The sequence below is a fragment of the Caulobacter segnis ATCC 21756 genome, assembly GCF_000092285.1.
Lineage (GTDB): Bacteria > Pseudomonadota > Alphaproteobacteria > Caulobacterales > Caulobacteraceae > Caulobacter > Caulobacter segnis.
On sequence record NC_014100.1, the window covers coordinates 3,489,292 to 3,545,671 of the forward strand.

49 protein-coding genes, 2 tRNA genes and 3 pseudogenes (2 of these 54 running past the window's edge) are annotated in these 56,380 nt (G+C 67.2%); 32 read left to right on the forward strand and 22 right to left on the reverse strand.

Annotated features, from left to right (window positions below; all coding sequences use genetic code 11):
- The 6 genes and pseudogenes from CSEG_RS16030 to CSEG_RS16055 all read left to right on the forward strand — a co-directional run.
- Window positions 1-474: the 3' portion of a sensor histidine kinase gene (locus CSEG_RS16030; RefSeq protein WP_013080281.1), read on the forward strand. 321 nt of this gene lie to the left of the window's left edge; the window shows 474 of its 795 coding nt (coding positions 322-795); the start codon falls outside the window, past its left edge; it ends in the stop codon at window positions 472-474.
- Between the two features lie 51 nt (window positions 475-525).
- Window positions 526-960 (forward strand): SufE family protein, encoded by a 435-nt coding sequence (locus CSEG_RS16035; RefSeq protein WP_013080282.1) that lies wholly within the window; start codon window positions 526-528, stop codon window positions 958-960.
- Window positions 953-1,905: pseudogene (gene trhO, locus CSEG_RS16040) on the forward strand (oxygen-dependent tRNA uridine(34) hydroxylase TrhO). The gene CSEG_RS16035 and the pseudogene trhO overlap by 8 nt, the downstream one beginning before the upstream one ends.
- 59 nt (window positions 1,906-1,964) lie before the next feature.
- A complete protein-coding gene (locus CSEG_RS16045) occupies window positions 1,965-2,414 on the forward strand; it encodes a PA2169 family four-helix-bundle protein (RefSeq protein ID WP_013080283.1) in 450 nt (149 codons plus the stop codon).
- An 80-nt stretch (window positions 2,415-2,494) separates the two neighbouring features.
- Entirely contained in the window at window positions 2,495-2,815 is a 321-nt protein-coding gene (locus tag CSEG_RS16050) for an ArsR/SmtB family transcription factor (RefSeq protein ID WP_013080284.1), read from the forward strand.
- Window positions 2,816-3,112: 297 nt separating this feature from the next.
- Entirely contained in the window at window positions 3,113-4,507 is a 1,395-nt protein-coding gene (locus CSEG_RS16055; protein ID WP_053463771.1) for a hypothetical protein, read from the forward strand.
- A 15-nt stretch (window positions 4,508-4,522) separates the two neighbouring features.
- On the opposite strand, the gene CSEG_RS16060 is transcribed toward CSEG_RS16055, so the two are convergent.
- Window positions 4,523-5,872 carry a DUF5690 family protein gene (locus tag CSEG_RS16060; RefSeq protein ID WP_013080286.1) on the reverse strand — a complete coding sequence of 450 codons (1,350 nt, stop codon included), beginning with the start codon at window positions 5,870-5,872 and terminating at the stop codon, window positions 4,523-4,525.
- Window positions 5,873-5,942: 70 nt separating this feature from the next.
- On the reverse strand, window positions 5,943-6,662 hold the full coding sequence (locus CSEG_RS16065) for a UTRA domain-containing protein (RefSeq protein ID WP_013080287.1): 720 nt from the start codon (window positions 6,660-6,662) through the stop codon (window positions 5,943-5,945).
- A gap of 171 nt (window positions 6,663-6,833) precedes the next feature.
- On the opposite strand from CSEG_RS16065, the gene CSEG_RS16070 reads away from it, so the two are divergent.
- Together CSEG_RS16070 and CSEG_RS16075 are read left to right on the forward strand one after the other, a co-directional pair.
- A complete protein-coding gene (locus CSEG_RS16070; RefSeq protein ID WP_013080288.1) occupies window positions 6,834-8,957 on the forward strand; it encodes a phosphocholine-specific phospholipase C in 2,124 nt (707 codons plus the stop codon).
- Between the two features lie 23 nt (window positions 8,958-8,980).
- On the forward strand, window positions 8,981-9,556 hold the full coding sequence (locus CSEG_RS16075; protein WP_013080289.1) for an HD domain-containing protein: 576 nt from the start codon (window positions 8,981-8,983) through the stop codon (window positions 9,554-9,556).
- Here CSEG_RS16075 and phnX read toward each other — a convergent pair.
- From phnX to CSEG_RS16110, 7 genes are all read right to left on the reverse strand, one after another.
- Window positions 9,553-10,365 carry a phosphonoacetaldehyde hydrolase gene (phnX, locus tag CSEG_RS16080; protein ID WP_013080290.1) on the reverse strand — a complete coding sequence of 271 codons (813 nt, stop codon included), beginning with the start codon at window positions 10,363-10,365 and terminating at the stop codon, window positions 9,553-9,555. The genes CSEG_RS16075 and phnX overlap by 4 nt on opposite strands.
- On the reverse strand, window positions 10,362-11,495 hold the full coding sequence (locus CSEG_RS16085; RefSeq protein WP_013080291.1) for a TIGR03364 family FAD-dependent oxidoreductase: 1,134 nt from the start codon (window positions 11,493-11,495) through the stop codon (window positions 10,362-10,364). Before CSEG_RS16085 ends, phnX begins: the two co-directional genes overlap by 4 nt.
- Complete coding sequence (locus CSEG_RS16090) at window positions 11,492-12,460, reverse strand: aspartyl/asparaginyl beta-hydroxylase domain-containing protein (protein ID WP_013080292.1); 969 nt, start codon at window positions 12,458-12,460, stop codon at window positions 11,492-11,494. Before CSEG_RS16090 ends, CSEG_RS16085 begins: the two co-directional genes overlap by 4 nt.
- A gap of 3 nt (window positions 12,461-12,463) precedes the next feature.
- Window positions 12,464-14,380 carry a tetratricopeptide repeat-containing sulfotransferase family protein gene (locus CSEG_RS16095; protein ID WP_013080293.1) on the reverse strand — a complete coding sequence of 639 codons (1,917 nt, stop codon included), beginning with the start codon at window positions 14,378-14,380 and terminating at the stop codon, window positions 12,464-12,466.
- Window positions 14,377-15,006, reverse strand: a complete 630-nt coding sequence (locus CSEG_RS16100) for an aspartyl/asparaginyl beta-hydroxylase domain-containing protein (RefSeq protein ID WP_013080294.1) — start codon at window positions 15,004-15,006, stop codon at window positions 14,377-14,379. Before CSEG_RS16100 ends, CSEG_RS16095 begins: the two co-directional genes overlap by 4 nt.
- Window positions 15,003-15,641, reverse strand: a complete 639-nt coding sequence (locus CSEG_RS16105; RefSeq protein WP_013080295.1) for a sulfotransferase family 2 domain-containing protein — start codon at window positions 15,639-15,641, stop codon at window positions 15,003-15,005. Before CSEG_RS16105 ends, CSEG_RS16100 begins: the two co-directional genes overlap by 4 nt.
- Window positions 15,642-15,702: 61 nt before the next feature.
- A complete protein-coding gene (locus CSEG_RS16110) occupies window positions 15,703-18,504 on the reverse strand; it encodes a TonB-dependent receptor (RefSeq protein ID WP_013080296.1) in 2,802 nt (933 codons plus the stop codon).
- Window positions 18,505-19,034: 530 nt separating this feature from the next.
- On the opposite strand from CSEG_RS16110, the gene CSEG_RS16115 reads away from it, so the two are divergent.
- From CSEG_RS16115 to CSEG_RS16135, 5 genes are all read left to right on the forward strand, one after another.
- Window positions 19,035-22,421 (forward strand): response regulator, encoded by a 3,387-nt coding sequence (locus CSEG_RS16115; protein WP_013080297.1) that lies wholly within the window; start codon window positions 19,035-19,037, stop codon window positions 22,419-22,421.
- A 2-nt stretch (window positions 22,422-22,423) separates the two neighbouring features.
- Complete coding sequence (locus CSEG_RS16120) at window positions 22,424-23,245, forward strand: CheR family methyltransferase (RefSeq protein WP_013080298.1); 822 nt, start codon at window positions 22,424-22,426, stop codon at window positions 23,243-23,245.
- Window positions 23,242-23,811 (forward strand): chemotaxis protein CheB, encoded by a 570-nt coding sequence (locus tag CSEG_RS16125; RefSeq protein ID WP_013080299.1) that lies wholly within the window; start codon window positions 23,242-23,244, stop codon window positions 23,809-23,811. The genes CSEG_RS16120 and CSEG_RS16125 overlap by 4 nt, the downstream gene beginning before the upstream one ends.
- The gene (locus CSEG_RS16130) at window positions 23,808-24,947 is read left to right on the forward strand and encodes a hybrid sensor histidine kinase/response regulator (RefSeq protein ID WP_013080300.1); all 1,140 of its coding nucleotides are present in this window, start codon (window positions 23,808-23,810) and stop codon (window positions 24,945-24,947) included. The genes CSEG_RS16125 and CSEG_RS16130 overlap by 4 nt, the downstream gene beginning before the upstream one ends.
- A gap of 84 nt (window positions 24,948-25,031) precedes the next feature.
- Window positions 25,032-25,781, forward strand: coding sequence for a glucose 1-dehydrogenase (locus tag CSEG_RS16135; protein ID WP_013080301.1), 750 nt, complete (start codon window positions 25,032-25,034; stop codon window positions 25,779-25,781).
- Window positions 25,782-25,840: 59 nt separating this feature from the next.
- On the opposite strand, the gene CSEG_RS16140 is transcribed toward CSEG_RS16135, so the two are convergent.
- The 6 genes from CSEG_RS16140 to CSEG_RS16165 all read right to left on the reverse strand — a co-directional run bounded on the left by CSEG_RS16140 (window position 25,841) and on the right by CSEG_RS16165 (window position 30,167).
- Complete coding sequence (locus CSEG_RS16140; protein WP_013080302.1) at window positions 25,841-26,563, reverse strand: DUF6456 domain-containing protein; 723 nt, start codon at window positions 26,561-26,563, stop codon at window positions 25,841-25,843.
- Window positions 26,560-26,931, reverse strand: coding sequence for a helix-turn-helix domain-containing protein (locus tag CSEG_RS16145; protein WP_013080303.1), 372 nt, complete (start codon window positions 26,929-26,931; stop codon window positions 26,560-26,562). Before CSEG_RS16145 ends, CSEG_RS16140 begins: the two co-directional genes overlap by 4 nt.
- A 116-nt stretch (window positions 26,932-27,047) precedes the next feature.
- Window positions 27,048-27,917: a hypothetical protein gene (locus tag CSEG_RS16150; RefSeq protein ID WP_157039001.1), complete on the reverse strand. Its 870-nt coding sequence runs from the start codon at window positions 27,915-27,917 to the stop codon at window positions 27,048-27,050.
- A gap of 190 nt (window positions 27,918-28,107) precedes the next feature.
- Entirely contained in the window at window positions 28,108-29,874 is a 1,767-nt protein-coding gene (locus CSEG_RS16155; RefSeq protein ID WP_013080305.1) for a DUF885 domain-containing protein, read from the reverse strand.
- Between the two features lie 94 nt (window positions 29,875-29,968).
- Window positions 29,969-30,043, reverse strand: a tRNA-Gly gene (locus tag CSEG_RS16160).
- Between the two features lie 49 nt (window positions 30,044-30,092).
- Window positions 30,093-30,167, reverse strand: a tRNA-Gly gene (locus tag CSEG_RS16165).
- 170 nt (window positions 30,168-30,337) lie between these two features.
- Between CSEG_RS16165 and CSEG_RS16170 the strand changes: the two genes are divergently transcribed.
- Window positions 30,338-31,198: an SDR family oxidoreductase gene (locus CSEG_RS16170; protein ID WP_013080306.1), complete on the forward strand. Its 861-nt coding sequence runs from the start codon at window positions 30,338-30,340 to the stop codon at window positions 31,196-31,198.
- A gap of 4 nt (window positions 31,199-31,202) precedes the next feature.
- On the opposite strand, the gene CSEG_RS16175 is transcribed toward CSEG_RS16170, so the two are convergent.
- Window positions 31,203-32,075, reverse strand: coding sequence for an alpha/beta hydrolase (locus CSEG_RS16175; RefSeq protein ID WP_013080307.1), 873 nt, complete (start codon window positions 32,073-32,075; stop codon window positions 31,203-31,205).
- Window positions 32,076-32,132: 57 nt separating this feature from the next.
- Between CSEG_RS16175 and CSEG_RS16180 the strand changes: the two genes are divergently transcribed.
- Together CSEG_RS16180 and CSEG_RS16185 are read left to right on the forward strand one after the other, a co-directional pair.
- On the forward strand, window positions 32,133-33,314 hold the full coding sequence (locus CSEG_RS16180) for a glycosyltransferase family 4 protein (RefSeq protein WP_013080308.1): 1,182 nt from the start codon (window positions 32,133-32,135) through the stop codon (window positions 33,312-33,314).
- Window positions 33,311-34,276: a glycosyltransferase family 9 protein gene (locus CSEG_RS16185; RefSeq protein ID WP_013080309.1), complete on the forward strand. Its 966-nt coding sequence runs from the start codon at window positions 33,311-33,313 to the stop codon at window positions 34,274-34,276. The genes CSEG_RS16180 and CSEG_RS16185 overlap by 4 nt, the downstream gene beginning before the upstream one ends.
- Before the next feature lie 12 nt (window positions 34,277-34,288).
- Here CSEG_RS16185 and CSEG_RS16190 read toward each other — a convergent pair whose 3' ends face one another.
- Window positions 34,289-34,888: a YitT family protein gene (locus CSEG_RS16190; protein WP_041538343.1), complete on the reverse strand. Its 600-nt coding sequence runs from the start codon at window positions 34,886-34,888 to the stop codon at window positions 34,289-34,291.
- Window positions 34,889-35,236: 348 nt separating this feature from the next.
- Here CSEG_RS16190 and infC point away from each other — a divergent pair, with 348 nt between their 5' ends.
- From infC to pheT, 7 genes and pseudogenes are all read left to right on the forward strand, one after another.
- A complete protein-coding gene (gene infC / locus CSEG_RS16195; protein ID WP_013080311.1) occupies window positions 35,237-35,758 on the forward strand; it encodes a translation initiation factor IF-3 in 522 nt (173 codons plus the stop codon).
- A gap of 130 nt (window positions 35,759-35,888) precedes the next feature.
- Window positions 35,889-37,823 (forward strand): alpha/beta hydrolase family protein, encoded by a 1,935-nt coding sequence (locus tag CSEG_RS16200; RefSeq protein WP_013080312.1) that lies wholly within the window; start codon window positions 35,889-35,891, stop codon window positions 37,821-37,823.
- A 50-nt stretch (window positions 37,824-37,873) separates the two neighbouring features.
- On the forward strand, window positions 37,874-39,067 hold the full coding sequence (locus CSEG_RS16205; protein ID WP_013080313.1) for an MFS transporter: 1,194 nt from the start codon (window positions 37,874-37,876) through the stop codon (window positions 39,065-39,067).
- Window positions 39,068-39,207: 140 nt separating this feature from the next.
- Window positions 39,208-39,408, forward strand: a complete 201-nt coding sequence (gene rpmI / locus CSEG_RS16210) for a 50S ribosomal protein L35 (protein ID WP_013080314.1) — start codon at window positions 39,208-39,210, stop codon at window positions 39,406-39,408.
- Window positions 39,409-39,423: 15 nt separating this feature from the next.
- A complete protein-coding gene (rplT, locus tag CSEG_RS16215) occupies window positions 39,424-39,780 on the forward strand; it encodes a 50S ribosomal protein L20 (RefSeq protein WP_013080315.1) in 357 nt (118 codons plus the stop codon).
- 120 nt (window positions 39,781-39,900) lie between these two features.
- Window positions 39,901-40,974 carry a phenylalanine--tRNA ligase subunit alpha gene (pheS, locus tag CSEG_RS16220; protein WP_013080316.1) on the forward strand — a complete coding sequence of 358 codons (1,074 nt, stop codon included), beginning with the start codon at window positions 39,901-39,903 and terminating at the stop codon, window positions 40,972-40,974.
- A gap of 58 nt (window positions 40,975-41,032) precedes the next feature.
- Window positions 41,033-43,472, forward strand: a pseudogene (gene pheT, locus CSEG_RS16225) (phenylalanine--tRNA ligase subunit beta).
- On the opposite strand, the pseudogene CSEG_RS23800 reads toward pheT, so the two are convergent.
- A pseudogene (locus tag CSEG_RS23800) lies at window positions 43,471-43,593 on the reverse strand (hypothetical protein); the annotation flags it as partial. The pseudogenes pheT and CSEG_RS23800 sit on opposite strands and share 2 nt — an antisense overlap.
- Before the next feature lie 139 nt (window positions 43,594-43,732).
- Between CSEG_RS23800 and CSEG_RS22670 the strand changes: the two are divergent.
- The 5 genes from CSEG_RS22670 to CSEG_RS16250 all read left to right on the forward strand — a co-directional run bounded on the left by CSEG_RS22670 (window position 43,733) and on the right by CSEG_RS16250 (window position 45,802).
- Window positions 43,733-43,882, forward strand: a complete 150-nt coding sequence (locus CSEG_RS22670) for a hypothetical protein (RefSeq protein ID WP_106907222.1) — start codon at window positions 43,733-43,735, stop codon at window positions 43,880-43,882.
- Between the two features lie 125 nt (window positions 43,883-44,007).
- A complete protein-coding gene (locus CSEG_RS16235; RefSeq protein WP_013080318.1) occupies window positions 44,008-44,310 on the forward strand; it encodes a hypothetical protein in 303 nt (100 codons plus the stop codon).
- Window positions 44,289-44,570, forward strand: a complete 282-nt coding sequence (locus CSEG_RS16240; protein WP_013080319.1) for a hypothetical protein — start codon at window positions 44,289-44,291, stop codon at window positions 44,568-44,570. The genes CSEG_RS16235 and CSEG_RS16240 overlap by 22 nt, the downstream gene beginning before the upstream one ends.
- Window positions 44,571-44,623: 53 nt before the next feature.
- Window positions 44,624-45,214, forward strand: coding sequence for a peptide-methionine (S)-S-oxide reductase MsrA (msrA, locus tag CSEG_RS16245; protein ID WP_013080320.1), 591 nt, complete (start codon window positions 44,624-44,626; stop codon window positions 45,212-45,214).
- A 60-nt stretch (window positions 45,215-45,274) separates the two neighbouring features.
- Window positions 45,275-45,802, forward strand: a complete 528-nt coding sequence (locus CSEG_RS16250) for a TIGR00645 family protein (protein WP_013080321.1) — start codon at window positions 45,275-45,277, stop codon at window positions 45,800-45,802.
- Between the two features lie 16 nt (window positions 45,803-45,818).
- Here CSEG_RS16250 and CSEG_RS16255 read toward each other — a convergent pair whose 3' ends face one another.
- Window positions 45,819-46,433 carry a DUF1134 domain-containing protein gene (locus tag CSEG_RS16255; RefSeq protein WP_013080322.1) on the reverse strand — a complete coding sequence of 205 codons (615 nt, stop codon included), beginning with the start codon at window positions 46,431-46,433 and terminating at the stop codon, window positions 45,819-45,821.
- Window positions 46,434-46,593: 160 nt separating this feature from the next.
- Here CSEG_RS16255 and lepA point away from each other — a divergent pair, with 160 nt between their 5' ends.
- The 4 genes from lepA (at window position 46,594) to CSEG_RS16275 (ending at window position 53,961) form a co-directional block, all read left to right on the forward strand.
- Complete coding sequence (lepA, locus tag CSEG_RS16260; protein WP_041538703.1) at window positions 46,594-48,402, forward strand: translation elongation factor 4; 1,809 nt, start codon at window positions 46,594-46,596, stop codon at window positions 48,400-48,402.
- Between the two features lie 287 nt (window positions 48,403-48,689).
- Window positions 48,690-49,895, forward strand: coding sequence for an AAA family ATPase (locus CSEG_RS16265; RefSeq protein ID WP_013080324.1), 1,206 nt, complete (start codon window positions 48,690-48,692; stop codon window positions 49,893-49,895).
- Window positions 49,888-52,425 carry a S8 family peptidase gene (locus CSEG_RS16270; RefSeq protein ID WP_013080325.1) on the forward strand — a complete coding sequence of 846 codons (2,538 nt, stop codon included), beginning with the start codon at window positions 49,888-49,890 and terminating at the stop codon, window positions 52,423-52,425. Before CSEG_RS16265 ends, CSEG_RS16270 begins: the two co-directional genes overlap by 8 nt.
- Window positions 52,426-52,917: 492 nt before the next feature.
- On the forward strand, window positions 52,918-53,961 hold the full coding sequence (locus tag CSEG_RS16275; RefSeq protein WP_041538344.1) for a hypothetical protein: 1,044 nt from the start codon (window positions 52,918-52,920) through the stop codon (window positions 53,959-53,961).
- Window positions 53,962-53,974: 13 nt separating this feature from the next.
- On the opposite strand, the gene CSEG_RS16280 is transcribed toward CSEG_RS16275, so the two are convergent.
- The 3 genes from CSEG_RS16280 to CSEG_RS16290 all read right to left on the reverse strand — a co-directional run.
- The gene (locus CSEG_RS16280) at window positions 53,975-54,865 is read right to left on the reverse strand and encodes a hypothetical protein (protein WP_013080327.1); all 891 of its coding nucleotides are present in this window, start codon (window positions 54,863-54,865) and stop codon (window positions 53,975-53,977) included.
- 146 nt (window positions 54,866-55,011) lie between these two features.
- A complete protein-coding gene (locus CSEG_RS16285) occupies window positions 55,012-55,806 on the reverse strand; it encodes a protein NO VEIN domain-containing protein (protein WP_013080328.1) in 795 nt (264 codons plus the stop codon).
- Between the two features lie 48 nt (window positions 55,807-55,854).
- Window positions 55,855-56,380 carry the 3' portion of a hypothetical protein gene (locus tag CSEG_RS16290; RefSeq protein WP_013080329.1) on the reverse strand. Its footprint extends 41 nt past the window's final position, so the window shows 526 of its 567 coding nt (coding positions 42-567); its start codon lies off the right edge, out of view; it ends in the stop codon at window positions 55,855-55,857.

Below are 56,380 nucleotides of genomic sequence, written 5' to 3' on the forward strand. Positions count from 1 at the left end.
GTCACCGACATCAAGATGACGCCCGAGAGCCTCGACGAGGCCCTGGAAGACGTGATCGAGGGCCTGCGTCCGGAAATCGCCCGCCGCGAGGTCATCATCCACATCATCGGCCAGGGCGCCCTGCCCCTGGTCATCGCCGACAGCCGGGGCCTGCGCACCATGCTGTCGAACCTGCTTCAGAACGCCGTGACCCACTCGCCGGCCGGCGGCGTTGTGCACGTCGCCGCGGGCCGGATCGGCGCCGAGGTCGAGGTGACCATCCGCGATCAGGGTCCAGGCGTCGACAGCGCCGAATTGCCGCGCCTGCTTCAGCCCTTCGAGCAGGGCGGCTCGCCCCTGACGCGGGCGAACGAGGGCGTGGGCCTGGGGCTTCCGATCGTTGATCTGCTGTCGCGCGCCATGGGCGGGCGGCTGAAGCTCTCGTCCAGCCTTGGCGCGGGCTTCCTGGCGCGACTGATCCTGCAGGCGGGCTGATCGCCACGCCACGCTTGCCTTGGAGGGGTGAAGGCGCCTAAACGCCCGCCCATGACCAACCCGATCAACGCCGCCCTCGACGAACTGGCCGACGAGTTCGAACTGCTCGGCGACTGGGAAGAGCGCTATCGCTACGTGATCGAGCTCGGCAAGGACCTCGCGCCGCTCACCGACGCCGAGCGCTCCGAGGAGAACAAGGTGCGCGGCTGCGCCAGCCAGGTCTGGCTGGTCACCGAGCCCCAGGCCGACGGAACCCTGGCGTTTCGCGGCGACAGCGACGCCCACATCGTCAGCGGCCTGGTGGCCATCATGCTGCGCCTCTATTCCGGCCGCGCGCCGGCCGACATCGTCGCCTTCGACGCCAAGGCCGCCCTCGATCGCCTGGGCCTTTCGGAGGCCCTGTCGTCACAGCGCTCCAACGGCCTGAAGTCGATGGTCGGCCGCATCCAGCGCGACGCCCAGGAGGCGCTTGGAAACCTTGGCTAGGTATCGCGTCGCCGCCCTTTATCGGTTCACGCGGTTCGAGGATCCGGCCGCGATCCAGGGGCCGCTCGCCGCCCTGTGCTGTAGCCTGGGCGTGAAGGGCACCCTGCTTCTGGCCCGCGAGGGGATCAACGGCACGATCGCGCGGGCGAGGACGCCGCCATCGAGGCGGTTCTGGCCCACATTCGCGCCCTGCCCGGCTGCGCCGATCTCGCGCCAAAGACCGCCTGGGCCGAGCGCATGCCGTTCTATCGGATGAAGGTGCGGCTGAAGAAAGAGATCGTCACCCTGGGCGAGCCCGACCTCGATCCGACGGATCCAGGGACCTATGTCGCTCCCGCCGACTGGAACGCGCTGATCAGCGATCCCGACGTCGTGGTGATCGACACTCGCAACGACTACGAGGTCGGCGTCGGCCGGTTCGAGGGCGCGGTCGATCCGAAAACCGCCAGTTTCTCGGAGTTCCCCGCCTGGTTCCGCCAGTACCGACAAGACCTTGAGGCCGCACGCGCTCCCGACGCGCCGCCTCTGAAGGTCGCCATGTACTGCACCGGCGGCATTCGCTGCGAGAAATCGACCGCCTTCCTGAAGGCCGAAGGCGTCGAGCAGGTCTTTCACCTGAAGGGCGGCGTTCTCGACTATCTGGAGCAGGTGCCCGAACCCGAAAGCCTTTGGCGGGGCGAGTGCTTCGTGTTCGACGAGCGCGTCGCGGTCGGGCATGGCCTGGCGCCAGGAACCCACGCGTTGTGTCGCGGCTGCCGCATGCCGGTCAGTCCAGAGGACCAGGCCTCGCCGCTCTATGTCGAGGGCGTCTCGTGTCCCGCCTGCCATGACCAGCGGACCGAGGAGCAAAAAGCCCGCGCGGCCGAGCGTCACCGTCAGGCCCTGCATTGCGAGGCTCTGGGCATCGACCATGTCGGCGCGACGTTGCCAGCCAAATCGGGCTGAACCGTTCGCATCGCCCCCGCGTTGACACGGCTCCCCTTCCCTCATCGAGGAGCCGCCCCATGCACACCAACGAAGATCACATCAAGCTCGTCAACGGCCTGGTCGAGACCACGATCGACAGCGCCGACGGCTATGCCGAGGCCGCCAAGGACGCCGACAACAGCCGCTACAAGGATCTGTTCGAACGTCGCGCCGAGGAACGCCGCTCGGTCGCCTCGGAACTGCAGGACGAAGTTCGTCGCCTCGGCGGCGAGCCCAAGGACGACGGCACCATCCTGGCCGCCGCCCACCGCGCCTTCCTGAACCTGAAGGACGCCATGTCCAAGGGTGACGAGGCCGTGGTCAACGAGGTCGAGGCCGGTGAGGACCACATCAAGGCCAAGTACGAAAAGGCCATGCAGGACGCGGACGTCGATCCTCAGACCCGCGCCGTGATCGAACGCGCCTGGACCTCGGTCAAGTCCGGCCACGACCAGATGCGCGACATCAAGCACATGCTGAAGCACTAGGCTTCAAGCCGGATCTGGAAGGGCGGGGCCGGAAGGTCCCGCCCTTTCTCATATTTGCGTCAGGCGCCGCGACACCGCATATGAAGACCATGGAAGACGCGCCGCGCCCCGCCTCCGCCGAACGTCTCGTTCTCGACGAGCGGCAGGTGAACCTGATCGCCAAGGCCCTGGCCGAACCGCGCCGCCGCCAGATCCTGAAGGAGATCGGCGCCGCCGCCGATCCCACGCCCTGCGGCGACGTGGCCCAGCGTCACCCGATCAGCGCCGCCACCCTCTCCCACCACATGAAGGAACTTGAGCGCGCCGGCCTGATCCGCGTCTGCCGGCAAGGCAAGTTCGCGTTCATGGCCCTCCAGCGCGACGTGCTGAACGCCTACCTGGCGCAGCTGGCGGAGATTTAAGCCCGCATCAGCAGGCTCGACCAATGCTTGCCTTCCACTCGCGCTCCCGGCAACCTCAACGCAAGATTGAGGTGGGAGCGATCGTTCGTGTCGTTGGGTCAAAGAGCGGCGTGGGTCGCTGCAGCCGCCGCTCTATGTGCGTGGACAACCTGTTGGGCCCAAGAGGCTGAGACGAACGGCAAGGGCCAGGGCGCGACCGCTGCGACTGAGCAAACAGGCCTGTGGAGACGCGCCGAAAGCGAGCATTTCGTCGTCTACTCCTCCCAAAGCGAAAATCTGATCCGCCGCTACGTCGCCATGCTCGAGGACTTCGACAGCCTCCTGCGCCTTCTGCACGGCAAGGTCGACGCTGAAACGCCTCGCAAACTGCCCGTCTATCTGGTGTCGAGCACCCCAGAGATGCGGCGCGTGTTGCCGGACGCTGTAGACGGTCTGCGAGGCGTCTACCTAACGCCGTTGGAAGACATCTTCGTCGTCGCCATACGCGCAGATAACGACCGGTATGACCGCAACAACGGCGACGACGTGGTGCTCCACGAATACACGCACCACTTCGTCGCCCAGTATTTCCCCGCGGGCTATCCCGGCTGGCTGACGGAAGGGCTCGCGGAGTATTTCATGACCGTCGACCTTCAGCCGGAAAAGGTGCTGGTCGGCGACTTCAACCGCAGTCGCGGCTATTCCCTCATGAACACCAAGTGGGTCCCGATGGCGGATCTGCTGTCGAAAAGGCCTGATCAGGTCGCCGAAAGCGACCGTAACGCCTTCTACGCCCAGTCCTGGTTACTCACCCACTACATCTGGAGCGACAGGGACAGACGCTCGCGCATGACGAAATATCTGGACGCCGTACATGACGGCGCTCATCCCATGAATGCCTGGCAAACCGTGTACGGCCAGGACGAGAAGACGTTGGAAAAGACCCTGACCGCCTACACGGACAAGCTGTCGGGGCTGGAGTTGAAGCGCACGCCGCCCCCGCCTCCCAAGATCACCTTCTCACGCATGCCGGCCGGCGCGGACGATCTGATCCTGGAAGTCCAGCAACTGAAACTGGACATTCCTCCGGCCAAGGGTCCCGCCTTTCTGGCCAAAATACGCAAGATCACCGCCAAGCGGCCCAACGAGTTCTACAGCCGCCGTGTCATGGCCCGCGCCGAATGCGACCTGGGCGACCGCAAGATCTGCGAAGGGATGCTGAAGGGCTTGCTGGACGAACGCTCGCAGGACCTGGAGACCTTGCAGATCATGGCGGCCAGTCGCCTGTCGACGGCGCGGCAGGCGATCCGCGACAAGGCCAGCCGAGAGCAAGTCCAGGCGATCTACGCTGACGCCGCGAGCTATCTCGGACGGATCCACAAGATCGATCCCAACGACTACATGGCCTTGTTCGGCTACGCCCAGACCAAGGGGTTCGATGTGGTTCCTTCGGAGAACACGCTGAACGTTATCAGCCGAGCGGCGGAAATCGCGCCTCAAGCGTCCCTGATCCGCATGACCGCCGCGCGCCTGTTCATCCAAGCCCGGGAATATGAGGCCGCCTGCGAGATGCTGGCGCCGGTGGCCGGCAATCCCCATGGCGGCGCTCGCGCCAGGTACGCCGCTCAGTTGATGGCCGAGTTGCGGGACAAGCCCGACGGCGAGGCGCTGTCGGGAGCGCCGCTGGCGAGCGCCTTCGCCGCGAACGGCTAAGACGCGTCTCCGTCGTCAGGCCTGGGTGTTCGGGGCCAGACGCCCCTCAGGGCCGCCCTGCTGGGGCGAAGCCATCGCGCGATCTTTCGACTTCACCCGGCTGCGGCGCAGGAAATAGAGGCCCGCCAACAGGGTGCACGCCGCGCCCACCAGACTTGTCGCGTAGATGCTGGCCACGAAGAAATTGAGCCAGTCCAGCGCGACCATGGCGAAGTTGCGCCAGATCAGCAGGGCAACGCTGCCCAGATAGCCGGAGGCGTCCGCCACATAGATCAGGAAGCCCGCCGTGCCGACTTGCCCGCTATAGGCGACCATGCGGTCGAACAGCATGGCGTTGAACGGGGTGTAGGCCATGTAGATGCCCGCCCCCGTCAGGATCATCCAGGTCAGCGGCGACAGCATGTGCGCCTGGAAGGCCAGGGTCGACAGACCCAGCGTGACGAAGCCCACCAGGATGACGCCATGCATGACCAGAAGGGCGCGTAGATTGTCCCGCACCAGCATCACCGCGCCCAGGACGCCCAGCGCGATCACCGCCACCGGCAATTCGCTGGCCGTGAACACGTCCGAGGCCTCGCCAAAGCCCAAGGTCGTCCAGATCTCGGCGGCGAAGTTGTCGCGGAAGTCCCGCAACGCCGTCAGCAGGATGTAGGACAGCACGAGCAGGACGATCCCTGGGGCGTAGGTCGCCAGGAAGGCGCGGCGCTGGGCGCTATCCATGGGCTGTCGGCGCACGCGGGCCGCCTCGTCCTCGGCGTTGGGCGGCGGAAGCTGGGTGAGCGCCCAGACCGAAACGGCCAGCAGGGGCATGAAGACCGCGCCCGTGGCGGCCGGCATCCAGAAGGCCGAGACGTGGATGTCGCTCATCAGCCACTTGCCGACTGACTTCACCACGCCGGAGGACAGGATGAAGCTGGCGCAGAGGATGGCGCCCAGCACCTCGGAGGTCCGCCGCCCCTCCATATATCCGAACACCAGTCCCCAGATCATGCCCAGCGGCAGCCCGTTCAGGAACAAGGCCAGGACGTTCCACGGCGCCGGGATCATCGCGAAGGCCAGCAACGCGAGCCACGAAGCGCCGATCAGCCCGAGAATGGCCGCGCCGCGGCGCGCGGGGGCGATCTCGGAGATGACCTTGACGCCGATGAACTTGGACGCCGCGTAGCCGATCACCTGAGCCAGGACGAGGGCGATCTTGTAGTCGATCGCGAAGCTCCAGCCCTCGACCACGCCAAAGGTCGCCGCCGCGAACGGCTTGCGAAAAGCGTACATCGAGAAGTAGGCGCAGAAGCCCGCAAGGCCGGCGAACAGGGCGAATGCCAGCGGATGAGCGCGCTCGAGCCAGCGCCGAGGACCAGATGTCATGGGAACGCCCCCTGATGAAGCGCTCTGGTCTATACCATCGACATGTCGGCTCGATGACGCTCCGACGCCCCTACCGGACGCGGATGTCCACGCTTACGGTCAGGGCGTCGTGACGCCAGTACTCACGGTCGAACTCCACCACATTGCCCTGGGCGTCGTAACAGGTGCGGACCAAGCTAAGGCCCGGCAGACCGGACTTCACGCGCAAGGCCTCGGCCTCGCCGCGCGTCAGGGCGCAGGGCCGCATGTCGACCTTGTTCCGCGCGACGCCAATGCCATAGACCGACTTCAGGACGCTGGTCAGGGAGCCGTTCAGATCGTGCTCGATCAGGCCGGGCGCGCGCGCCGCGTCGACGATGATGCTCTCGATCAGCACGGCCCGGCCGTCGATCGAGCGACGCCGGTGGATCCAGTACATCGGCGCGCCCACCGGCCGCGAGAAGATCTGGGCCAGCACGCCGTCGCAGGCGATCTCGACCTTGCTGAGCGTTTCGGTCTCGGGTCGCCGGCCTTGCGCCTCGACATAGGACATGAAGCCTTCCCAGCGGGTCGGATCATAGACCACCGGCGGCGGGGAGACGTACCAGCCGCTGCGGTCCTTGCGATAGATGATCCCCTCGGCCTCGAGCTGAAAGAGCGCCTCGCGCACCGTACCGCGGGCCACGCCGCCGCCGATCTGCAACTGGCGTTCGGACGGCAGCCGCTCGCCGGGCTTGAACTCTCCAGCCGTGATGCGGGCGGCGATGTCGTCGCGCACGCCGATATACTGAAGACTGTCGGGCTGTTGCATCGAACGACCTGGCCGGCGGTCGAATCCGCCGGGCGCAAGGATGTGAGGGGAGGCGCCCCCGGGTCAAGGAACCGATCGGCTTCAAGCGCCTGACATGGCGATGTCATGAAAGGTTCGCGATCAAACGCTTCAATCTGGTCTATACCAAACTGGATTTGAGAGGATTGGGTCATGGCGACCAACCGACGCTCGTTCCTGCGCGCCGCCGCCGCTGGCGCCACCTCCAGCCTGCTCCACACCACCATCGCCCGCGCCTTGGCGATCCCGGCGCGCCATCGAACCGGCACGATCATGGACGTCGAACACGTCGTGATCTTCATGCAGGAGAACCGAGCGTTCGATCACTACTTCGGAACGCTGAACGGCGTGCGGGGGCTGGGCGACCCGCGTCCGCAGCGGTTGCCCGGCGGAGCCTCTGTGTGGCGCCAGCCCAGCCGGGAGCATCCCGACGGTTTCGTCGCGCCGTTCCATGGCGACGCCTCGGTCACCAACGCCTACACGGTCGACGGCTCAGACCAGGGCCACCAGGCGGCGATCACCATCGTCAACGGCGGGCGCTATGACCAGTGGGGTCACTCGGGCGAGCTGCACAAGCGGATGGTTTACTACAAGGCCTCCGACCTGCCCTTCTATCACGCGCTGGCCAGCGCCTTCACCGTCTGCGACGCCTACCACTGCTCGACCCTGACCCAGACCTACCCCAACCGCCTGCACCTGTGGACGGGCTGCAACGGCGGCGGGAAGGTCGGCGGCGATCCCGAGATGAGTAACTACGGCGAGGACGAGACGCCCAGCGCCGACATGGCCACCGACAAGGTCATGGCCAAGGGGCCGTACGACTGGACGACCTACGCCGAACGGCTCGAGGCGGCCGGGATAAGTTGGAAGGTCTATCAGGAGTACGACAACTTCGGTGACAACATCCTGTCGGTGTTCAAGCCGTTCCGCCCCTGCGCCAAGGATTCGTCCTTCTACGCGCGGGGTCGATCTTGGGTGTCGGAGCACAAGACCGGCGCCGACCGCACCCGCTCGGACGGCGAGCAACTGGTCGAGGCCTTCCGCGCCGACGTCGCCGCCGATCGCCTGCCCCAGGTCTCCTGGATCGTCACCGCCGCCGACCTTTCCGAGCACCCCCAGGCCGAGCCCTCCAAGGGCGAACATGTCTGCGCCGAGCTGATCAAGGCGCTGGTCGATCATCCCGAGGTGTTCGCCAAGACCGTCTTCATCGTCAATTACGACGAGGCCGGCGGCTTCTATGACCACATGCAGCCGCCGATGCCGCCGCTGACCCCGCAACAAGGCTGGAGCTCGGTCTCGGTCGCCGGCGAGAGCAAGGACTACGGCCAGGCCGACGTCGCGAACAAGGGCGCTCACCCCCTGGGCCTGGGCATCCGCGTGCCGGCCATCGTCGTCTCGCCCTGGACGCGCGGCGGCTTCGTCTGTTCGGAGGTGTTCGACCACACCTCGACCCTGCGCTTCCTGGAGCGGCGCTTCGGCGTGCGCGAGGAGAACATCAGCGATTGGCGCCGCACCATCTGCGGCGACCTCACCTCGGCGTTCGATTTCGCTGCGCCGAACCAAGACTGGGCGACCGTGACCCTGCCGGCGACGGCGGACTACATGCAGCGCGTGGCGCGTTCCAAGGCCGCGCCGAGCCTGCGTATCCCGACCATCCAGACGGCGTCGATCCAGGACGGACCGCAGCGCGGCGCGCGCGCCCTGCCCTACCTGCTGTCCGCCGACGCGCGGGTGAAGGACGGCAAGGTCTGGATCGATCTGGTCAACGCCGGGCGCGCCGGCGCGGTGTTCCAGGTGTTTGACAACACCGACCGGGACGGCCCCTGGCGCTTCACCCTGGCGCCTGGCCAGGCCTATGCGGCGGGTCATTGGAACCACGCCGGCCGCGCGCCCGGCCCCTATGACCTCACCGTCCACGGCCCGAACGGCTTCTACCGTCGCTTCGCGGGGGACGCCTCGCGCTCTCAGCCCTCGATCAAGGTCTTGCCGGACGCGCGCTCGCGGCTGGTTCTCCAGCTGACCAGCGAGCGCGCCGGCCTCGTCATCGCCGAGATGGACCAAGCCTATCCGCTATCGGAAGGCGAGGCTCGCCAGACCGTGGGCCTCAAGCCCGCGCGCGCGGTTCAGGCGGCTTGGGACCTTCGCGGCAGCGACCATTGGTACGACCTGACGCTGACCCACCCGGACGACCCCACCTTTCTTCAGCGCCTGGCCGGCCACATCGAGACCGGTCGCGCCAGCCGCACCGATCCCGGCATCGGGCGCATGCGCCTCTAGAGCCTCTACCTGACGGATATCGCATGACCACCAGTTCCCCGGCCGACGCGTTCCTGGCCGAGATCACCGACCTCTTCACGCGCCTCGGCGGCCTGCACTACGGAGAAGACGTCACCCAGATGGAGCACGCCCTGCAGGCGGCGCATCACGCCAAGCTGGACGACGCCCCTCCCGCCCTGGTCGCGGCGGCCCTGCTGCACGATATCGGCCACCTGATGCAGAAGATCGGCGAGGACGCCGCCGACCGTGGCATCGACACCCGTCACGAACAGATCGGCGCTGGCTATCTGGCTCGCGTCTTCGGCCCCGAAGTGACCGAGCCGATCCGCCTGCATGTGGCCGCCAAGCGCTATCGCGTCGCCGTCGACCCCGCCTACGGCAGCCGCCTCAGCGACGCCTCGCAGCAGAGCCTTGCCCTGCAGGGGGGCCCGATGAACGCCGATGAGATCAAGATCTTCCTGGCCGACCCGTTCGCGGCGGCGGCGCAGAAGCTGCGCGGCTACGATGAGGCCGGCAAGGATCTGGACGCGGAGGTCGCGAACTTCGAGACCTATCGCGCGCTGCTGCGCGGCCTGATCGACCAGGCCGGCAAGCTCTAGACGGGTCGGTCGCCCCGCGCGATGCGGGCTTCGATCTCAGCCAGCGCCGGGCCCAGCTCGGCGATGGTCTCGACCACATAGTGCGCGCCGGCGTCCGCCAAGGCCTTGGCGGACGCGGCGACGCGCGCGGCGCGCTCCTCGACCGGCAGGGCGGCCAGCGCCGTCTCGCTCAGGCCCACGCCGTTGCCGGACGCCGAGACTCCGACAGCCCAGGCGCCGGCCTCCAGGCCCTCGGTGATCCCCACCACCGCGTCGTCGACCTTGACGCAGGCCCGCGCCGGCCAGGCGCCCAGCGCGACCAGCGCCTTCCACATCATCAACGGCGACGGACGGCCCTCGGCCGTCTCGCCCGCGCAGACCACGACCTCCGGCGCATAGCCCTGGTCGGTCGCCAGCGGCAGGATGTCGGCCATCATCGGGCGCGTGTAGCCGGTGGTGGAGCCGATCTTCACGCCGCGCGCGCGCAGGCCCGCGGCCAACTCGGCCGCGCCTGGGATCAAGGTCGAGCAGTCGCGCGCCGCCGCGCGCATCTTGGGCTCGACGGCGTCGTGCAGACGATCGACATCCGCTTCGTTGCTCGACTGGCCGTAGCGCGCCAGCCAGCCCTCGGCCACGCGCGGCATGGCCAGCAGGGCGCGGACATGATCACGCTTGGCCCGCCCCATGTCGCGGCGCGCCTCGGCCTCGGTGATCTCGACGCCGGCCTCGGCGAACACCTCCCGCAAGGCCAGGACCGGCGCGCAGCAGCCAAAGTCGATCATCGTGCCGGCCCAGTCGAACACGACGGCCTGGATAGGGCTGTGGCTCACGCGAAGGCTCCGTCGGAAAGGTTCAGCAAATCGTCGGCGACGGTTTCCGCCAGCCCGAAGGCCGTCGAGGCTCCGGTCCCGCCCGTCACCACGACGAGTCGAACGCCCGGCATGGGCGTCTCGACCAGGCTATGCCCCTCGGCCGAGGCGTAGGTCCCGGTCCAGCGTTCGAGGACCATCGGCGGCGCCTGGCCGAACACCTGCGCAAACTCGTCGAGGATCAGGGCGTCAACGTCGTCTCGCGCGAACGGATCGGGCGTTAGCGCATAGTGATGGCTGTCGCCGACGACCAGCGAGCCGTCAGCGCTCTGGACGACGATCAGGTGGACGCCGTGCTCCAGATGCGCCGGCTGCTCGGCTTGAAGACGGGCGCGCAGGGCCCTGGCCTCCGGCAGATCGGCGTAGCCGAGATAGCGGACAAGTCCGAGGTCGGACATGACGGGCGCCGGCAGACGCCAGCCCGGATCGGCCAGTCGTAGCATCTGCAGCTTGCAGCGCGTCACGCCCGCGCGGGCGAAGCTGTCGGGAAACAGGGTCACCAGATCATCGCCGGGACAGACGACGATGGCGTCAGCTTCGATGGCGCCGACGGACGTCTCCAGCCGCCCGGTCTCGACACCGCGAACGGCCGCGCCGCGCAGGAACGCAACGCCATGCGCGGCCTCTAGCCAGGCCGCCAGACGCGGGATCGCGCTACGCGACTCCACGCGCAGATCGACGCTGCTGGTGAGGCCGCCGAGACCCCCCCCTCGCGTCGGGAGCCGATCGCCGAGCGCTTCGGCGTCTCGCCACGCGCAGCCGTCGGCCATCTCGGTCTCCAGAAAGGCTTCGAGCACCGCCTTGGCTTCGGGGCGTCGGGCGATCATCGTCAGGCCGCGCTGAAGAACCTCGACCCCCGCGGCGTCGGCGACTTCGCGCCAGACGTCCGCCGACCGGCGCGCGTGGCGCCAGACCGCGCCCCGCGCCTGCCCGGTCACGGTCACGAAGCCGAAATTGCGCACCGAAGCGCCGTTAGCCTGGGCGTCACGGTCCACGACGACCACACGCTTGCCCAGCCGCGCGGCGGCCAGGGCGTGGGCCAGCCCCACGATACCCGCGCCGACGACGGCGACGTCGAAACCTTGCTTCAAGACAGACCTTCCCGTTGGCGCGCCGCGTCTTCGGCGACCAGATGCCGCAGGACGCGCTTCTCCAGCACCAGCATCGCGCCGGCGCCATTGGTCCGCATCACTAGACCGTCCGCCAGCGGATGAGCCGCTTGGCGGACCGCCATCGCCAAACGCTGAAACTCCCAAGCCGCATCCCCATCGACGCCGTGCAAGGCGCAGAGCTGCCGCCAGTCGAACGCGAAGCTGTCCAGCAGTTGGGCGAAGCGCGCGGCTCTCTGCTGCGCTTCCCGCCCTTCGACGGCGACCGCCAGCTCGCCCTTCAGGTCGTCGAGCAGCCACTGAACCTCGGCGGCCGGCATGATGGGCGAGCGCTGATTGATCTCGGTCAGCAGCGGATGATCCGCGTTCGGATCCCAGCCCGCCTTAGGCCACTGCCCCCTCGGCGGCGGGGGAGCCTGGACGAACCGCCAGAAAGCCGCCGTGCCGGTCGTGTCGGCGACCAGGTGGATGCGTTCAAAGCTGGCGTTGTTCTCGACATGATGCCGTCGCCAGTTGTCGAAGACCCAGGCCTCGCCGGCGCCCATATGCACGACCTCGCCGTCGCAGTGGAAGCGGACTTCCGGCCAGGTGAAGACCGGGATGTGCAGGCGCACACGCGTATGCCAGTGGTAGTTGATGTCGGCATGTTCCGGCACGCCCGCGCCCGGCGCCAAGCGCATCAGCCGCGAGCGGCTCCAGACGACGCCGAAACCCGCCAAGGCCTGCTTCAGGTAGGGCATGGCTTCCAGCCAGGGCGTCGCCGCCATGCGGCCGTGCACCCCGTCGTTCTCGCCGCCCCCGGTGGTGATGAGGCGGACGGCGCTGTTGCCTGGAACCTGATCGGGATGCGCGACCCAGGCCTCGGCCGGCAAGGCCGCGACCTCGGCCTGCAAGCGCTCGACGTCGAACAACAGGGGCAGTTGAAAGAAGGGTCGTGAAAGCCGCATGGGTCAGACCGTCTCCGTCCGCGGATCGCCCAGCGCCGCGCGCAGCGGCTCAAGCCATGGCGCGTAGCGCTTCCACTGCTCCAGCCCCTCCCGCCCGATAGGCTGGCGAACCTGTTCGGAGCTGGGCGTGCGGATGCCGCGGCGCGTCTCGTGGAAGCGCAGGCACTGCGGCTCGAAGTCCAGCCCGCCATGGGCCAGCATCCGCCGCGTAGCGCCTTCAAGATCGTCGACCACGTCCTCGTAATGAACGCGGAGCACACGTCCGGGCAGCACGCTGTCCCAGTGCCGCATCAAATCCAGATAGATCCGGTAGTAGCCGGCGATGTCGTCCAGGCCATAAGTGAACTCCTGGTTGGTCGTCCCGAACAGCTGCTTGAAGTTGCTGAAGCAACAGGCCATCGGCTCGCGCCGTACGTCGATGATCGTCGCCTTCGGCAGGATCAGATGGATCAGCCCGATGTGCCAGAAGTTGTTGGGCATCTTGTCGAGGAAGAACGGCCGCCCGAGCCGACGATAGGCCCGCGTCTCGTCCAGGAACCGCTCTCCTAGCGCACGCGCCTGCGCGGCGGTCAGGTCCAGCAGCGCGGCGGGATCGGCCGGCAGGCCGCAATCGGGATCGCGGCCGCACAACTCGCCCGCATACCGGCCGATCTCGGTCAGCTCGTGCGTCCCCTCGATCTGGGAATGGGACGCCAGGATCTGCTCGATCAGCGTCGAGCCCGAACGCGGCAGGCCCAGGACGAAGATCGGCGCCGGATCGTCAGCGCCCCAGCCGACGCGACGGGCGAAGAGCTCCGCGGTCAGGACCTCCTTTAGGCGCTCGGCGCAGCGTTCGGCGACGTCGGGCCGATAGCGACTGGACGCGCGGCGAAGGGCGTTGCCCCCTGCGTAGAAGCCCCATGACTCCGCATAGTCGCCGTGGTCCTCCAGCGCCTTGCCGAGGGCGAAGCGAAGATAGACCCGATCCATGTCGGCGAGCGCCGGCGCGGCCTCGGCGGCGCGCATGCGAACGATGTCGTCGTCAGTGAAGCGATAGGTCTTGAGGTTGGCGAGACTGAACCAGGCGACGCCGTAGTCCGGCCGTGCGGACAAGGCGGCGCGATAGTCGGCGACCGCCGCGGCGCCACGTCCCATCGCCTTCAGCGCATTGGCCCGCCACAGACGGAGGTCGGCGATCTCGTCCGCCGACTCGCAGGGCGCCGCCAGCAGTCGCGCATAGAGGTCGATCACCGGCTCGAAGTCGCCAAGTCCAAGGCAGGCCACGCCGTAGAGCTTCAGGAACGCGCGGCTATCGGGCGCGTCGATCAGCAGCCGCTCGGCCTCGCGCCGGGCTAGACGGTGCTTCTGCCCCTGCAGCAGGACCATGGCGTAGTCGAAACGCGCCTCGTGATAGTCCGGCGCCTGATCGAGGATCGCCGCCAGCACGGCCTCGGCGTCCTCCAGCGCCCCGCGCTCGAGACGGATGCGCGCCAGCAGGCGCAGGGCGCCGACGCTCTCGCCCGCAGCACGCAGATGATCCTTCAGAACCTCTTCGGCGGGCTCAAGATCGCCGTCGGCCAGCAGGCTTTGCGCCACGACGATGGCTTGCGGGAGCTGCTTCAGCCCGGCGAGCCGCTGGGCCGCCGTGTCCGCGTCGGCAAGCTCGCCCCGCAGGCGGTGGAGTTGCTCCAGCATGTCCCAGCAGGCCGGAAGCGCCGGGTTTAGCGCCACGGCCTCGCGCAAGGCGGCGATCGCCGCCGAGCCGTCCCCCAAAGCGATCAGGCATTGCGCCCGCTCCTGATGGAGACGACCGAAGCGCGGGTGCTCGGCCCGGAGGCGATCCAGCAGCAACAGAGCTTCAGCGACCTGCCGCTGCTCTCGAAGCATCCGCGCCTCGCGCAGCAGAGCCTCGCGCTGGTCCAGGTCCTGGGACGGGATCACGGCGCGGCGCTCGCGCGCAGGAAAGGCGCCAGCCAGTCGGGATCCGGCTGGTCGGCGTCGTAGTACTCGAAGATCAGGTGGATGCGGTCGGCGTCACCGTCATTGCGAACCCAGTGGGGCCCGAGATTGTCGACCTCGACCGCCTCGCCTTCCGGGAAGTGATGCTCGGCGCCGCCGAACAAAGACACGACGCCAGGATTGGTCGTCAGCGGCACGTGGATCTTGTGCGGCCACTTGGCGGCGGGATTGGCGTCGATGTGCGGATGGATCACTCCGCCCGGCGGCATTCGCGCCAGCATCACCCGAGGAAAGACGCCTCGCGCATAGCCGTAGTCGCGAACAGCGTGCGCCAGTACCGGCTCCAGCAGACCTCGCCAAGCCGTCCAGGCCGGGCGATCGTGCGAACCACGCCAGTCGCGCGGACTGTCGACAAAGCGGAAGACGATGTGCCGGGTCGCGTCCAGCACTTCGAACTTGTTGGGCTTGGCGGCGTTCTCGGCGGCCCAGACGTCCTCGGGGATCGCCGCAACGGCCGCGCGAAGCGCCGTGATGTCGACAGGACCCAAGGGGCGCACTGTCCGGGTCTTGCGCGGATTGGCCGTCAGCTCGAGCCGCGCCGCGCTCATCGCACGCCCTCGAAGTCGTAGCCGAACAGCTCGAGATCCTGGGCGTAGCGCGCGGCGACGCCGTCGATCAGCGCTTGATCGTAATAGGCGCGGTAGTCTTCGTGATGGGTGCCGTTGACGCGATCCAGAGGGCGCGGGGCGATACCGATCCGATCGCAGAGGGCGTCGTAGGAGCCCTGCATGTCCTCGACCCGTCCGACCTGATCGGCCAGCAAGGTCTCGCCGTCATCGTCGACGAGCAGCCAAGCCTGCGGCTGGAACAGGATGTGTCCCTCGGGCGGATCCACGCACAGGAAGTGGCGCATCGCCTCTCGCGGCTGACGCTGAAAGACGTCGCCGCCACGCAGCATGAAAGCGCAGTACGAGACGAACCGGTCGAATGGATTGCGCACGAAGGCGAACTTGAAATAGGCCGCGAAGGCCTCCTCGCCGAGGTAGGGCCGCACCTGGCGCAGCGACAGGTGACCATGCTGGATCGCCGCGAGCTCGGACCAGGGAAAGCGCTTGTTGACGAACAGGCCGACCTGCTCGACGTCCTCGTCCCCCATCTGCTCGCGCAAGGCCTGTCGCACGGCGTGGGTGCCGGTCTTGGGCACGGCGGCGAAGATGAAGCGGTGTCGATGGGAAACGATCATGTCTTCCGCACGCACGGAAAAGCGCCCCGCTCAGAGAGCGAGGCGCCGTCCGTGGTCCTGGTTAGAACTTATAGCGGAGGCCAACCATGTAGGTGGAGCCGCTCTGGGTCTGGTTATAGAGGTACTCGTTCTGACCCCAGAACTGCGTGTCCTTCTGGTTCGTCAGATTGATCGCGTTCAGCGTGACCTGGAGGGCCTCGGAGACGTTGAAGAACGCCGAGGCGTCCACATAGGTGGATCCCTGGAACCCGCGGGTGCTGGCGCTCATCAGGCTGTCGCTGTGACCGGTGAACCACTTGTTGCGATGGCTCATGGAGCCGCGCAGGCCCCAACGCTCGGTCTCGTAGTAGAGCGTGGCGTTGTAGCTGGTGTTCGAGATCCCGGTGAGCGCCTCGTCGGCGTCCACGTAGGTGTAGTTCACCACCGCGCCGAGCTTGTCGAACGGCGCCGGCAAGAACGAGAATTGGCCCTGCGCGGCCAGCTCCACGCCGGTCAGCTGCTTGGTGCCCGCGACATTGATCGGCATCTCGAACTCTTTGACGATCGAGTTCGCCGTCGCGCCCGGGATCGTGGTGTAGGGCACGCCCGTCTGGCTGAACGGCACGTTTTCGAGCGTCTGCGTGCCGATGAAGTTCTTGATGCTCTTGTGGAACACGCTCGCCGAAAGCAGCCCGTCCTGGCCGAAGTAGTACTCGGCCGCCAGATCCAGGGTGGTGTCCTTGAAGGGCTTCAGGTTGGGATTGCCGCGCGAGGCGGTGATGTCGCCGGTTTCGGACTGGAACGCGCTGCCCTTGGCCGCCATCGAGCCCAGGCCCGGACGGTTCAGGTTCTGGGTCGCCGAGAAGCGCACCTGAACCTCAGGCGTCAGCTCCACAACCGTGTTCAGGGCCGGCAGAACGCCCGAATAGCTGCCCTTCACGTCCGTCGTGCCCAGATACGCGTAGTTGTCGCCCTGGATCCAGCCGGTGCCGTGGGTGTCGGTCTGATAGCCGCGCAGGCCGATATTACCTCGGAAGCGCTTGCCCATCAGCTCGCTGTCCCAGTCCGCCTGAACGTACTCGGAGACGGTCTCTTCCGAGGTCTCGTAGACGTTCTCGATGTCCTGCAGCGCGCCGCCCGTGCCGTCCTTGTTGGGACCGAAGCGGTGGTATTCGTTGTACTTGGCGAAGGTCTTTTCGTAGTCGCCGACCAGCCACGAGCCGAACTCGTTGGTGAACACGCTGGTGACGTCGGCGACCGACTTGCCGCGCATCTTGGACCGGGTTCCATTGACGTTGTCGTCGTAGAACAGGTCGCGGCCGCCTTGCGTGAACTTGTGGTAGGCGACGCCGGCGCGCAGGGTCCACACGTCGTTCAGCGCGTACCTGGCGTTCAGCACGCCTTCCTTCAGTTCCGACTGGTTGTTGAAGCCGCGATAGTAGAAGGAATCCAGCGCGTAGTTGGCCGGGTCGGTGGCGTTGAAGTTCGGATAGGAGAACGTCGCCGATTGGCCGTCAGCGCCGTAGTTGGCGATCATGTTGCCCTTGGCGCGCATATAGAGCTTGTCGTCGTAGGGCGTCTTGTAGGTCGACTTTTCGTAACCGACGTGACCGTCGATCGTGAGACGGTCTGACAGGTCCCACTTGCCGGTCAGCGCGACCTGGTTGAAGCGGTTTTCATTCAACGAGCGACGATGCTCGCTGCCGAAGGTCGTGCCCGTGACATCGGTCAAGGTGACGTAGTTGCTGCTGTCCCACGCCAGGTTGTTGAGCACGGAACCCTTCTGGAACTGCGACGGCCAGACCCCGCCCGCCGGCGTGTCGAACGCGAAGGACTTCGTCCCGGAGCCCAGCGGCCGCGTGGCCAGGTGATACTCGTTGCGGTGGGTCGTGAACTCGCCGTGCAGGACGTCGAGCGTCAGCAGGAGATTGTCCACCGGCTTCCATTGCACGGCGCCCGTCAGGCCCAGGCGCTCGGCCTTGGAGTTCCAGGACGAGATGCGGTTGCCGTCCGCGATGTAGAGGTCGCCGGACAGGAACTTGGCCTGCTGCGCGGCGGTCAAGTGGGAGATGTCCAGGCCGCTGGCGACTAGCTTCTGCATGTCCGAGGCGGACAGCTTGTCGTAGTTGTAGGTGTTGTGGCCCTGCTCGGTCGTCTCACGCTTGCTGTAGGCGACCGAGACCGCCACGCCGAACTTGTTGTCCCAGTTCTGGCTGAACAGAGCCGCGATGCGCGGCTGGGTGTCCTTGGTGTACTCGTTGGTGCCCAACTTGACCGAGACAGCGCCCTTGCCGCCCGTCGCATAATCAAAGGGCTTGCCCGTGAACAGGCCCACCGTGCCGGCCATGCCGCCTTCGTTCTGCGCGGCTTCGAAAGTCTTTTCGACCTCGACCCTCGAGAACAGTTCCGAAGCGAAGATGTTGAAGTCGAAAGCACGGTCGCGCGAACGCTGGCCGCGGCTGTCCTGCGCCGAGTCGACGTTGCCCAGCACTTCCATGCCGTTGAGCTGAACACGGGCGAAGTCCGGCCCCAGACCCCGCAGCGAGATGCGGCGACCTTCGCCGGCCTCGCGGTTGATCTGGACACCCGGCAGGCGCTGCAGCGACTCGGCCAGGTTCAGTTCCGGGAACTTCGCCATGTCTTCGGCGACGATCGCGTCTTTCTGAATCACGGAGTCGCGCTTGATGGCGCGGGCGTCGGCGAGCGACTTGCGAAAGCCCGTGACGATGACCGCATCGACGGTCTCGCTGGCCGTCGAACCGTCCGAAGCCTGCCGCGCGAACGCAGCCGTGGCGCTGGCGTCAGCCACGAGCATCGCGACGGTGCACAGCAAAAAGCGCTTCAGATCCGAGCGCCAGGCTCGAATGGGATGTGACTTAGACATGGAATTCCCCTGCCCCAACTCTGGTATGGACCAGTGGCTTTAAGCAGGCTGCCACGACACCCGCGTGACAGTGTCCCCGGCTCTTGAGAAATTCCGCGCCAACCGCGCCGGGGGCGTTTTGTATGATATACAGCGGGTGAAGCGCCGAACGGATAGCCGGGAGACACGAGGCGGCGGGAAAGCTCAAAATTTTGGACTATACCAAATCGTGGTGTGAGAGTGGATTTTCCCGAAGCCGCCCAGGATCGCAGAGAGGCTTCCGCCACGCGCCGCAGGAGTCTGTGACATTTGTTGGAACCACCGGCGCACAGCAGCGTTTGTGACCCCACGCGCCTTAGCGCGCACGGGGGCGTGGTGTTCATCTTGACGGTAAAATCTGACGCCAAGGTCAGCCGGCGCGACGCGCGCCCGTTGCCAGAACGGTTAGAATCGTCGCGCCAACTTCGAAACGTTTCATCGCCCAGCGCTCCGGCCTCGAGATAGTCATGTCGACCAAAAGCTCATCGCGTTCGTCTATGCCGTGGTCCCGCATGGAGGTCTGGGCGGCGTTCGGCCTGGCCCTGGTGCTGCTGTTCTTTCTGGCGAGCGGCATGGTCGCCTATCGCAATGTCACGGTTCTGCGCGCCAACAGCCAGCAGATCTGGCACTCGCACGATGTCCTGATGGCGATCGACGACCTGCTCTCGACCGTGCAGGACACCGAAACCGGCCAGCGCGGCTATCTGCTCACGGGCAACGACCGCTACCTCGAGCCCTATCAGGAGGCGGCCTCCGCCGTCGTCTCGCGGACCGACGCGGTCAGGAACCTGACGCGGGACAATCCCACGCAGCAGGCCAACCTCGCGGTCCTCGAGCGGCGGATCGCCTCGAAACTCATCGAGCTCGAAGAGACCATCGCGCTGCGCCGGACCCAGGGCGCCCAGGCGGCTCTCGCCGTGGTCAACACCGACCGCGGAAAGTCCGAGATGGACGCCATCCGCCAACAGATCGGCGTCATGCGGCAGGAGGAAAACCGCCTACGCGATATCCGCCTGAGCCAGATGGGCGCCGCCTATGACACCGCGTTGCTGAGCGGCGTGCTGGCGAGCGTGCTCGGCGCGATCTTGACGCTGGTGGTGTTCTATCTGATCCGACGCGCCGCAAGGGCCCAGGCCCGTGGGGAATGGCTGCAGGCCGGGCAGGTTGGCCTGTCCTCGGCGATGATGGGCGACCTCTCGGTCGAGATGTTGGCCGACAACATCCTGGACTTCCTGTCGAAGTACGTTGGGTTCCAGGCCGGCGTGTTGTTCAAGGGCCACGGCGGTCATTTCTACCGAGCTGCGAGCCTGGGGATACCTGCCGACGCCCAGACCCCCGAACGCTTCAACCTGAAGGAAGGCCTGCTGGGCAAGGTCGCGGCCGAGGGCAAGGCGACGATCATCCGCGACGTGCCTGACGGCTACATCTCGGTGGGCTCGGCCTTGGGTCACGACAAGCCCAAGCACCTGGTGATCGTGCCGGTCAAAGCTGACGGCGTCGTCAACGCCGTGATCGAGCTCGGCTTCCTGCACCCTGTGGACGATCGCGTCCTGACGCTGCTGGAGCAGGCGTCCAGCACCATCGGGGTCGGGCTGCGCTCGGCCCGCTATCGCGCCCAACTGCAGGACTCGCTGGAGGAAACCCAGCGCCAGTCGGAGGAACTGCAGGTCCAAAGCGAGGAGCTGCGCGTCTCGAACGAGGAACTGGAAGAACAAGGCCGAGCGCTCAAGGAAACCCAGACGCGGCTCGAACAGCAGCAGGCGGAACTGGAGCAGACTAACAGTCAGCTGGAAGAGCAGGCCCAGATGCTGGAGACCCAGCGCGACGACCTGGAACGCACCAGCGCGGCCGTGGCGCTCAAGGCCCGCGAGCTGGAGCAAGCCAGTCAGTACAAGTCCGACTTCCTGGCCAACATGTCCCACGAGCTGCGCACGCCGCTCAATTCGTTGCTGATCCTCTCCAAGCTGCTGAGCGACAATCCGAACGGCAACCTGACCGCCGAACAGGTGAAGTTCGCCCAGACGATCGAATCGTCCGGCAACGACCTTCTGAGCCTGATCAACGACATCCTCGACCTATCGAAGATCGAGGCCGGCCATATCGAGGTGCGGCCCGAAAGCGTCTCGCTGCAGCGTCTGACGGGCGACCTGCGGCAGCTGTTCAATCCCGTGGCCGACAGCCGGAAGTTGGACTTCGCGATCGAGGTGGCCGCGGACTGCCCCTTGGTCGTCGAGACCGACCGGCAGCGTCTGGAGCAAGTGCTCAAGAACCTCCTCTCCAACGCCTTCAAGTTCACCGAGAAGGGCGGCGTGCGGCTGGAGATCAAGGCGGCGAGCAATGACCGCATCGCCTTCGCGGTCAAGGACACCGGGATCGGCGTGTCCCGCGATCAGCAGGAGGCGATCTTCGAGGCGTTCCGCCAGGCCGACGGCACCATCAGCCGCAAGTATGGCGGCACGGGCCTTGGCCTTTCGATAAGCCGCCAGCTGTCGCGCTTGCTGGGCGGATCGATCACGCTGGAAAGCCAGCCTGGCGAAGGCAGCGTCTTCACCGTCACCATCCCCGTCGCCTACGATCCGGCGCGCGTGGCGCCGCGCGAGCCGCCGCGCCTGGCCGAAACGCCCGTCGCCGCCCCCGCCCCTCGCCCCCATGCGAAGCGTACCACCCCGCCGAAGACCGTCGAGGACGACCGCGAGCAAGCCGCGGGCGCACGGCGCGTGCTGCTCGTCGTCGAGGACGACGACACCTTCGCCAGCATCGTCCGCGACATGTCGCGCGAGCAGGGCTTCCAGTGCCTGGTGGCCAACACGGCAGAGGAAGCCGTCAAGCTCGCGCGTGAGTTCAAGCCCAGCGCTGTCGTCCTGGACGTCGGCTTGCCCGATGAATCGGGTCTTCTGGTGCTCGACCGCCTCAAGCGCGACGACGCCACCCGGCACATCCCGATCCATGTCATCTCGGCCGAGGACCACAGCCAGACGGCGCTGTCGCTGGGCGCGATCGGCTATCTGGTCAAACCGGTCAAGCGCGACGATCTCACCGAAGTCCTCAAGACCCTCGAGGCCAAACTCGCCAGCACGGTCCGGCGCGTGCTGATTGTCGAGGACGACCCGGTCCAGCGCGAGGCGGTGGGCAAGTTGCTGACCTCGGGCGATGTGGAGACCGTCGGCGTGGGCACGGCCGCCGAGTGCCTGGAGGCGCTCAAGCGCGAGACCTTCGACTGCATGGTGCTGGACCTCTCGCTGCCGGACGCCTCGGGCTATTCGTTGCTGGAGACCCTCAGCCAGAATGGCGATCATGCGTTCCCGCCGGTGATCGTCTATACCGGTCGCGACCTGTCAGCCGACGACGAGCAGCGCCTGCGCCGCTATTCCAGCTCGATCATCATCAAGGGCGCCAAGTCGCCGGAGCGCCTGCTGGACGAGGTTTCGCTGTTCCTGCACCAGGTCGTCTCGGCGCTGCCGCCCGAGCAGCAGAAGATGATCCAGAAGGCTCGCAACCGCGATGCGGTGCTGGAAGGTCGCCGGATCCTCGTGGTCGAGGACGACATCCGCAACGTCTACTCGCTGACCAACGTCCTGGAGCCCCGCGGCGCGGTCGTCGAGATCGCCCGCAATGGCCAGGAGGCCATCGACGCGCTGGGTCGGGCGGCGCAGGACCCGAGCGAAGAGATCGACCTCGTTCTCATGGACGTGATGATGCCGGTCATGGACGGCCTGACGGCGACCCGGGCGATCCGCAATGACCCTCGCTGGTCCAAACTGCCGATCCTGATGCTGACGGCGAAAGCCATGCCCGACGATCAGGCGCGTTGCATCGAGGCCGGCGCCAACGACTACATGGCCAAGCCGATCGACGTCGACAAACTGCTGTCGCTGGTCCGCGTCTGGATGCCGAGGTAGGCGTGTCCGAGATCGAAGACCTTGAAATCCAGCTGCTGCTGGAGGCGCTCTATCAGCGCTACCACTACGACTTCCGTCACTATGCGCGAGCGTCGATCAAGCGCCGTTTGACGCAGGCGCGGAGCCAGTTGGGGTTCCCGTCCATCTCGGCGATGCAGGACCGCGTGTTGCACGACCCGGCCATGCTCCCGCGCCTGCTCGGGTTCCTCACCGTCCAGGTGAGCGAGATGTTCCGCGATCCCTCCTATTTCCGCGCCCTGCGCGAGAAGGTCGTGCCGCACCTGCGCACCTATCCGTCGCTGAAGGTGTGGATCGCGGGCTGCAGCACCGGGGAGGAAGTCTATTCGCTGGCGATCCTGTTTCGCGAGGAAGGCCTCTACGATCGGACGATCTTCTACGCCACCGACATCAATCCCGAGGCGCTCGCGGCGGCCGAGGCGGGGGTCTACGCCCTCGACCGCATCCGCAAGTTCACCGAGAACCACCAGAAATCGGGCGGCAGGTCCTCCTTGTCCGACTACTACACCGCCGCCTACGGGCGCGCGGTGTTCGACAAGTCTTTGCGCAATCGCGTCGTCTTCTCCGACCACAGCCTGGTGACGGACGCGGTCTTCGCCGAGATGCATCTGATCTCGTGCCGCAACGTGATGATCTATTTCGATCGCCCGCTGCAGGACCGGGCGATCGGCCTTTTCCGGGAGTCCCTGACGCGCAAGGGGTTCCTGGGCCTGGGCTCCAAGGAGAGCCTGCGGTTCTCGGCGCACGCCGCCGCCTTTTCGGAGTTCGCCGCCGAAGAAAAGATCTACCAGAGGCGCGAGCCGTGAGCGGGGCGCGCCTCATCGTGATCGGCGCCTCGGCTGGCGCCGTGCAGGCGCTCCTGGCTTTGCTGCCTAGCCTGCCCGCCAGTTTTCCGCTGCCCATGCTGGTCGTCGTGCATGTGCCGTCGGACCGCGACAACGTCCTGGTGCCACTGCTGCAGGCCAAGTGCCGCCTGCTGGTGAAAGAGGCGGAAGACAAGGAGCCGATCCTTGGCGGCGTGATCTATTTCGCGCCTTCGGACTATCACCTTCTGGTCGAGGCGGAAGGAACGCTGGCCCTGTCAACGGATGAACAGGTCAACTACTCTCGCCCGTCGATCGATGTCCTCTTCGAGAGCGCGGCCGACGCCTATGGCGCTGGTGTCGTGGGTGTGGTGATGACCGGAGCCAACCACGATGGAGCCGCGGGCCTCAAGGCTGTGCTGGACGCCGGCGGCGTGGCCATCATTCAGGATCGGACGGAAGCCTACGCCACGGCGATGCCCGACGCCGCCCTCGAGGCCTGCCCGACGGCTTTCACCATGACCCTTGATTCCATCGCCTCGTACCTGTCGAGTTTGGGGGCCGCATGACTACAGCGGACAAGCCGATCAACTTCCTCCTGGTCGACGACCTGGAAGAAAACCTCCTGGCCCTTGAGGCCCTTCTGCAACGCGATGGCCTGACGTGTCTCAAGGCGCGCTCGGGCGAGGAGGCGCTGGAGCTCCTTCTCGAGCACGAGGTGGCCCTGGCGCTGCTCGACGTGCAGATGCCCGGCATGGACGGCTTCGAGCTGGCCGAGTTCATGCGCGGCAGCGAGCGTGCGCGGCACATCCCGATCATCTTCGTCACCGCGGGCGCGGCCAGCAATCAGCGCCGTTTCCGCGGCTACGAGGCGGGCGCGGTCGACTTCATCCAGAAGCCGATCGAGGCCCACATCCTGCGCAGCAAGGCCAATGTCTTCTTCGACCTCTACGAACAGCGTCGACAGATCGAGGCCCAGCGCGATGAACTGGAGACCGCGGCCCAGGCCCTGAGGCGGGCCGACCGCCACAAGGACAACTTCCTGGCCGTCCTGGCCCACGAGCTGCGCAACCCTGTCGCGGCGCTGGGCGGCGGCCTTCACCTGCTCAAGAAGGACATCCCTCCCGAACGCGCCCACGACATCCGCACGCGCATGGAACGGATGCTCGACCACCTGACCCATCTCGTCGACGACCTGCTGGACGTCTCTCGCGTCAGCCAGGGCAAGATCGTCCTCAAGAAGGCCCGGATCGAGCTGGGCGAGGTCCTGCAGTCGGCCATCGACGCGAGCCAGCACAACCTCGAAGCGGCCGGCCACAGCTTCGTCACCGAGCTGCCCGAGCAACCGATATGGCTCGACGGCGACCATACCCGGCTAGCCCAGATCGTCTCGAACCTGCTGAACAACGCCGCCAAGTACACGCCCAGCGGCGGTACGGTCTCCCTCAAGGCGGAGGCTTCCGGGGGCTGGGCGACCATCACGGTTTCGGACACCGGCGTTGGCGTTCCGGCGGACATGCAGTCGAGGATTTTCGAGATCTTCGCTCAGGTCGAAGACCACCTGGGCAAGGCGCAGGGCGGCCTCGGGATCGGCCTCGCCCTGGTCAAACAGCTTGTCTCCCTGCACGGCGGCGTCATCACGGTGACAAGCGCCGGCGAAAACCGCGGCAGCGCCTTTACGGTTCGGCTCCCGGTGATGGCGTGAATATTCTCCGCCCCGCGCGTTGAAACGGTTCGATGATTATCTAAATGTCTAACCGATCGCCGCATTGGCGAACGGAGACAGATGATGAGCAAGCTTGCGGGCAAGACCGCCGTGGTGACGGGCGGGTCGAAGGGGATTGGCGCGGGGATCGCTAAGGCGCTGGCGGCCGAAGGCGCGGCGGTGGTGGTGAACTACGCCTCCGACCGGGCCGGCGCGGAGACCGTCGTGGCGGACATCACCGCCGCCGGCGGCAAGGCGATTTCGGTTCAGGGCTCGGTCGCCAAGGTCGAAGACGTCGCGCGACTGTTCGACGAGGCCCAGACGGCTTTCGGCGGCGTCGATATCCTGGTGAACAACGCCGGCGTCTACGCTTTCACCCCGTTGGAGGCCGTGACCGAGGCCGAGTTCCGCCGCCAGTTCGACATCAACGTGTTGGGAGTCCTGCTGGCCTCTCAGGAAGCGGCGAAACGCTTTGGCCCCGACGGCGGCAGCATCATCAACATCAGCTCGTCGGCGGTGACGCTGGAGCTGCCGACCTTCTCGATCTACACGGCCACCAAGGCCTCGGTGGACGCGATCACCCGCGTGCTGGCCAAGGAGCTGGGACCGCGCAAGATCCGCGTCAACGCCATCGCGCCAGGCGCCGTCGAGACCGAAGGCACCCACGCGGCCGGCATCATGGGCACGGATTTCGAGGCCCAGATCGTGGCGGGCACGTCCCTGGGCCGCATGGGTCAACCCTCGGACATCGCGCCGGTCGCGACCTTCCTGGCCTCGCCCGACAGCTTTTGGATCACCGGCGAGGTGATCGCGGTCGCCGGCGGCAACCGCTAGGGCGTTTTCCGACGACGTGGATGCCGGTTCGTCGTCAGAAAATGCATTAAAACAAAAGACTAGATCATCCGATAGTGCCGCGCCAGACGCTGCAGGGCGAGCTTCAGCACCGTCTTGCCCGTCCGGCGCGGCAGCTTCAGCGCGGCCTCGGCGGCTTCCAGGGCCGAGCCCATCAGACAGACCCGCTCCAGGATCTCGCGAAGGCCCGGCCCGACCTCCGCTAGAGCGCGGGCGATCCGCTGGCGGGCGGCGTGGTCCCGCTCGACCGGCGCCAGGCCGGGCTGTCCCCCGTCCACGCGGGAGGCATCCCAGCGCATGGTCAGGCGCCCCTGGGTCCCCAGACGTTCGAACTCTTCGCGCAACCGTTCGCCGGCGGCGGCCTCGATCGGCGTCAGCCAAGGCTGTCCGGCGCGATCGCGCCGTCGCGCCAGCCAGGCGATCGGGGACTCGCCGAGATTGCGCCGCACGGGCTTGGAGTCCTCGGGCAGCAGCACGGTGGTCTCGATCACCCCAGGTCGCCCGGGCGGGGGCAGCAGCGGCGCGGGTCTGGCGATCATGGTCCAGCCGCCTTGCGGACGGACCTTCAGCGTCGCCTCGCGCGCGAGGGCCTGGAAGGCGGCTTCATCGAGGGTCAGCATCGCACGACGCCGGCGGTTGGCGCCCAGGCGCACCCCATAGCCCTCGCCCTGGGCCTCGACCACCGCGCCCGGGCGGGACAGCAGGCGCATAGCGCGCTCCGCCTGACGACGGGCCTCGAGCTCCCGATCGAACGTCATGCTCATAGCGGCAGGGCCTCCGCATGGGCGGGCGCCTGACGAAGACACGCCTCCAGCTCCGCCAGGCGGCGGTCGAAGTCCGCGTTCTCGCGCAGGTCCTCGATCTTGCGGCAGGCGTGTCCGCAGGTCGTACGGTCGCGGCCGAACGCGTAGGCCACCCGATGCAGCGGCCAGTGGAAGGTGATGTGGGTCAGATAGATGGCCAGATGCCGCGCACGGACGGCGGCGTTGGTGGTCCGGCGGGCCGTATTGATCTCGGCCGCCGGAATCCCTGTCGCCAGGGAGACAAGATGGGTGACGAAACCGACCATCAGGCGGTCGCGTCGGGGATCGGGCGTAATGAGCCAGATATCCTCAAGGGCTTGAACCAGCATGGCGCTCTCCTCCAGACCGCGAGTCCGGCGGGCGACGCCACTATAGGTTTATTTTCCTGGGCAGAGGAAGATATTCCTACATTCCCATTCGACCTGGGCCTAAGGCATTGATCTTATTAGGCTGCGACAGCGCCTACGCTCGTCGCGAAACGAGCATTGGTGCGCGTCATGTCATGCACCGCAGCGGGTTTTGAAGGGACATTGAGCACGCGAATCTGCGGCACGCGATCGAAGATCTCGCCCATCCGGTCAATCCAAGCCTCGTCGAGCAAGGACGCTCGCCCCCGCAACGCTCGGCAGGCCTCAAGGCTGGCCTCCCGCGTCGCCGCCAGATTGGCGCCCAGGATGTCTGGAGGACAATGTTCGCGGATCCCCTGAACGACCTCCGGCGGCGGCTCGGGCGCCGCGCTCAGCCAGCGCTCGGACTTCCGGAACTGGTCGGAGGCCAGCAAGCGCATCATGTATCCCGTCTTGGACTGAAGCAGAGCGCGATAGGTCGGATCGACGATGACCACCGGGAACAGAGGCGCCAAGGCGGGCAAGGCCGTGTTGGCGTAGCATCGGACGCCCCAATAGCGCTCGGCGATCCGCGCGAAGTGGTCGAGATCGCGCACCAGCTCCAGTCCGGACTCCGCCATGGGCAGGATTTCGACTTTCGGCTTGTTCGGGTCCACGCTGTCGTTGGCGACGTCGACGTAAAGCGAGCCCAGCTGGATCGCGTTCTGGAAATAGCGGTCACGCAGCACGCCCCAGACCATGGTCCCGGCGCCGCCATGCTTGAGGAAGGCGCTGACGGCTCTCGCCGCCGCAGTGCGCGCCCTGGCGTTGCGGGCGCGAAGATGGGTCACGACATCCTGAGTGATCTCGAGGCAGTACCCGTACGGATAGGGCTTTTCACGACGCGCGAAGGCGCCAGGCTTCAGCACCCTGTCGGTTTCGGCCCTCATGGCCAGGAACAGCGGCTCCAGTTCCGAGAGGACCGGCAACAGAAACCGGCGTGTCAGCGCGGCCTGGAAACGACTGGCTTCAAGAGGGTCAGGAGGCTGGATCACCAAGAGAACGAGCGCCGCTGGCAACATGGCGCCCAAAGCGCCGGGCGCGATAGGATAGCCCCCGCTCGCCAGATCGTCAGCCTACCCTAAGCGGCGCCGTCCCCGATTAGGGCCGCGTCGCCGATCAGCGCTTGCCGTTCCGCTCGGCGATCCAGGCGTCGACCCGCCGCTCCAGCACCGCCAGCGGCAGCGAACCGTTCAGCAGCACGACATCGTGGAACGCGCGCTCGTCGAAACGCGGGCCCAACGCCTGCTCGGCGCGACGGCGCAGCTCCAAGATCTTCAGCTCGCCGACCTTGTACGCCAGCGCCTGACCCGGCCAGGAGACGTAGCGCTTCAGCTCGACCTCGATGTTCACCGGCGACAGCGCGGTGTTGTCGGTGAAGCAGGCCCGGGCCTGGTCCAGGGTCCAATGCTTCCAGTGGATGCCCGTATCCGCGACCAAGCGGCAGGCCCGCCACATCTCGTAGGACAGGCGGCCGAACAGTTCGTAGGGATCGCGGTAGATGCCCATCTCCTCGCCCAGCCACTCCGAATAAAGACCCCAGCCTTCCCCGAAGGCGGTGAAGTAGAGGCTCTTGCGGAAGTCCGGAGCGCCGGTCTGCTCGGCGGCCAGCGAGGTCTGGATGTGGTGACCGGGCGCGCCCTCGTGGAGCACCAGGGCAGGCAGCTCGTACAGCGGCCTCTGGTCGAGCTCGGAGGTGTTGATCATCAGCCCGCCAGCCCGACCGACCTTGGCGTCGCCGCCGAAATAGCGGCCCGTGGTGTAGCCCTTCTCGATGGCGGCGGGCACCGGCCGCACGCCATAGGTCAGGCGGGGAAGGACGCCGAAGTGGGCCGGCAACTGGTCGTCGGCGCGCTTGGCGATCTCGCTGGCCTTCTCCAGCAGTTGCTGGCGGCTGGTCGCGTAGAAGCGCGGGTCCTTGCGCAACATGGCGATGAACGCCGGAAGATCGCCCTGGAATCCGGCCGCCTTCATCGTCTCCTGCATCCGCGCCCGAATCCGTGCGACCTCGGCCTGGCCGATGTCATGGATCTGATCCGGCGTCATGGTGGTGGTGGTGTGCCGCCGGGCCAGGAAGGCGTAGTAGCGCTTGCCGTCCGTCAGGTCCGAAGCCGCCAGGCTCTTGGCCGCGCGGGGCGCATACTCTTCGGTCATGAACTTGACGAAGCTGGCGCGGGCCGGGGCGACCTTGGCGGTCACGGCCGCCTCCCCTTCAGCCACCAACGCCGCGCGCGTCGCTTCGGGAATGCTCGTCGGCAGAGCCCGCAACGGCGCCAGCAGCGGGTCTTCGGCCAGCGGCGCGCCGGCGATGCGCTGAGCGCGCTCCAGCACCGTCTGCGCGGTCGGGACGGCCTGCACGAAGCCGGTTTTCACGCCGCGGCGGGCGTTTTCGATATTCACCGCGTACCAGTCGGGCATGCGGTTCAGCAGCGCGATCCAACGGCGCGCCTCGCCCTCGTCTTTCAGGCGCAGCCCGCTGGCGCGATAGAGCATCATCACGTCGAAGCCGCCGTCACTGCTGAACGGCATGCGGGACTCGTCGAAGCCGGCGGCCTCGATCCGATCATTGAGGGTCCACAGAAGGAGCTCGCGGGTCAGGGCCTCCTGTTCGGACAGCCCCGACGCTCCCATCCCCGTCAATTCTTCGCGGATCGCCTTCAGCTTGGTCAGGCGCGCGGCGTCCGCGGCGGGCGTGACGTCGGGCAAGCGCCAGCGCGCTTGGGCCGGGCCGCCGGAATCGGGATCCTCGTCGCCGCCGCCGAGCGACTCGAACCGGGTGACCAGGCCTGTCAGGGTTTCGGAGGGGCCGGCCCACGCCGCCGAAGCGGCCAAGGCGGTGAAGCAGACGCCGACGAAGGCGGCGCGCCAGGGTGCGATGCGAGTCATGCGCCCGAGCTTAAGCGAACGGCGCTCGCGTCGCGACACGCGAATGACCGCCGGCGGGCGGGTCTACGTGTCCAATATCCGGAAGAACCGAGAATGGAGCGGGCGAAGAGATTCGAACTCTCGACATCCACCTTGGCAAGGTGGCGCTCTACCACTGAGCTACGCCCGCGCTATTCGCGAGATATGGTCTCCTCCAGCCCGTCCCGAAAGGGAGGGAATGGAGCGGGCGAAGAGATTCGAACTCTCGACATCCACCTTGGCAAGGTGGCGCTCTACCACTGAGCTACGCCCGCATCGGAGGGGCTTGGTGAAGCGCCCCGCGACGAGGAGGCGGCTTATGGCAGAGCGCTTCGCGGTTTGCAAGCGCCCTTTGAGGGGTTGCGAAGCGGCTTTTTTCGACGGCTTGTTCTGATCGGGTTTTCGCCGGGTTTTCGCCCGGTGTTCACGGGGCGGAGTCGTGGCGTTGCGTCTATTCGTGTTCGGTCTGGGCTATGTGGGAGAGGCTTTCGCCAACGCCTTACGGGCGCGCGGTTGGGAGATCGCGGCCACGGCGCGCACGCCCCAGCAGGCGCAGGCGCTGCAGGCCAAGGGCGTCTCCGTCGTCGATCCCGGCGACCGCGACGCCATGGCGCGGGTCCTGACCGGGGTCAACGCGATCCTCGTCACCGCGCCTCCAGGTCCCGACGGCTGCCCGGCGCTGGAATCGATCGTCCCCGCCCTCGCCCAGGCTCAGGCCTTTCCCGACTGGATCGGCTACCTGTCCACGACCGGCGTCTATGGCGACTTCGACGGCCGTTGGGTGTTCGAGACCTCGCCGCTGAAGGCGCAATCGGTCGAAGGCGCGCGCCGAGTCGGCGCCGAGCGCGACTGGCAGGAAGTCGGACGCGGCATGGGCCTGACCGTGACGGTCTTCCGCCTGCCCGGCATCTACGGGCCGGGCCGCAGCGCGCTGGACCGCCTGCGCGCCGGCGAGGGCCGCCGGATCGTCAAGCCGGGCCAGGTGTTCAGCCGGATCCACGTCGACGACATCGTCTCGGGCCTGCTGGCCTCGCTGGACAAGCCGCGCGCGGGCGGCGTCTACAACCTGGTCGACGACGAGCCCGCCCCGCCTCAGGACGTGATGGAGCAAGCCGCCCGCTTGCTGGGCGCTCCGGTCCCACCGGACCTGCCCTTCAACGAGCTCGGCCTCTCGCCCGCAACCCGCCGCTTCTACGCCGAGAACAAGCGCGTCTCGAACGCCAGGGTGAAGGCGGAGTTGGGCTGGAGGCCGGCCTATCCGACCTATCGGGAAGGACTGCAGGCGATCCTGAACGCGGGCGGCTGAAGACCTATTCGTCGTCGATCGCCAGCGGGCGCGGCGTGATGCCCACGGCCTCGAGGCCCGCCGCGTTACGCAGGCGGGCAGCGCGCGCCAGCCGGCGAGCGACGAGATCCCCCTCCTCCGGCTCGGCCAGTCCCTTGGCCTCGGCGACGGCGGCGACGAGGCGCTCCAAATCCTGCGGGCGCGAAAGTCGGTGGTCGCCGTCCTTGATCAGCGTGAAGACGACGTCGTGGCTGTTGAGGGCGTTGGCCAGTTCCAGCGCGTGCGTCCAGGGCACATCCGGGTCCGCGCCGCCCTGCAGAACGCGCACGGGGATGTCGATCGGCACGGGCCCCGGCAGGATCGACCACCGCGCCCCGTCCTCCAGCAGGTCGCGGGTGATCGGATAGCCGCCGTCGTCGTACTCTGACGGGCGGATCCAGAACCCGTCGCGGGCGATCGTCGCCTTGGCCTCGTCGGAGAGTTCGGGCGCCATCAGCTTTTCGGTGAAGTCAGGCGCGGGCGCGATGAGCACCATCGCCCTCACCCGGTCCGGCCGCGCGATGGCCGCCAGGCAAGCCAACCAGCCGCCCATGGACGATCCGACCAGCACCAGCGGCCCCTCGGTCAGCTCGTCGATGACCGCGAGCGCGTCCTCACGCCAGCGGCTGATCGTGCCGTCCTTGAACGCGCCGTCGGACTCGCCGTGGCCGAAATAGTCGAAGCGGACATAGGATCCGCCGCTCGCCATGGCCTGCTCGGCCAGCACCTCGGCCTTGGTCCCGGTCATGTCGGAATGGAAGCCGCCCAGCCACACGACCGTCGCGCCTTCCCCCGAAATACGCCGGAAAGCGAGTCGGGAGCCATCATCACGCGTCAGGGCGCCTGGGGATTCGGTCATGGCGTCGCCTCGATCCTTTCGCTACTTACAGCCCCGCGTTGTCCTCGCGAGAGTCGTGTGTCCGACCTACCTCCCGATTTCACCCTGCTGCAAGTGACGCCGGAGCTGGAAACCGGTGGCGCGGAGCAGACGACGATTGATGTCGCCCATGCCGTGGTGGCGCAAGGCGGCAAGGCCCTGGTCGCGACCAAGGGCGGGCGCATGGCCTCGCGCCTGACCGCCGACGGCGGCCGCCTGGCCCAGATGCCGGCTCAATCCAAGAACCCGCTCGTCATGCTGGGCAACGCCGCGCGGCTGATCGACCTGATCCGACGCGAGAAGGTCAGCCTGGTCCACGCCCGCTCGCGCGCGCCGGCGTTCAGCGCCCTGTGGGCCGCTCACGCCACCAAGACCCCGTTCGTGGCCACCTATCACGGCGTCTACAACGCCCGCTCCAACCTCAAGCGCTGGTACAACGCGGTGATGACCAAGGGCGACCTGGTCATCGCCAACTCGGAATACACCCGCCAGCACGTGATCCAGGAGCACGGCATCCCCCCGGAAAAGGTCGTCGCGATCCCCCGAGGCGTCGACCTCTCGCGTTTCGAGCCCGGGATGGTGGGCTGCGAGCGTGTGAACGGGCTGATGGAGGCCTGGGGCGTCGCGTCCGACGAGCGCCGCCTGAAGGTGCTGCTGGCCGGCAGGCTGACGCGCTGGAAAGGCCAAGGCCTGCTGGTCCAAGCCATGGCCCTGCTGAAAGCGCGCGGCGAGGACCGGATCCTGCTCTTGCTGGCGGGCGACGACCAGGGCCGCAAGGGCTATCGCGCCGAACTGACCACCGCCATCGCCGCCGCCGGCCTCGAGGATCGGGTCAAGCTCGTCGGTCACTGCGACGACATGCCGGCGGCCTATCTGTTGGCCGACCTGGCCATCGCGCCCTCGCTTGAGCCGGAGGCCTTCGGCCGAACGGCCGTCGAGCCGCAGGTCATGGGCCGCCCGGTCATGGCCGCCGACCATGGCGCGACGCGCGAGACGGTGGTCCCCGGCGAAACCGGCTGGCTGGTGACGCCCGGCGACGCCGAGGCCTGGGCGAGCGCCCTTCTACACGCCGCCGAGGCGGGAGCCGCGCGGCGTCAAGCCATGGGCCAGGCCGCCCGGGCGCGCGCACGACGGTTGTATTCGGTGGACGCGATGTGCGAAGCCACCCTCGATGTCTACGCTCGCGTTTTGCGAGCTCGCGGCATGGAGCACGCGTCGTGAGCAAGGAGATCAAGAAGGTCCTGGTCATCAAGCTGGGCGCGCTGGGCGACTTCGTCCTGGCCCTGGCGGCGATGAAGAAGATTCGCGCGGCGCATCCCAAGGCCAAGATCACCCTGTTGACCACGCCGCCCTTCGAGGCGCTGGCCAAGCTCAGCCCCTATTTCAACGCCGTGGAGACCGACGGACGCCCAGGCGACCTCGGCGAGACCCTGGCCATGATCGGCCGGATCCGGAAGGCGGGCTACGACCGGGTCTACGACCTGCAGACCAACAGCCGCACCAACTGGTACTTCCAGTTGCTGCGCCCCTTCCCGCCGCAGTGGAACGGCGTCGCCTTCGGCTGCGCCCTGCCGCAGAAGGGCAAGGCGCGCCTGCACATGCACACGCTGGAGCGTCAGGCCGACCAACTGAAGGCCGCTGGCATATGGCCGGACGCGCCCACGGAGCCTGGCAGCGCGCCCGCGCCGGACCTGTCGTGGATTCTCAAGAAGCAGAAGCAGGCGCCGCCGACCGCGGCCAAGCCCAAGCCCTATGTGCTCCTGGTGCCCGGCGGTTCGGCCCATCGACCCGAGAAGCGTTGGCCGGTCGAGTTCTATGCCCAACTGGCGTCGCTGCTGAAGGCGCGAGGGTTCGACATCGTGGTCATCGGTGGCCCTCAGGAAAGCGCCATGGCGCGCCAGATCCAGAAAGTGACGGCCGGCGCTCGCGACCTGACCGGCCGCACCGATTTCGCCCAGCTCGCCCTGCTGGGCGCCAAGGCCGCCCTGGCCGTGGGCAACGACACCGGTCCGACCCATCTCCTGGCCGCCGCCGGCGCGCCGACGATCGCCCTGTTCTCGGACGCGTCGGACCCGGACCTCTGCGCGCCGCGCGGCCACGTGACCGTCATCCGCTCGCCAGACCTGCAGGCGCTCCCGGTCAGCACCGTCGCCAGCGCGGCCGTGGCCCTGACGACGCGCTGAGGCGCGGCGACCTTAGTACCCCGCGTACCGTCCCGGCTTGTGATTGGCGATGATCACCGCGCTAAGCGCCACGGCGCTGGCGATCGACAACAGCAGCTTGTCGAAGCTGATCGTGAAGAAGGCGGTGGCCACGACGACGCAATCGGCCGCCATCTGCACCTTGCCGGCGCTAATCCCGCGCCGCTCCTGCAGATAGAGCGCCAGCACCCCAATCCCGCCCACGCTGGAGCGATGCCGGGCCAGGGCCAGGATGCCCATGCCGACGATCGTGCCGCCGAAGATCGCCGCGAAGATCGGATCGACGCCCGTCACCTTCAGCCAATGGGGCATGGCGTAGGCGAAGCCGGCCAACAGTAGGTTCGTCGCCAGGGTCTTGAAGGTGAACATCCATCCCAGGGTGCGCTGGGCCAGCACATAGAACGGCAGGTTCAGCACGAAGAAGACGACGCCCACCGGCCAGCCGCTCAGGTACGAGACGATCAGCGCCACCCCGGCGACGCCGCCTGTGACCAAGCCTGCAGCCTTCAGCAGGGTTAGGCCGACAGCGATGAAGCTGGAGCCGATCAGGAGGGCGTGAACGTCCTCCAACGCGGTATGACGATGCGGATTCATGGAGATCAGGCAGGGGTCTTCGTCAGGATGACACGCATCCCCGCCTCGCCGTTTCCCCCTAGCCGCCCCTCTAGAGCATTTTCTGGTAAGTGCGAAACGGTATTGGGTCGAAAAATGCCCCAAACTTTTCAGTTGGAGCCTTTTTTACCCAGCCCAGTGAACTCAGCCGGATCGGAAAGAACTCTGCCCCCGAAAAAACTCGGTCCGGCGACGTCTCTTTAACCGCCTTCGCTTGATAGAGCGCGGCCGGCGCGTCATATATCAGTTTCTCGCGGCGCGCCCAGCGCGGCGCGAATACGTTTAGCCATACCCTTCAACTGCCTCGGAGCCGCCCCTATTCGCCGTCCTATGCAAACGCCGCCCGTCAAGGACGGGCCGCGTATCAACGATGAAATCCGTGTCCCCCGCGTCCTGCTGATCGACCAAAATGGCGAGAAGCAAGGCGAGATGCCGACGTCCGCCGCCCTGGAAGCGGCCGAGGAGGCTGGTCTGGACCTGGTGGAAATCGTTCCGAACGCCAATCCTCCCGTCTGCAAGATCCTGGACTACGGCAAGTTCAAGTTCCAGGAGCAGAAGAAGAAGAACGAGGCGCGCAAGCGGCAAAAGGTCGTCGAGCTCAAGGAAATCAAGCTCCGCCCGAACATCGACGTTCACGACTACGAAGTGAAGGCCAAGTCGATGCATCGCTTCTTCGAGGAAGGCGACAAGGTCAAGGTGACCCTGCGCTTCCGCGGCCGCGAAATGGCGCACCCGGAACTCGGCATGAAGCTGCTGCTCAAGGTCAAGGCCGACTTCGACGAAGTCGCCAAGGTCGAATATGAGCCGCGCATGGAAGGCCGACAAATGATCATGATCCTGGCCCCGCGCTAGGATTGGATCACGGATAGAGATCGAAACGCCCCGGCCCCACGGCCGGGGCGTTTTGTTTTATCTATCGGTTCGCGCATCTCGACAGTCCCTCAACCCGTGATAGATTTTTCACGGGGTTGGGGAGTCTCTTGTGATCAAGTCGTTCTTGGCCGCGGGCGCGGCCTGCTTTGCTTTGTGCTCCAGCGCCGCGTTCGGCGCGGAGAAGCCCGATCTGGCGATCTACGGGCGATTGCCGCAGTTCGAAGGGGTCACGATCTCGCCAGATGGCTCGAAGCTGGCGCTGATCCTGACCGACGGCGAAGAGCGCCTCCTGGCCATTCGCACCCTGAACGGCCAGACCCTGGCCGGCGTCAAGGCGGCGAAGACCAAGCTCCGCGGCGTTCTCTGGGCGGGAGAAGACCACGTCGTCATGCTCTCCACCCAGACGGCGAACGTCTTTGGGCTAAGCGGGCCGGCCCGAGAATACATGATGGCCGTCGACTTCAATCTGGTGACTCGCAAGCAGTCTCTGCTGCTGCGCTCGCAGCCTGAATCGATGAACGTGATCCTCGACCGACCGATGGTCCGCACGGTCGATGGCCAGCCCGTCGTCTTCGTGGAGGGCATCCACTTCTTCGACAATACCGGCGTCAACACCCTCTTTCGGATCAACTTGAAGGACGGCGCCACGCGCATGCTGGACGGCGGCGTCCGCATGGACACCGACGGCTGGCTGGTCGACGCGGCCGGCGAACCGGTGGCGCAATCGCTCTACGACGGCAAGAAGGGGCGCTGGAGCCTGCGGATGAAGATCGGCTCCAGTTGGAAGACGGTCGACGAGGCGGACTCGCCGATGGGCTCCTACGGGCTTTCCGGCTTTGGCCGCGACGGCAAGTCGGTGCTGGTCTGGCGCACCGACGACGAGAACAACAGCATCCTGCGGGAGTATCGCGGGGTGGGCGCCCACGAGGATTTGCCCGGCGATCTTGATCTGAGCGGCTTGCTGCACGATCCCGACAGCCTGGGGCTGCTCGGCGGCTACACGCTGAAGGGCGACGATCTCGCCTACACCTTCTTCGACCCTGTCAGCCAGAGGGCCTGGGACTCCGTGACCAAGGCCTTCAAGGGCGACCGCGTCAGCCTGGCGTCCTGGTCGAAAAACCGGCGGCGTGTCGTGGTTCACGTCGACTCGGCCGTGGACGGCCCAGCCTATGCGTTGATCGATCTCGACACCAAACGCGCGAGCTGGCTCGGCGAAATCTATAGGGGCCTGAGCGCCGAGGCCGTCTCGCCTGTCCGCCCCGTCAAGTACAAGGCCGCCGACGGTCTGGAGATCACCGGCTATCTCACCCTGCCCAAGGGCCGCGATCCCAAGAACCTGCCCCTGATCGTGCTGCCGCACGGCGGTCCCGAGGGACGAGACTCGCCTGGCTTCGACTGGTGGAGCCAGGCCCTGGCCTCGCGCGGCTATGCGGTGCTGCAGCCAAACTTCCGGGGCTCCGAGGGCTTTGGCTGGGACTTCGTCAAGGCCGGCTTCGGCGAGTGGGGCAGGAAGATGCAGACGGATTTGTCCGACGGCGTCCGGGATCTGGCCAAGCAGGGGATCGTCGATCCCAAGCGCGTGTGCGTCGTCGGCGCCTCCTACGGCGGCTACGCGGCGCTGGCGGGCGCCACGCTGGACCGAGGAGTCTACCGTTGCGCGGTCTCTGTGGCCGGCCCCTCCGACCTCAAGAAGATGCTGCTGTCGGTTCGCGACGCCCACAATGGCAGCATGTCGGCCGCGCAACGCTACTGGCTGCGCTTCATGGGGGCCGACGGGATCAAGGACCCCGATCTGGCGGCGATCTCGCCGGCCCGCCTGGCCGACAAGGTCGAGATCCCCATCCTGCTGATCCACGGCAAGGACGACACCGTCGTGCGCTACGACCAGAGCCAGATCATGGCCGACGCGTTGAAAAAGGCCGGCAAGCCTGTCGCCTTCGTCACCCTGGACGGCGAAGACCACTGGCTCTCGCGCGGCGCCACGCGGCTGAAGATGCTGAGCGAGACCGTCGCCTTCGTCGAAAAGCACAACCCGCCGGAGTAACGATTACAGCGGTCGCCAAGCGGTGGGTTCGGGGGTAAACCCCGCCCGCGATGTCCGATACCGCTCACAGCACCCGCGCGCTCGCCGTCCTGCTCCTGGTTGTCTTCATCAACCTGGTGGGTTTCGGCGTCGTCATCCCGCTGCTGCCGTTCTACGCCAAGGCGATGAACGCCGCGCCGTGGCAGGTGACGATGATGTTCGCCGCTTACAGCCTGGGGCAGTTCTTCGGCGAGCCGTTCTGGGGGCGCCTGTCGGACCGCATCGGACGGCGGCCTGTGCTGATCGTCACGATCGTCGCCAACGCCATCGCCTACGTCGCCTTGGCCTTCGCGCCGAACATCTGGATCGCCATGGCCATCCGCCTGGTCGGCGGCTTCGGCAGCGGCAACATCTCGACCATCCAGGGATACATGGCCGACGTGACGCCGCCCGAGAAGCGGGCCGGGCGCATGGGCCTGCTGGGCGCGGCGTTCGGCGCGGGGTTCGTCATCGGCCCGTCGCTGGGCGGCTTGCTAGCCCGTCCCAGCGCCGGCCAGCTGGGCTTCCAGATCCCGCTGTTCGTCGCCGCCGGCATGGCCGCGGCCGCCGCGATCGGCGTCGTCGCCTTCGTCAGCGAAAGTCGGGCGCGCGCGGCCCACGACGTCATCCAACCCGGAAGGGGCGAGGCCCTGGCCCAAGCGGCCGCCCACCCGATCCTGTCACGCGTGCTGATGGTCACCTTGGTGTCGACCGGCGCCTTCGCGGGCATGGAGTCGATCTTCGGCCTCTGGGCCAACGCGCGCTTCGCATGGGGACCGCGCGAAGTGGGCCTGTGCTTCGCGGTGATTGGCGTCATCGCCTCGCTGGGCCAAGGCGTGCTGACCGGCCGCCTCGCACGGCGGTTCGGCGAGGGACGCGTCCTGACGACGGGCCTTGGCGTCATCATGCTCAGCCTGTTCGCCACCCCCTTCGCGCCACACCCCAGCCTGGCCCTGGTCGCGGTGGGCTGCACGGCCTTTGGCCAGTCGCTGGTGTTCCCGTGCGTCGCCGCCCTGATCTCGCGCGCTAGCCCGGCGGATCGCCAGGGCCAGATGCTGGGCCTGAACATGGCGGCCGGCTCCCTGGCCCGGATCGCGGGGCCCTTGACCGCCGGCCCGCTGTTCGGCTTGGCGGCTGGCGGCCCCTACTGGCTGGGTTCGGCGCTGATGATCCCGGCCATCGCCTTCGCCCTGACCATCGTCCACAGGACCAAGGCGGCCGCCTGATCGCCGCCGCCGCGCTGCGCACCCTTGCCAGCGGCGAGTCTTTCCTGTAGCAACGCCGCCTTTCCGGAACCGCCTGGCCATTGGCATGCCATGGCGGTTCGTCATGCTTCCAGAGGACGGGGCGAAAGCTCCGACGCGAAATGCCGAAGTTGAAGACGAAGTCGGGCGCCAAAAAGCGCTTCAAACTGACCGCCACGGGCAAGCTGAAGGCCGGCGTCGCCGGCAAGCGCCACCGCCTGATCGGTCACAATGGCAAGTACATCCGCCAACAGCGCGGCACGAAGGTGATGAGCGAGGCTGACGCCAAGATCATCCGCACCTACCTGCCCTACGGCCTTTAAGAGGAGCGCTGACACATGGCTCGCGTTAAACGGGGCGTCGTCGCCCACGCCAAGCACAAGAAGGTTCTCGAGCAAGCCAAGGGCTTCTACGGGCGCCGCAAGAACACCATCCGCACGGCGAAGGCCGCGGTCGACAAGGCCGGCCAATACGCCTACCGCGACCGCAAGGTGCGCAAGCGCGCCTTCCGTTCGCTGTGGATCCAGCGCATCAACGCCGGCGCTCGCCTGGAAGGCTTCACCTACTCGCAATTTATCCACGGCCTGGACGTGGCGGGTATCGTGATGGACCGTAAGGTCCTCGCCGACATCGCCGGCGCCGATCCGGTTGCGTTCAAGGCCATCGCCGACAAGGTTCGCGCCGCCCTGGCCTAAGGACATCTGGGTTTTCGAAGCCCAATCGATCCTGAAAAGCCCTCCGGTGCGAACCGGAGGGCTTTTTGCTGCGCGCTCCCCTACTCCCCCGCGACCAAATCCTCTAGACGGATGCCCGTCATGACCGATCTCAACACCCTCGAAGCCGATGTGCTGGCCCAGGTGGCCGCCGCTGGCGATCTCTCGACGCTCGACGCGGTCCGCGTGGCCGCTGTCGGCAAGACCGGCTCGATCTCGGGCCTGCTGAAAACCCTGGGCGCGATGAGCCCCGAGGAGCGCAAGACCCAGGGCGCGGCGATCAACGCTTTGCGCGACAAGGTCACCGAGGCCATCGCCGCCAAGAAGGCTGCGCTCGAAGCCGCCGAGCTCGACGCGCGCCTGGCCAGCGAGACCCTCGATCTGTCCCTGCCCGCGCCCTACCGCCGCAAGGGCAGCGTCCACCCGACCATGCAGACCATGGACGAGATCGTCGCGGTCTTCGCCGAGATGGGCTTCGCCGTCGCCGAAGGTCCGGACATCGAGGACGACTTCCACAATTTCACGGCTCTGAACTTCCCCGAGAAGCACCCGGCCCGCGAGATGCATGACACCTTCTTCTTCAATACGAAGGAGTCGGGCGAACGCATGCTGCTCCGCACCCACACCAGCCCCGTGCAGGTGCGGACCATGGTGTCGCAGAAGCCGCCGATCCGCATCATCGCGCCGGGCCGCACCTACCGCGTGGACAACGACGCCACCCACACGCCGGTGTTCCACCAAGTCGAGGGCCTGGTGATCGACAAGGGCATCCACATGGGTCACCTGAAGTGGACCCTGGAGACCTTCCTGGCGCGGTTCTTCGAGACCGACGCGGTCACCACCCAGTTCCGCCCGCACCACTTCCCGTTCACCGAGCCGTCGGCCGAGATGGACGTGCAGTGCGACCGCTCGGGCGGCGAGATCAAGATCGGCCAGGGCACGAGCTGGCTCGAGATCCTGGGCTGCGGGATGGTTCATCCGAACGTCCTGCGCGCCTGCGGTATCGATCCGGACGAGTACCAGGGCTTCGCCTTCGGCATGGGCGTCGACCGCCTGGGCATGCTGAAGTACGGCATGCCGGACCTTCGCGACATGTGGTCGTCGGACGTCCGCTGGCTGTCGCACTACGGCTTTAGCGCCTTCGCCGCGCCGAACCCGGCCAGCGGCCTGAGCTGATCGCCCTTCTGGAATTCCACCAACCCCTCCGCGCGGCGGCGGGGCTTGGAGATTGAAAATGAAATTCACGCTCTCCTGGCTCAAGGATCACCTTGAGACCACCGCCACCGTTCCCGAGATCGTCGCGGCCATGACCATGGCCGGGCTCGAGGTCGAGCACGTCATCGATCCGGCGACCAAGCTCGCGCCCTTCACGGTCTGCAAGATCGTCGAGGCCGCCCGCCACCCGAACGCCGACCGTCTGCAGGTCTGCCAGGTCGACACCGTCGATGGCCGCAAGGAGATCGTCTGCGGCGCGCCGAACGCCCGCGCGGGCCTGACCACCATCTACGCCCCGATCGGCGCCTACGTGCCGGGCCTGGACGTGACCCTGGTCGAGAAGCCGGTGCGCGGCGTCGTCTCGAACGGCATGCTCTGCTCGGCCGCCGAGCTGGAATACGCCACCGAGAGCGACGGCATCATGGAGCTGCCCGACAGCCTGGCGGTCGGCACGCCGGCCGTTGACGCGCTGGGCCTGGAAGCCGTCATCGACTTCGAAGTCACCCCCAACCGCCCCGACTGGCTGGGCGTCGCCGGCATCGCCCGCGACCTGGCCGCCGCGGGCGTGGGTAAGCTGAAGGACCTGTCGATCGCGCCGGTCGCCGGGACCTTCCCCTGCCCGATCACAGTCAAGGTGGACGGCGAGGCCTGCCCGGTGTTCGCCGGCCGCCTGATCAAGGGCGTCAAGAACGGCCCTTCGCCCAAGTGGCTGGCCGACCGCCTGACCGCCATCGGCCTGCGCCCGATCAACGCCCTAGTGGACGTCACCAACCTGATCTCCTACGACCGTGCCCGCCCGCTGCACGTCTATGACGCGGCCAAGCTGGTCGGCGCGACGATCGAGGCCCGCCTGGGCCGCGGCAAGGCCGAGACCACGCCCGGCGACCAGCCCTCGCCGGCCGAACATCACGACGAGCAACTGATCGCTCTGGACGGCAAGACCTACGACATCACGCCGGAGATGTGCGTGATCGCCGACGCCCAGGGCAACCGCCCGATCGGCCTGGGCGGCGTCATGGGCGCGGCGAGAGCACCGGCTGCTCCGACGAGACGGTCGACGTCTTCGTCGAGAGCGCATGGTTCGAACCGATCCGCATCGCCCAGACGGGCCGCGCCACCGGCATCAACAGCGACGCCCAGTACCGCTTCGCCCGTACGGTCGACACCGGCTCGGTCGTGCCTGGCCTGGAGCTAGCCACCAAGCTGATATCCTGGAGCTGTGCGGCGGCCAGCCGTCGGACATTGTTGTCGCCGGCGAGGCTCCGGCCGCGCCGAAGGGCTTCGCCTTCGACCCTGCTTACGTCGAGCAGCTGTCGGGCCTGTCGGTCTCGGTCGACCGCGCACGCCAGATCCTGGTCGACCTGGGCTTCGACGTGAAGGACGGCTCGCCCTGGACCGTCACGCCGCCGACCTTCCGCCGCGACGTGGAAGGCAAGGCCGACCTGGTGGAAGAAGTCGCGCGCATCGCCGGCTACGGCGCCCTGCCCTCGACGCCGCTGCCGGAAGCGCCGCGCGCGGTCGGCGGCATCCTGACCGCCAAGCAGGCCCGCGCCCGCACGGCCCGCCGGGCTCTGGCCGCCGCCGGCTACGCCGAGGCCGTGACCTACAGCTTCACCAGCCGCAAGACCGCCGAGCTGTTTGGCGGCGGCGCGGCCGAGCTGGTCCTCGCCAACCCGATCGCCTCGGAACTGGACTGCATGCGCCCGTCGCTGCTGCCCAACCTGATCGAGGCCGCCGGCCGCAACGCCCGCCAGGGCTTCCCGGACGCGGCCCTGTTCGAGATCGGCCCGACCTTCCACGGCGACAAGCCGAACGATCAGCGCACCGTCGTCTCGGCGATCGTGGTCCCGAAAGCGCCGCGTAGCTGGAGCAAGGCTCCGCAAGACGACGTCTTCACCGTCAAGGGCGACCTGCTGGCCCTGCTGGAGGAGCTGGGCGCCCCCGTCGCCTCGCTGCAGACCGCGCAGGGCTCGGCCTCGTCCTGGTGGCACCCGGGCCGCTCGGCGCGCCTGCAACTGGGCCCCAAGGCGGTGATGGCCGAATTCGGCGAGATCCACCCGGCGGTCCTGAAGGCCCTCGACGTGGCCGGCCCGGTCTACGGCTTCGAGATCACCCTGGAGGCGATCCCCGAGCCGAAGAAGAAGTCGGTCAAGACGCGCCCGGCCTTCTCGCCCTCGGCCCTGATGCCGCTGACCCGCGACTTCGCCTTCCTGGTCGAGAAGACCAAGGCCGCCGGCGACCTCGTGAAAGCCGCCGCCGGCGCCGACAAGGCGCTGATCACCGCCGCGCGCGTGTTCGACGTCTACGAAGGCCCCGGCGTGCCGGAGGGCTTCAAGTCGATCGCGATCGAGGTCGTGGTCCAGCCCCGCGAAGCCACCCTCACCGACGCCGAGATCGAGGCCCTGTCGGCCAAGATCGTCGCGGCGGCCGAGAAGGCCGGCGGCAAGCTGCGGGGGTAAGAGCTGAAATCCTCCCCCTAGCGGGGGAGGTGTCCGCGAAGCGGACGGAGGGGGAAGTTCTGCTGGCCCGGTAACTCCCCCTCCGGCCTTCGGCCGCCTCCCCCACGGGGGGAGGATTGTCCACTTTCCAGGCGCCAAGCCTCACCACGGGCAAAACCCGCCCCCTCCGCGACCGAACGTCCCTGGCTGGGGCAAGCCCTTGCGCGGCGCCAAATGTCACGCTACCTGTAAGAAGCGCTCACTGGAGTCATCGCTTCCACATGCAATCGACCTTCGCCTTCGCCGCTTTCGTGACCACCGGCCTCGCCGCCGTGGCCGCGATGTCGTGCGCGGTGTCGATGTGGAACATGATTAACCAGATTAAAACCGTGCGAGTTCGAACGGGGCAAAATCGGCGCAAGCAGCGGTAGGAAACCCTACCAAACCCAAAGCCGAAGGATCGCAAGATCTCCAAAAAGCCCCGCTCCCACGAGCGGGGTTTTTTGTTGCGCGGTTCCTCGGTCCTCCAAGTCTCTCAAATCCAAGGACCACCTCGATGAGCTACCTGCCCTCTCCACCCGCCTTCCACAGCGACGCTGACGGCGTCACCGTGCACCAGTTGCTGCTGGCCGCGCAGGACGCGCCCAGCGCGCTCGACGCCGTTCGCCAAGGCCTGGCCGACAGCGGCGCCGAACTGTGCGGCCTGACCCTCAAGCCCGTCGGCCAGATCGTCGAAGCCTCGCTGCGCGTGCGCCATCTGGGCGACCAAGCGGCCCGCCTTCTGGCCCGCGACCTCGCCGCCTGGCCTGGCGTGAGCTCGGCCTCGGTAGAGCACCAGTGGGTCCGGCCGTGCGCGTAGACCCTCTCAAACAGGAGGATGAGAAACGTCGTCTCTTCCTCGTCACCGCCGAGGACACGCCCGACGCCCTGATGCGCGTCTTGGGCGTGGCTTCGGTCCAGCAGGCGCGGTTGCGCGCCCTGTCCGCCGCTCCCGAGGGCCAGCACCTGGCCATTCGCCTCGAGATCGACGACCAGGGCGACGCCCGCGCCGAAGCCCTGGCCTCGCGCCTGGCCGCCTGTCCTTCCGTGCGTGGCGTGGGATTCGGCTGGCGGCAGTAACCAAACAGCGCTCTCGTACGTATCTGAGGTGAGTTCCGCCTCCGGAGACCACGATGCGCCGCCTGCTTGCCCTCCTCGCCGCCGCCTTCGCCCTGCTGATCACGGGCGCGCCCGCCCTCGCCGCCCCCAAGACCGAGACCGCCGTCTTCGCCGGCGGCTGCTTCTGGTGCATGGAGCACGACATGGGCGGCATCCCCGGCGTGCTGAAGGTCGAGAGCGGCTACACCGGCGGCCACGTCAAGAACCCGACCTATCGGGACGTCACCAGCGAACGTAGCGGCCACTACGAGGCCGTTCGCGTCACCTACGACCCCGCCAAGCTGGACTACGGCTTCCTGCTCTATCGCTATTGGAAGCTGGTCGATCCGACCGACGATGGCGGCCAGTTCTGTGACCGCGGCCCGTCCTACCGTCCGGCCCTCTTCGTCACGCCCGCCCAGCGCCCGATCGCCGAAAAGTCCCGCGCCGAGGCCGCCAAGCGCCTGAAGACGGGAACGATGAAAGCCCAGATCCTGCCGCTGCAAACCTTCTATCCGGCGGAGGAATACCACCGCGACTACGCCAAGCGGAACGCCGCCAACTACAACGCCTACCGCGTGGGCTGCGGCCGTGACGCGCGGCTCAAGCAGGTGTGGGGCGGATAGCGTCGCGGTAGCGTTCGGGCTTCTCCCTCGCTAGGTTGCGCACCGCAAGCGGAGGCCTTGATGACGAAACCGGTTCTGGAGTTGTGGTTGGAGCGCGGCCTTTTCGCGTCGCGCTGGCTGATGGCGCCGTTTTATGTCGGCCTCGTCGTGGCCCTGGCGGCGCTGATCGTCGTCTTCTTCCAGGAGCTGGCGCACGAACTGCCGCACGTCCTGTCGATGAAGCCGGAGGACGCGATCCTGATGGCGCTGTCGCTGATCGACCTCTCCCTGGCCGCGAACCTGCTCGTGATCGTGATCCTGTCCGGCTACGAGAACTTCGTCTCGAAGATCGATACGGCCAGCCATGAGGATCGGCCGGACTGGATGGGCACGGTCGACTTCTCGGGCCTGAAGATGAAGCTGATCGCCTCGATCGTGGCGATCTCGGCCATCGCCTTGCTCAAGGCTTTCCTCAAGCTGACGGAGCCTGGCCAGACGGTCGATCAGGTGCGCCTATTGTGGCTGGTGGTCGTGCACTTGTCGTTCGTCGCCTCGGGCGTCCTGCTGGCCGTCATGGACTGGCTGAACGGCAAGGTGGAGAAGCACTAGACTTCTCCCGCCCGCCCTAGAACGGCAGCGTGCGCCGTTTGCGGCTGTAGCCGAGGTAGCCGATGTTGGCGCCCAGACGCAGACCAACGCCCGCACGGATCGGCGCCAGGGTGATCTCGTCGGCCTTCTGGTAGTTCACGCCGAGGCCGCCGATCAGGTAGGCGCTGCCTTCGACGCCCGGGAAACGACGGAAGACGGCGTCGGGATACTGCAGGTTATAGCAGAGGGTGAAGACGCGGCTGGCGTTGCCGCCCCAGTCCCAGCCGATCGACGGGCCTTGCCAGAAGACCTCCATCGTCGGGCGGCCTTTCATGTAGAGCAGGCCCCGGCCGTAGCGCAGGCCAATGGCGATGGCGCCCGAGCCCTCCTCGCCCGCGATATAGGCGGTGGGTTGGCCCTGCTCCTTGAACACCCGCTCGATCGCCGCGCCGGCGCTCTCGGCCGTGACGCCCAAGAAGTCCGAGGTCGCGCGCACCATCTCGTCGCGCGAATAGGTCGAGGCGCCGCCCGTCTCATAGTTCGGGCCGCTGGCCCCCGCCGGCGGCGGATTGGCCTGCAGGGCCAGGGCGTCGGTCGCCGAGGCGGTCAGGCCGGCGGCGGCGCCGGAGAGGATCAGCTTGCGACGGTCCATGGGTGGGCCTCCAGGTCGATTACTTTGCAACACTGTTGCAAGCCATTGGGACGGGTTTGCGGCCCCAAACTTAACGCGGGGTTAAGCATGTCCGCCCGCGTCGCCCCCCCCGAAACGCAACGCCCCTCGCGAACCGGGCCAAATGTGCTATGCGCAGCCCATGACTTCGACGCCTCTCGACAAGATCCGTAACTTTTCCATCGTGGCGCACATCGACCACGGCAAGTCCACGCTGTCCGACCGCCTGATCCAGACCACCGGCGGCCTCACCGCGCGCGAGATGAGCGCGCAGGTGCTGGACAACATGGACATCGAGAAGGAGCGCGGCATCACCATCAAGGCGCAGACCGTGCGCCTGACCTACAAGGCCGCCGACGGCGAGACCTACATCCTCAACCTGATGGACACCCCCGGCCACGTCGACTTCGCCTACGAGGTCAGCCGCTCGCTGGCCGCCTGCGAAGGCTCGATCCTGGTCGTCGACGCCTCGCAAGGGGTGGAAGCCCAGACCCTGGCCAACGTCTACCAGGCCATCGACAACAACCACGAGATCGTCCCGGTCCTCAACAAGGTCGACCTGCCCGCCGCCGACGTCGACCGCGTCAAGGCGCAGATCGAGGACGTCATCGGCCTGGACGCCTCCGACGCCGTCGAGTGCTCGGCCAAGACCGGCCTGGGCATCCCCGACGTGCTCGAGGCCATCGTCACCCGCCTGCCCCCGCCCAAGGGCGACCGCAACGCCCCGCTCAAGGCCCTGCTGGTCGACGCCTGGTACGACGCCTACCTCGGCGTCGTCGTCCTGGTCCGCATCTTCGACGGCACGCTGAAGGCCGGCCAGCAGGTCCGCATGATGCAGACCGGCGCCACCCACCGCATCGACAAGGTCGGCGTCTTCACGCCCAAGGCCACCGACGTCGCCGAGCTCGGCCCCGGCGAGGTCGGCTTCTTCACCGCCTCGATCAAGGAAGTGGCCGACGCCGCCGTCGGCGACACCATCACCGACGAGAAGAAGCCCACCGCCGAAGCCCTCAAGGGCTTCAAGGAAGTGGTCCCGGTCGTGTTCTGCGGCCTCTTCCCGGTCGACGCCGCCGACTTCGAGGACCTGCGCGCCGCCGTCGGCAAGCTGCGCCTCAACGACGCCAGCTTCACCTACGAGATGGAGAGCAGCGCCGCCCTGGGCTTTGGCTTCCGCTGCGGGTTCCTTGGCCTCCTCCACCTGGAGATCATCCAGGAGCGCCTGTCCCGCGAGTTCGACCTCGACCTGATCGCGACCGCCCCCTCGGTGGTCTACAAGATCAAGCTGCGCAACGGCGACGAGATCGAGCTGCACAACCCCGCCGACCTGCCCGACGTCATGCAGATCGAGGAGATCGCCGAGCCCTGGATCAAGGCCACGATCTTCACCCCCGACGAATATCTGGGCGGCGTCATCAAGCTGTGCCAGGACCGCCGCGGCATGCAGCGCGAGCTCTCTTACGTCGGCAGCCGCGCCATGGTCGTCTACGACCTGCCGCTGAACGAGGTGGTCTTCGACTTCTACGACCGCCTGAAGTCGATCTCGAAGGGCTACGCCAGCTTCGACTACCAGCTGGAGGACTACCGCGCCGGCGACCTCGTCAAGATGTCGATCCTGGTCAACAGCGAGCCCGTCGACGCCCTGTCGATGCTGGTCCACCGCAGCCGCGCCGAAAGCCGCGGCCGGGGCATGTGCGAGAAGATGAAGGAGCTCATCCCCCAGCACATGTTCGTCATCCCGATCCAGGCCGCCATCGGCGGCCGCATCATCGCCCGCGAAACCGTCCGCGCCCTGCGCAAGGACGTGACCGCCAAGTGCTACGGCGGCGACGCCAGCCGCAAGCGCAAGCTTCTGGACAAGCAGAAGGAAGGCAAGAAGCGGATGCGCCAGTTCGGCAAGGTCGAGATCCCGCAGGAAGCCTTCATCGCCGCCCTGAAGATGGACGAGGATTGATCGGGGGCGGCTTTAGCGCCGGATCGTTGGGTTTAGAGCGCCCCCGCCGGGAGACTGGCGGGGGTTTTGTTTTGGGCTCATCGCCGACCTTGAAGGACTGCTTCCTTGGCTTAAGAGGGGCGGGTAACGACCGTCTATGCAGTTTATATTCATCCCAATTTTCGATATCAACGGTCGTAATCCAGATATGGATCGGCAAAATTCAGATAAATCGTCAAATTTTCGCTTGTTCCCATTATGTTTCGCCGATATGAATCTGCCTTGTTATTTTTTGGGTGGATCGTCTTATGGAACATTTTGCTGTGGTGCAGAGCATTGTTCGCGCCGCGCTAGCGGGCGATCAGGCGGCCTTGGGCAAACAGGTCGCCCGTTTGCGCGAAAGGCTGGAGAAGGCCGGCGCGGCGAAGGAAGCCGCGACGCTGGAGCGCCTGCTGGAAGCGGTCGAGGAAACCCGCGAGATGGCGCCCAGCCGCGTCGAGGTGTCCCGCTTCCTTGTCGCTGGCGAGCGACTGACCCGCGAAGTACATCCGCCAATCGATCGCGAAACCGGCGCACGGCTGTGTTCGATTGATTTCGCCAGGGATGGCCTGCCGGCCCCGATCTATGGCCCAACCATCCTGGGAACGATCGAAGGTCTACTCCAAGAGTGGAACAGTGCAGCGGCGCTTCAATCCGTCGGCGTCGAGCCGACGCGCACCTTGCTCATCTATGGCCCTCCGGGGTCGGGCAAAACGGTCACCGCGCGCTACATCGCTGAGCGTCTTGGCCTGCCTCTGATCACAGCCCGCATTGACGGGCTGATCTCTTCGTTCCTGGGCACCACCGCGCGCAATATCGCCAACCTGTTCGACTTCGCCAATCGCTATGCGTGCGTGCTTCTTCTCGACGAGTTCGATGCGCTCGCCAAGCTTCGCGACGACCCTCAGGAGATCGGTGAAATCAAACGCGTGGTGAACACCCTGTTGCAGAACCTCGACATGCGGCGCGAGTTCGGCATCACCGTCGCCATCACCAACCACGACCGCCTTCTCGATCCGGCGGTGTGGCGGCGGTTCGAGACCCATGTTCACATGGGCGAGCCTGAGGCGGGCGCCCGGGAGCAGATGATTGCCCGCTTCCTGCGCCCGATCAGCGCGGAGCCCGCCACCCTGCGGATTTTCGCCTACTGCTTGGCTGGCCGTTCCGGTGCCGATCTGGAGCGGGTTTGTGCGGCTGTGAAGCGTTGGGTTGCGTTGAGTGGCGATGCGCACGATGGGCCGGCCCTGTTCCGGGCGCTGAGCGCAGTGTTGGCGCGAGCCCCATCACTGGACCACCAGGCTGCGCGTATCCTGGCCGCCGACTTGGAGGCCTTTGTCAGCCTGATCGCCAATGATGCTGACGCTGGCCTCAAGCAGACCGAGATAGGCGACGCAACCGGCTATGCCCAATCCAAGATAAGCGACCTGAAGAAGGCCAAGCTGCATCTGCCGATGATGGAGGCTGTTCATGCCTAACAATCCGGTCCAGATCATCCTCAACGATCAGGACTTTCACCAAGCGCCCGAGCCTGGTCAGCCTCCGCGTACCAAGGACTTCTACGACGGGGCCGATGCTGCCTTCGCTGCGCACAAGGCCGAGCTGCTCGCGGCAGTCGACGCGGTGATCGCGGCTGTACAGAAGAGCCCACACGGGCCGGCCACCTATCTCAAGGTCCAGATGCGTCCTGAGGCGCTGGCCAAGTCCTATCGCCCGGGCTGGCTCTTCAAGCGCGACCAGTTCCCGTGCGTCGGAGCCGATGCGGTCGGAACGCTCTACTTTAGGGCTCCACTGATCTACCTCGCGACGCTCCGGGCCCGGATCGAACAGGCTGAACTGAAGGTCGCCACCAAGTACCGCCTGCGCGACGGTGAGGCCTACAAGGCCCCTACCTACGCACGGCAGGAGGTCGGGGCTATCGAGTCTATCGAGATCGCTCCACCCGAGCAGAAGCGTTCGTTCTCGGTCTCGGCGGCTCTCGCTGCCTTCGAAGACCCGCGCGTTGTTTCCGGCTACCAGATCGAGCTCTTCGAGACGCCGGAAGAAAAGGTCATTGCCAGCGATCTTACGGGACGTGCAGCGCTGCGCCGTTCGCTGGAGCAAGTGTTGCTGTCCACAGGCGCTGGCGCGCGCAGCTTCATCGCATCGGCGATCGGTCGCACGCCGGTCATGGAGTTGCAGCTCACCCGTAGCGTCCAGCCAGCCCTGGTGGACAACCGCACCAGCCTCATCCGTTCCGACCTGGTCTCTGCGCCGCCCCCGGCTCCGGTCGACTTGGATCCGGCCCGCCACGAAGCGGTGCTGAACGCCTTGCAGGAACACCCCCTTGTTCGGGCGGTACTGCCGCCGGTGCTTTTGCAGCTTACCGACGAGGAGACACCGACGCGATCCGCCGAAGGGCTTTCCCAGGGAGACGAGCCGTTGGAAATTCCGACGCCGGCGAGCGGGGCCAGCTATCCGGTCGTCGGGGTGATCGACTCCGGTGTCGGCGAGTGTCTCGAGGACTGGGTCGTCGGGCGGTTCGACTTCCTAGATGAGACGGAGTTCAACGCTGTCCACGGCACTGGGGTGGCCGGCCTGATCGCGGTGCCGCAGTTGGTGAACCCGCCTACGGTGGTGCCGGAGGCAAACGGCTGCCAAATTTACGACGTGCCCCTTTATCCGACCGGGACGTTCAGTGAGAAGTTTCCACGGGGCTTCACCGACTTCTTGGAGGAGGTCGAGCAGGCGGTAGCGGAGGCCAGCCAACAGCACGGCGTGCGGGTCTTCAATCTATCTATCAACGCCGTGTCGGACGTCGAACGCCACCGCTACAGCATTTACGCTTCGCGCCTGGATCAGATCGCCGACACCTACGGGGTGATCTTCGTCAACTCCGCCGGCAATTTGCCCAGGGCCCAGGCGCGAGCGCCTTGGCCCAGGAAGCCCAGCGAGGCGGTGTCCTATTTAGCTTCGCGCACTTCGCCTGATACCATCTTCAAGCCGTCCGAGAGCGTGCGCTCGATTTCGGTGGGGGCGTTAAACCCACCCGGCCTAGCGGATGTGGCCGGGGCGCCGACGATCTACACGACGCGCGGGCCAGGCCTGCAGGTAGGGGTCAAGCCAGATGTGGCCGCGTACGGCGGCGTCGGCGGGGCTAGGCCGGGCGCGTCTACTGGGCTCAGTTCCCTGACGCCGGCCGGTCTTCGTCAAGACGTGGTGGGCACCAGCTTTGCCGCGCCCCTAGTGGCGCGTGTCCTGGCGGGTCTCGACGTGGCGACAGAGGGTGGGCTGACCACCGAGGCCTTACGCGCCATGTTGCTGCACCATGCGGTCATGCCTGAACCGCTAACCAAACGCGGTCACAAGCAACTTGCCAGGCAGTTCGCCGGTTTTGGCCAGCCGGCTCAGGTGGTCGATATGCTAGAAACCGGCGATCACCAGATCACGCTGCTGTTCCAGAGCCGGCTCAGCATCGGCGAGCGCAAGCCGGTCATCCTGCACTTCCCGTTCACCTGGCCTCAGAGCCTGACCACGCCTGATAGCGCCTGCTCGGGGCGCGCTCGGATCACGCTGGTCTACTCGCCGCCGCTGGACCCGGCCTTCGGTGCAGAATTCGTTCGCGTCAATCTTGAGGCTAGTCTCAAGCAACGTCAGACCGAACCAGCAAAAGATGGGCGCGCGCGATACCTCAACCAGATCGACGCAGCGTATCTGCCAGGGTCGGCGAAGCTAGCTATTCCAGAGCGGGCCTTGATCGATCACGGCCTGAAGTGGTGGCCGTCCAAGCAGTACGAGAGTACTTTCAAAGAGAACGGTGAGTCCTCGCAGTGGTGTTTGGAGGTCACTAGCTTGGTGCGGGCCGAGGCCAGCTTCCCTGCCGAGGGCGTGCCGTTCGCTGTGCTCCTAACGCTAGAAGACCCTGAAGGTACGCGGCCGATCTTCCCGCAATTCCGCCAGGAGCTGCAAGCTAGCCGCGCTGATGCTCGGGATGTTCGCACGGCCATCCGCCTGCGCAACCGCAGCTAGACCGGCCAAAGCGACGTGTGCGATGGCACCACTTTCTTCGGGCTTCCGACAGGTCCCACAGGGGCAATAGATGATCGGCTTTTTGCTTGAACGTATTCTGGAGCTTCTCCTCGCAAAGCGCGGCGAGGGAGCTCGGGCCATCATCCACGCTGTGCTCGGATGGCTTGCCTTGGTCAGCTTGATCGCAGGAATTGCCCTTTGGTTTTCCGGGTCGAAGTGGTGGTCTGGATTCTTAGTTGGGACATTCGACACCCTGCTCGCCATAGCGCTGACTAGGGACTGGAAAGCATATGAGGCTCGTTCGCGACCTCCAGCTTCGACGTCAGAGTTTCACGCCCTTGACTGAGCGTTCTGGTGCTGGAGAAGCGCGGCGCGTTTCGCGCCCAACTCCCCCCACCTCTTCCCACACCTAACCCCCTGAAATCCCTCACCCCGACCCCGCTCTACGCCCCGCCGCGTCCCCGGTGTCCGGAGCGGCCGTATTCTACGGCCATGAGCAGATCACATCCCGACGCCCGCGCCACCTGGTTCCGCCTCTCGGAGGACTCGTGGGCCCAGATCGCCGAAGAGTACAAGAACGGCGCGACCGCCGCCGAGCTGGGGGCCAAGTGGAAGGTCTCGGTCAGCAGCGTCTATCGCCACGCCTGCAAGGACGGCTGGACCAAGAAGGCGCACGCCGACGATCTGGCGCGCGAGCACGCCGCGGCCTTCGAGGCCGAGGCGGAGGCCGCGCGGCGGGCGGCGCTGGGCGGCGCGGGGCCGCCGCCCAGCGAGCTCTGGCTGACCGGCGACGAGGACGACGACGACGCCGATGGTGAGGCCCTTAGCGCCTTCGGCGCGTCCTTCGAGGACAAGGCCGCCTTTTCGCCGGGGTTCGCGCCGGGGGCGCGGGTCCCGCCCCCGCCGCTCTCGACCGATCCCTCCGACCTGAAGGCCGCGACGCTGGCGCGGCTGGCGGCGGCGATCCAGTCGGGGCGCGACCAGGAGGCGCTGAGGCTGGCCACCCTGGCCGACCGGCTGACGCGGCTGGCCTCGGCCGACGACGAAGGGCTGGGGTCGTTTCCGGGCGGCGGCGCGTCCGACGGCGACGAGCCCTATGACGCCGAGCGGGCGCGGCTGTTGATGACCGGCTTCGTCGACTGGCGGCCGTCGCGGGCCCAGGTCGAGCACGAGACGGCCTACATGTTCCGCTCGATCTACCTGATCGCCCTGGCCATGCTGCTGAAGCCCGACACCGTGCCGGGCCTGTTCAAGCGGCGGGTCAGGCGCTTCCGGCGCGACTATCTGGGCGAGGACGATCCCCAGGCGATGGAGGCCGCCGAGATCATCACCGAGGGCCTGCTGCGCGAGCAGGAGGTGGTGGCCATGGACTTCACCGGCGTCGCGCCGCGGCCGGCCCGCAAGCTGCCGGCCAGGACCTGGCCGCCGCCGCGTCCGCCCTACCCCTCGCGCAAGGACCTGGCCAAGGAGGCCACGCCCCTGCCGCCGGCCGAGCCCCCGCCCGGGGCGGTGCGTTATGGGCGGCGAGGGCGGTAGGGACGGAGCGGCGCTAGGGCCGGCCGCCTTCGGCCAGGTGTTGCGCCTCCCACCAGCCCAGCAGCTGCTGCTCGCGCATGGCCGCGAAGAAGCGCATCAGGATCTGGGCGTGGCGCTCGGAGAAGGCGCGCCAGCGGGCCTCCTCCATCAGCGCGGGCGGGATCAGGTAGCCGCGGCCGACCTTCTGGCACAGGCCGTTGTCGGCGATGCGCAGGGCGTTGCGGCGGACGCTCTCGAACGGCAGGCCCAGGGCGCGGGCGATGGCCGAGGCGGTGGCGGGCTTGCCGTCGGCGGCCAGGCTGCCGTCGAGGATCGCGAACAGCATCACGACGGCGAAGGGGTCGCCGACCATCGGCATCAGGGCCTCGATCAGGCGCAGGAAGTGGTTGGTCCACAGCCGCATCATCTGGCGCATGGGCGGGCGCTGGTCGGGCGCGGCGGGCTCGACCGGGGCCAGGGCGCCGGCGCGGCGGAGGTTGGCGTAGAAGCCGGTGAAGGCGCTCCAGGTCTCCAGCGCCATCGCCAGCGCGTGGGGTGAGTTGGTGAAGGTCTGGGGCATGATCACGCCGTCGTCGCGCATGACCAGCACGCCGGCCTCGACCAGGCTGACCACGCGGCGGCGGGCGGTCTCCTGCGGGACGCCCAGCGAGACGGCGATCGAGCGGACGCGGGCGGGGCGGCGCAGTTCGTCGGGGGGCGAGGCCTCCAGCCCGGCGTAGGCCTTCTGGAACTCGGCGTCGCGCTCCATGGGGGCCAGGTTGGCCTGGGCGATGGCCAGCATCAGCAGGGTGTCGATCGCCGAGCGGTGGCCCAGCTGTCGGAAGCCGTTCGGGATCAACTTAGCCGAGAAGGCCAGGCACAGTCCTTCGCAGGTCCTGTCCACCGTCGCGGTCGATGCCGTCATGATCTCGAAATCCCGGGATGGGATCCGGGACCTGCCCCAATGTTCGGCCCCCTCCTCCATCCTCATTATGCGCCCCGCCGTGATCTAGGGCGCATCTCGGGTGAACGCAAATCACATCCTGAGTGTTCTGGCGCGCGGCGCGGAATTTACTCGAACGGCGGCTTCAACCGGAAGAAGCGCGCCTCGCCCAGCAGGTCGTAGACGCGCCGCACACGGAAGGCTTCGGGGCGGGCGCGGGCCAGGGAGAGCTCGGCCTCGGTCAGGCCGAACGGCGCGACCTCGGCGCCCAGGCTGGTCTTGACCGCCAGCAGGCGCGGGGCGGCCTCCAGGTCGAAGCTGATGACGTCGCAGCCCTCGGGATCGCTGGCGTGGGCCAGGCGGACGCGCTGGGCGAGGTCGGGGCGGCCGTGGTCGGTGAGGCGGCGGGCCTCGTGCGCGACGATGCTGGCCGCGCCCACGCCGGGCAGGAAGCGGTCCTGCGCCGCGCGGGCGGCCAGATCGAAGCGCCGGATGATCCGGGCGAGGGTCGCGTCGGGCGGCACGGGCTGGGGCGGGGCGGCCTCGAGCAGCGGGACGGCCGGCGGGGCGGCGAACAGGGCGTCGGGGCGGACGGCGGCGGCCAGCAGGGCGGGCTTGGCGAGCAGGGCCTCCTCGACGGCGGTCAGCAGCGGCGGGTCGTAGGTCCAGCGCGGCGGCGAGTCCTTCAGCACCGGCAGGCCGATCAGCGACAGCACCGCGGTGATCTCGCCCTGCTTGGCCATGACCGGCATGCCGGACTTGCCGGTGACGAAGCGGACGGTGCGGTCGTGGGTGGCGCGGTCGACCGGCTTGCCGGCCAGGGTCTTCTCCAGCTGGGTCAGGTAGTCCCCGACCACGACGGCGAGCTCCGCGCCCGTCCACTCGCGCCCGATGGCCTCCCGTTCCGCCGAATCCCCCGTCATCGGACGATCCTGCGCCAGGGCGGCCCCCGGCGCCAGACGCTTGAGCCGCTAGCGCCCCCCGGCCGCGTTGCCGGCCGAGGCGCGCGGGGCCTCCTGCACCGGCGTCTGGTCGCCCTGCAGCCCGGCCAGCTCCATGGCGCGGCGCAGGGTGGTGACCGGCGCGCCGCCGTCGACCTTGAAGGTCAGGCTGGCGGTTTCGGCGGGGTTCTCGCCGAGATTGGCGAAGCCCCCGACCCGCTCGGCGTTGAAGGTCACCCCGTAGGTCCGCCCCGCCAGCACGCGGCACAGCAGGACGAAGGTCTTCTGGTCGGAGAGCAGCCGCGGGGTCTTCACGCAGTCCATCGGCTCGGCGCCGGGCGCGGGGGCGTAGTTCCAGGCGGCGGGCGACATCTGCTGGTCGAAGGCGGCCTTCAGGATCAGCACGCCGGGCGTGACGCTCTGGTCCTGGGCCGGATAGGTCGAGACCAGCCTGGGCGGCGGGGTCGGCGGCAGGATCAGCACCGGCGAGACCGCGTTGGCCGCCTCGCCCGGCGCCGTCTGGACCTGGGCGCGCGCGGCCGTTCCGCCCAGGACG

What these genes read in the sequence shown, in the direction of transcription:
- CSEG_RS16145 (WP_013080303.1), bottom strand. Translation starts at nt 26,931, where the DNA reads ATGCTGGTTCAAGCCCTTGAGGATATCTGGCTCATTACGCCCGATCCC.
- infC (WP_013080311.1), top strand. Translation starts at nt 35,237, where the DNA reads ATGCAAACGCCGCCCGTCAAGGACGGGCCGCGTATCAACGATGAAATC.
- rpmI (WP_013080314.1), top strand. Translation starts at nt 39,208, where the DNA reads ATGCCGAAGTTGAAGACGAAGTCGGGCGCCAAAAAGCGCTTCAAACTG.
- CSEG_RS16075 (WP_013080289.1), top strand. Translation starts at nt 8,981, where the DNA reads ATGACCACCAGTTCCCCGGCCGACGCGTTCCTGGCCGAGATCACCGAC.
- CSEG_RS16045 (WP_013080283.1), top strand. Translation starts at nt 1,965, where the DNA reads ATGCACACCAACGAAGATCACATCAAGCTCGTCAACGGCCTGGTCGAG.
- CSEG_RS16265 (WP_013080324.1), top strand. Translation starts at nt 48,690, where the DNA reads ATGGAACATTTTGCTGTGGTGCAGAGCATTGTTCGCGCCGCGCTAGCG.
- CSEG_RS16140 (WP_013080302.1), bottom strand. Translation starts at nt 26,563, where the DNA reads ATGAGCATGACGTTCGATCGGGAGCTCGAGGCCCGTCGTCAGGCGGAG.
- CSEG_RS22670 (WP_106907222.1), top strand. Translation starts at nt 43,733, where the DNA reads ATGCAATCGACCTTCGCCTTCGCCGCTTTCGTGACCACCGGCCTCGCC.
- CSEG_RS16035 (WP_013080282.1), top strand. Translation starts at nt 526, where the DNA reads ATGACCAACCCGATCAACGCCGCCCTCGACGAACTGGCCGACGAGTTC.
- pheS (WP_013080316.1), top strand. Translation starts at nt 39,901, where the DNA reads ATGACCGATCTCAACACCCTCGAAGCCGATGTGCTGGCCCAGGTGGCC.
- CSEG_RS16190 (WP_041538343.1), bottom strand. Translation starts at nt 34,888, where the DNA reads ATGAATCCGCATCGTCATACCGCGTTGGAGGACGTTCACGCCCTCCTG.
- CSEG_RS16100 (WP_013080294.1), bottom strand. Translation starts at nt 15,006, where the DNA reads ATGAGCGCGGCGCGGCTCGAGCTGACGGCCAATCCGCGCAAGACCCGG.
- CSEG_RS16175 (WP_013080307.1), bottom strand. Translation starts at nt 32,075, where the DNA reads ATGACCGAATCCCCAGGCGCCCTGACGCGTGATGATGGCTCCCGACTC.
- CSEG_RS16270 (WP_013080325.1), top strand. Translation starts at nt 49,888, where the DNA reads ATGCCTAACAATCCGGTCCAGATCATCCTCAACGATCAGGACTTTCAC.
- CSEG_RS16090 (WP_013080292.1), bottom strand. Translation starts at nt 12,460, where the DNA reads ATGCGGCTTTCACGACCCTTCTTTCAACTGCCCCTGTTGTTCGACGTC.
- CSEG_RS16105 (WP_013080295.1), bottom strand. Translation starts at nt 15,641, where the DNA reads ATGATCGTTTCCCATCGACACCGCTTCATCTTCGCCGCCGTGCCCAAG.
- CSEG_RS16280 (WP_013080327.1), bottom strand. Translation starts at nt 54,865, where the DNA reads ATGACGGCATCGACCGCGACGGTGGACAGGACCTGCGAAGGACTGTGC.
- msrA (WP_013080320.1), top strand. Translation starts at nt 44,624, where the DNA reads ATGCGCCGCCTGCTTGCCCTCCTCGCCGCCGCCTTCGCCCTGCTGATC.
- CSEG_RS16235 (WP_013080318.1), top strand. Translation starts at nt 44,008, where the DNA reads ATGAGCTACCTGCCCTCTCCACCCGCCTTCCACAGCGACGCTGACGGC.
- lepA (WP_041538703.1), top strand. Translation starts at nt 46,594, where the DNA reads ATGACTTCGACGCCTCTCGACAAGATCCGTAACTTTTCCATCGTGGCG.
- CSEG_RS16255 (WP_013080322.1), bottom strand. Translation starts at nt 46,433, where the DNA reads ATGGACCGTCGCAAGCTGATCCTCTCCGGCGCCGCCGCCGGCCTGACC.
- CSEG_RS16115 (WP_013080297.1), top strand. Translation starts at nt 19,035, where the DNA reads ATGGAGGTCTGGGCGGCGTTCGGCCTGGCCCTGGTGCTGCTGTTCTTT.
- rplT (WP_013080315.1), top strand. Translation starts at nt 39,424, where the DNA reads ATGGCTCGCGTTAAACGGGGCGTCGTCGCCCACGCCAAGCACAAGAAG.
- CSEG_RS16285 (WP_013080328.1), bottom strand. Translation starts at nt 55,806, where the DNA reads ATGACGGGGGATTCGGCGGAACGGGAGGCCATCGGGCGCGAGTGGACG.
- CSEG_RS16155 (WP_013080305.1), bottom strand. Translation starts at nt 29,874, where the DNA reads ATGACTCGCATCGCACCCTGGCGCGCCGCCTTCGTCGGCGTCTGCTTC.
- CSEG_RS16130 (WP_013080300.1), top strand. Translation starts at nt 23,808, where the DNA reads ATGACTACAGCGGACAAGCCGATCAACTTCCTCCTGGTCGACGACCTG.
- CSEG_RS16110 (WP_013080296.1), bottom strand. Translation starts at nt 18,504, where the DNA reads ATGTCTAAGTCACATCCCATTCGAGCCTGGCGCTCGGATCTGAAGCGC.
- CSEG_RS16135 (WP_013080301.1), top strand. Translation starts at nt 25,032, where the DNA reads ATGAGCAAGCTTGCGGGCAAGACCGCCGTGGTGACGGGCGGGTCGAAG.
- CSEG_RS16275 (WP_041538344.1), top strand. Translation starts at nt 52,918, where the DNA reads ATGAGCAGATCACATCCCGACGCCCGCGCCACCTGGTTCCGCCTCTCG.
- CSEG_RS16205 (WP_013080313.1), top strand. Translation starts at nt 37,874, where the DNA reads ATGTCCGATACCGCTCACAGCACCCGCGCGCTCGCCGTCCTGCTCCTG.
- CSEG_RS16065 (WP_013080287.1), bottom strand. Translation starts at nt 6,662, where the DNA reads ATGCAACAGCCCGACAGTCTTCAGTATATCGGCGTGCGCGACGACATC.
- CSEG_RS16055 (WP_053463771.1), top strand. Translation starts at nt 3,113, where the DNA reads ATGCTCGAGGACTTCGACAGCCTCCTGCGCCTTCTGCACGGCAAGGTC.
- CSEG_RS16060 (WP_013080286.1), bottom strand. Translation starts at nt 5,872, where the DNA reads ATGACATCTGGTCCTCGGCGCTGGCTCGAGCGCGCTCATCCGCTGGCA.
- CSEG_RS16050 (WP_013080284.1), top strand. Translation starts at nt 2,495, where the DNA reads ATGAAGACCATGGAAGACGCGCCGCGCCCCGCCTCCGCCGAACGTCTC.
- CSEG_RS16250 (WP_013080321.1), top strand. Translation starts at nt 45,275, where the DNA reads ATGACGAAACCGGTTCTGGAGTTGTGGTTGGAGCGCGGCCTTTTCGCG.
- CSEG_RS16070 (WP_013080288.1), top strand. Translation starts at nt 6,834, where the DNA reads ATGGCGACCAACCGACGCTCGTTCCTGCGCGCCGCCGCCGCTGGCGCC.